Consider the following 49868-nt stretch of genomic DNA (forward strand, 5'->3'; position numbering starts at 1 on the left):
AAGAACACACGTGCTGTCGGATTGGCCAGAAGTTGAGATAGGCGGTCGGAGCATTCCTCACGCTGGAGCTGCCATTTTTCCTGGTCGGGAGGCTCGGGCATGGGTCGGGGAATTCGGCGAGCATACCCTTGTATAAGCTCGGACTTATCAAACTTCCGCAGAGAGTCAATTGAATCAATCATTGAATTGATTATACAATAAAAGATCATCACATTCTAATTTGCAGAATTTAGTTCATTTTTAATCTTAATCCAAACGGATTCCGATCCATAGAAAGAGATTTCAATTCCATCATTCAATTCAATAATCAACAAATCACGTTGCTCACCAATCAACAGACCTAGTATCTGGCGACCACCTTGAGAACCTATATTTTCGAAGGCATATAATTTTCTCATATGCCAAGAGGTGTCATCAGCGGATCCAACACCATGTAGATACACATACTCGTTTTGTGGAAATAGTATCAATAACCACCAACATTCGTGATCCTGAAGGGCATTCTTTAGCTTTATAAAAAAACTCTCAGACAACGTCTTTCCAGTTACACAAGTCCATGATGGACCGACGACCGGTGGTGGATCAATAAATAAAGAAATTAAAGGCGCCTGATATCTATTTGAATAGATTACACGTTTAATCCCAATTTTTTCAGGGTGAAAATTCTCCTCAAAAATTAGAGTCCTCTCGAACCATTTTTTAATTTCACTTATCATGATCTAGTGAGGAAAAGCTGTAACTATTTCAGATATCCCCGCGCGTCTATCTTGGCTTGCAGCTTTAGATAAGCTCCTCTATTCGATGCCAATCCGCCTCAAACCCGTGACTTGCCGCATAGGTTTCAAAACGAATGATTGGTTGCACCGGTGATGGAAAAGTACCTTCCCATATTGCTTCACATTCACGACAAAGCACGCAAATTTTTGAATCAAACTCAAGAAGACGAACGAGAATTAATCCTCCTTGTCCGCATGCTGGGCACTTTGTATTATTGATTTGCGACATAGCATCTTAAGGTTGAATTCCTGATACAGGGTATGCAGTGATTATTTCACCTGCTGTTCCACTTTTAATGATATATCTTATTTTTGTTTCAGAAGCTTGTGTTCCGACCTGCCTTCCCATTTCTACACCCCAAGCTTCGGGGTCAGGGTTTCCATTAATATCCAATCCCTGCAAACGTGTAGTAGACGGCTTGCTCCAACCTTCGTCGAGAAGCTCAAAAAGCCCATTGCGACTCGATAGTGAGAATATCGAGTGTGGTGGATTTTTATAGCCAGGTTGAGTATGAGTCAAAACATGTGCGATTCGATGCTCTTCTTGACTACCTAAATCATACTCTAGAACTCCAGCTTTACTTTTCCATCACTTCTGGCTTAGCCACGTTCCATTCCCGTCAAGATATTCCATGACAGCGTTGAATCCGGAGCCATCGAAATTTGCATCACCAAAAACTTTTTTGAGTTTTGCCACGAAATCTGTTCCATTTGATCGAACAATTCCCGCACCCGCAAACCTAGTATACCCCTTCATCGCCTTTCCGCTGATGGAATTGGGCGCCAGGTCAATGAACTCGCTTAACGAAGTGTAGACCTTTTGAAATGCGAGTCTCTTCCCCCCATCATTGAGGAATTCGGAGGGCTTTCCGAAGTCGGACTCTTTGATAATCTGACGAGATTGATTGAAGTCAAAATCTGCAGTACCAACGACTTCGAGACGAGCAGATATCTTTGAGATACAATCAGCTGCATTCGTCTGCGCGGAACTTAGGTCCACGATTGCAAAAAGCCATGCAATACAGAACACTAGGAATTTAAAAATTTTCTTTTTCATGGGTCTGAAAGTGTGGATTTAGAGAGGGCAAAGGAGTTCCAACTCTTGAAGCATGTGCTTGAGCTTTTTCACATCTTCAATCTCCAAGACATCTTGGCTAAATCTTCGGAAAATCGAATTCTTTGCTTTCATTGCTTGCCGCCGGATGAGATTGCCCGCAGTTTCAGCTAGGCCGTTTAACAATCCTTTCGATGCTTTTCGAATAAACTGGCCGATTTTTGCACCTACGTTCCCGGCTTTCAAAATCCCGGCAAGCGGATCGTGATAAAGCCCACTCCGACGCCGATGCGGCCCACCGCGAGGCGATTGCCATCATCAACGACGAGCGCCTTGCCGAGTCCGCCCGCCAAACCGCGCATTTGTTAGAACTGATGCGGAAAACAACGAGCTCACCGAGCTGACCAAAACGCTCCGCGAGCGCATCGAAACACTCACCGCAGAAGTCCACCGCCACCTGATCCCTGGAAATTCGAAATCATCTTCCTAAAGCCCGGGCCGCCAACCCAACGATGAGAGCGGCTCGAGGCCTAGACTTTGTGGCGAGGAATAAGCCGCTAAGGAAGGACGAACGCCGAGCGACCACCAGACCAGCCGATTGTTCTTTGGTCGGGCGGCATCCGTTTTTGTGCTAACCCTCCGAAGCTTGACCGCGCCTCAACACTCGAACGAGGATAACGACTACACCGAGCAGAAGCACCCCACCGATCACCCATAGAAGATGATTCTTGCCTCGTGTGACTGTATCGTCTTTGACCACATTGTGCTGCCGCTCAGGCCGACTAACTTCAACATAACCAGTCTCACGCTCAATGTTCGGCGTGGTGTTTTCTGAGCTTGGCTCGGCAGCGTCTTGGGTAGGCTCAAGCGAAACGTGTTCGTATCCCTCGGGTGGCCGGATTTTTTCAGTTAGACGTTTGGCGCGCTTCGCCTCCTGTGAATTCAACGCCACTGATAACCGCTCCACAAGAGGCAAATCATCCCTGTACGAATCGCCAAACCCGTAGATGATCGAAAAGTCCCCAACCTTGGCAGCGTTAGTCGCCGTATCAAGATCCACGTGCTCTTCGATTTCTGGAGGGTCTAGCTTTCTCCCGCCGTAGTCAACTTCGTGTTTAGTCTCAAAAGTATCGAGTTCTGCTCGGCGGGTCAGATCCTCGCCAAACATTTTAGCGAACGCCTCACTCTTTTTCCGTGCTTCTTCCAAGCTGCGATTCTCTCTCCCATAGAAAGAAACAAGAACCAATCCATCTTGCTTGACGCTGAAGTCGACATCCCCTTTGCCAAGATTCAGTGAGTCCTCGGAACCCAAAGTAATCGTGAGGTTCACCCCATACTGACGGCACATGTAGATGCCGTCACTAAGATGTTTGGGGCGGAATCCCGCATCGAAAACCCCTTTCCATGTGACTCCATCACTTAGATTGAGAATCAATTCATCTTCCGCAACAGAAAATGTGCTAGAGCTCAGAACTAGCATTGCAGTTAGAATAAGTTTTTTCATGGCGTGTCCAAATCATCGTTAACCTGCATTCCGCTACGCCCTCCAGGAAACACTCCGGCAGTGGCTCGTAACGCGGCAGGAACTTGGGTAAACCGTTCGGAGTCAACCCTGAGAGTTTTGCTCACGAGTGCACGTTGTCCGGCTCTTCCGGCCGCTTTCCATGCGCCGATGATTCCGTTGGGAGTGCCCGCAGCCGTGTCATCAATCCATTTCCATCGATCATCAGTATCTGATAAATCGCCGGTAGGAACCGCGACAGTAAAGCGCTCACCATCTGGTTTCATGACATTCTCTGCCAAGATCGTAAACGTGTTTGTGACCTCGTTGTTTACAGGCGTAATCGCTCGAAGTTTATTCCATGTTGGCACAATAATCTGCTGTTGCTCATAGATTGTCATTCTGCGAGCTGCTGCCGCGACTACATCCTCATTATCCTCGCGTATCCCGTCTTCTAATTCTCGCCAACTTTCGATTAAAGTCACCAAGTCCTGATCCTGATAGTTGTCGTTTGTCCATTCGAGTGCAACGAGGCCGGAACTTCGGTAGGCATGATGCTGCCAAGCGAGAGAATTGAAAATATCGTATCCCCCTTCACTCATCGCATCAATGATTTCACCAACAATCCGATAGGTGTGTGCCGACGGCGAAAGCGTCGCAAACCGGGCATCACTGACTCCACTGATTACCTGAGATCCCGCAAGTCGTGCCAATCCACACCATTGAAAGTCGTCATCGGCCAAGTAGTTTTCCTGATAGTAATCATAGTATTCCGACATCCGCTCCACCCGAGTCCAATATTCTCTTGGAGCACCTCGAGGGTCCACACTTACGTCAATTTGGCCACTCGGATCATTTTCCGTGTCCAGCCTGATTTTGTAAGCCAGATCGTTCTTCCATTCCTGCGAAGACTTCCGAGTTTCAACGAGAAACGTTTGCTCATGTTTCACGTCGATATCTCCTTTCTGAAGTCTCCACTCCAGAGTGATTTTTCCGGGTCGTACTCCTTCCATCCAGAATTCGGCATCGTCTGGAATGGTTGAAGTCGAGCCATACACTCCTTCTCCCGGTTTTCCATTCACCCCACTCGTTACGAGATTATTCGGAGCAAGTGTTTCTAAGTTATAAGGAACAATACCGTAGTAATCTGCGTTATTATTTCCCCACTTGGCATAGAAGCGTACCTGCCCACTTTCTTTGCGTCCTGTGTCTAAATCAACTTGATCAACTTTGCGGATAGTAACTGTAGTTCCATCCCAAAAGTGATCTCCGAGCTGCTGAGGATTCACACCGAACCAACCCCGATGTAGGTCATCGGTAGTCAGTTTATGAGCTTTGATCGCTCCATTGTCTAAATGATCACGAACAGCATTCAGTCCAATGAGAGTATTCCCCGCTCCTGTTTTGGGATCAACGCCCGGAACATCATCACAGTCGGGGATAGCATAGCCTGTCGCGGGATCGATTTTCCCTTCGTCAAAATCTGAATTAACTGCCAACACTTCAGGGGCCACCTCCACTGGCAGAAGATAGTATTGCCTCAGCACCTGTGTGCCCATGGCTCCGGCTTCGCATTGTGCTAGAAGGTCGGCGGGGGCGGAGGTGTCCTGGCCAGCGGCGAAGTCGAAGGTGATGGGATCCACTTTCACCACTTCCATCGGATCGGGGTTGGTGGTGATGCCTGCGGGGCTTGCTGCATTGGTGATTTGCTGGGTGATGAACAGGTAGTTTTTGGTGAGAGCACCTTCGGTTTGGCTGGAGGGACGCTTCATCCAGACGCGATATTGGCTGAGTTCCGCAATGGTGAGATTGTGGGTAGTGCTGTTGCTTCCTGGCTGCTGGTATTGGGTGTAGTAGCCGAGACCGAAACCACCAATCACGGTGTTGGTTTGATCGACCATACTCACCCCTACGGTGGGAAGAGCATCAGGAAATGGCAAATTCGAGGCAAGCTCGGTCGCCATGCCGGGCGCACTGATCGGGCTGGTTTCCAGATTGGTGGAGTGGGAGTTTCCTCCGCTCCAATAGCTTACGAAATTGATGTAACTGGAACCGACATTGTGATCGGGATCAGTAGTGTATTGCTGAAGTGCCTGCCGACGGATGAAATGCAGCTCAAACGGGTAGTCACCGCTGTCCGCCGGACTGGTCCAGTTTTCATATTCATCGTAATTGGTAACACCATCGCCATCCAAATCGCCGAGGGCTCCATTCTGAACATTGACACTGCCATCATCGGTCGGATCCAGACCATAAACGACCTCAAATCCGTCATCCATGCCATCTCCATCCGTGTCCCAATCAACCGGGCTGGTCTGCGGACTTGAGCTGATTTCGGTCCAGTTGCTCAACCCATCTTCATCGTAGTCGTCCGACTCCAGGGTTTCGCCATCAGCGGGAGTGCGATTGGTATAAATAAGCCGGAAAAACCCTTTCGATGCGGTTCCGTCTACCTCATGGCTAATTTCCTGGCCGTAGCCTTGTTCCATGATGGGGGCCCAGATCCAATGGCGTAGTGGATCGGCTGGATCTGAACTTTGGAGAAAATACGTGTAACCGGTTTCGGACTCCCAGTGGATGAACTTTCCCTGGGTTCCCAAATTGATGAAATCGGTCGTTAGAACCTCCGTCTGAGAATGCGCTGCTGGCATCGCAATGAGGCACAGCAACATCGAACAAATGAGCTGTTTCATTGAGCGGATGAAGGTGGGGGAAGTTGAATTGGTTCGTCGCTCGCTTTGGACGACTGCGAAGTGCGGACCCGGCGGCTGGTTAAAAGATCGAGCCTGCCGCGCTGGGGTTTTGAAATCCTGGCGCTGGGTTTTTTCTCCGGGAACGGATCCGAAAGGTACCGGCTGCCCCGATGCGGCCGGTACCAGAACACCATGTCCTGTGGCTCGGCTGGATGCGCTTTCTCCCACGCCGCTTGCGCCGCCAATTTTTCCTGGCGTGCGGCCTGAAACGCAATCAGCCGACTCTTTTCGACTGCAATCACGTCTCTCAACGCCAGAATTGGAGCCATGCCAGAGATTGAATCTGGATCCCCTTTGACGACCAACAAACCACCATCTGGAACGTCCGCCAATTCCGGAAAATCACGGGACGGCGAGTTACTGTGGACCAAAATCAAATTCGCAGGCCGGTCATCCACACGGAACTCCCCAATGCCAGCAAGCAATCCCAGATCAAAGCGGCAAAGTGCCTCATAGTTCTCCCCCGTTTCCCGGTCTGTCCAATTCGCCAATGAAATTTCGCGACCAAAAACCGTCGCCCCCATCATGATCAACTGCGCGGCGGGAGGCGGGGCATGTTGGATTCCACCGACTTCCAGGTCCGTAGAAGCCACCGCCAGCTGATCGCCATCCGGTAAATCCGGCGCGGTCGAAGCCTGCGCACGCACGCTCGTCAGCGTGTGACCATTCTCAAGTCGAACCGAAGTCCCGGCGTCCACACGTAGGGCTGAGGGCACACGCTGAACCGCTGGAGTGATGGGCGGAACAAACGGAACCACCTCCAGCGATTGCGGGATGAAAGTTCCACGCCGCACCTCAGCGGCTTTGGATTCGATAGGCTCATCTTGAGCCTGCCCGTTGATTTGAACAAACAGCAGAGCTGCCAGGATGGATAAGCGTTGCACGGGAAAGTTGCTTATAGTCTCCGTGCATCACGATTTGCAATTCAAACTTAAAACATTTAATCTTACTTATTTCCTTTTGAACGAATCGGTTGCCAGCTCGGCTTGATTCGCTAGAGTCCCTGCCCGGCTCAGTCAGCCGATTGATTGAAATGAACTTGCCTCATGTAGCGATTGTGGGCGCGACGGGTGCCGTCGGCGTCGAAATGCTTCTTTGCCTCGAACAACGGAATTTTCCGCTGGGAAAACTGACGTTGCTCGCTTCCGCCCGCTCGGCGGGAAAACGGATGACCTTCCGCGGCGAAGAAATTGAGGTGAAGGAACTGACGCATGATTCGTTCGCAGGCATCGACATCGCCTTGTTCAGCGCCGGTGGTTCGATCTCACAGGAATTCGCGCCATCTGCCGCAGCTGCGGGCGCGATCGTGATCGATAACTCGTCCGCCTTCCGGATGGACCCGGATGTGCCGCTGGTCGTGCCGGAAATCAACCCCGCTACCGCGAAAAATCCGGCACGCGGCATCATCGCGAACCCGAACTGCACCACCATCATCTCGCTGATGGCACTCGCGCCTTTGCACGAAGCATTCGGCCTGGAATCGATCATCGCTTCCAGCTACCAGGCGGTTTCCGGATCGGGCGCGCAAGGCATCATCGAACTGGAACAACAAGTCGCCGCGATCGTCGCCGGTGAGGAAGTGGTTTCCAAAATTTACCCACGCCAGATCGCATTCAACGTGATCCCACAGGTCGACGTTTTTACCGAAAATGGCTACACCAAAGAGGAGATGAAAATGCAGAACGAAGGCCGGAAAATTCTCGGCTTTCCCGAGCTAAAAGTATCCTGCACCTGCGTTCGCGTGCCGGTCTACCGATCGCACTCCGTCTCGATCACTGCCAAGTTTTCACGTCCGATCGATGCGGACGCTGCGCGTGCGGCTTACGCCGGAAAGCCCGGCATCCAGGTCGTCGATGATCCGTCCACCAAGCTGTTCCCGGTTCCGCTCGACACCACTGGCAAGGACGATTGCCTGGTCGGCCGCATTCGCAAAAACCTGGTGCTCGACAACGCGCTCGACCTCTGGGTCGTCGGCGATCAGGTCCGCAAAGGTGCTGCCCTGAATGCAGTGCAGATCGCAGAAATTCTCTGAGATTTCCTCAACCGCCTAGTGATCCGCAACGCCAATTTTTGAAGATGGAACTGAAATCGTATCTCGCAGAAAAGGCGAAGCGGGTCGACCAGGCGATCGATGGATTTTTGCCAAAAGCGAAGACCAAGCCCGCGACTATCCACGGGGCCATGCGCTACAGCGTGTTCGCCGGCGGGAAACGGTTGCGGCCGATTTTTTGCATCGCGGCGGCAGAGGCTTGCGGCGGTGATCCGGAAAATGCTCTGCCGCCCGCCTGCGCGGTGGAGCTGATGCATACCTATTCGCTGGTTCACGATGACTTGCCTGCGATGGACGATGACGATCTGCGTCGCGGCCGTCCGACTTGTCACAAAGTTTACGGCGAGGGCATCGCCGTGCTCTGTGGGGACGCCCTCCTCACCGAAGCATTTCTGGTTCTCGCGCAAACGGAGCCGACCAAACGCTACACCGCGCGCGACTACGTTTCCGAACTGGCTCTAACAGGTGGCAGTCGGCATTTAATCGGCGGTCAGGTGATGGACTTGGAAGGCGAAGGCAAAGCGCTGTCGAAGCGCGATCTGGTGAAAATCCACGAAGCAAAAACCGCTGCATTGCTCACCAGTTCGCTGCGACTCGGCGCGATGACTGCCAATGCAACTCCAGCGAAGCTTGATGCGCTCACAACCTTCGGGCACGCGCTTGGTTTGGCTTTTCAGGTGATTGATGACATTCTCGATGTGACTCAAAGCACCGAGATTCTCGGCAAGACCGCCGGTAAGGATGAAGCGGTCGAGAAATCGACTTATCCCTCCCTGCTCGGGCTCGAGGCCTCGCGCAAGGAAGCGGCGCGGCTGACTAAAAAAGCCATGACCGCACTCGATTCGTTCGGCAAAAAAGGCGATCGCCTGCGCGAAATGGCGGACAACCTACTACGCCGCGAGTTTTGAAAAGCCCATGCGCCTGAAGCTCACCATCGCCTACGACGGTCGCCCTTACAATGGCTGGCAGTCGCAAGTGTGCGGCAACACGGTGCAGGATTTTTTGAACCGGGCCCTAGAAGAAGTCGCCAAGCAACCGCTGCGCGTTCAAGGCTCCGGCCGGACCGATACCGGCGTGCATGCTCATGCGCAGACTGCCCATTTCGATGCGCCGGACGAGCTATCGATGAATCCGTTCAATTGGGTTCCAGCTCTCAACACCAAACTTCCTGCCACCATCCGCGTCATGGCATGCGAGGAGGTCGCGGCTGATTTTCACGCCCGGTTTTCCGCCGTTGGGAAAATCTATCGCTACGATCTTTGCACTGATCCCGTGCTGCCGCCACTCAAGGCCGGGCTGGCCTGGCATTTGCCGCGCTCGCTCGATCCCGGCGTGTTATCAGAAGCACTCGCGTGCTTCGTCGGCCGTCATGACTTCCACGCCTTTGCCGCCTACCGTGGAAATGAAACCGAAGACAGCGACTACATCCGCACCATTCACGCCGCGGATCTCAAACCGCTGGCCGATGGTTATCAGATCGAGTTCCACGGCGACGGATTTCTTTACAAAATGGTCCGCCTGTTGGTCGGCGCTGCGGTAAAGACCGCGCAAGGCCGGTATCGGCTGGACGATCTAACAAGCCTGCTCGACCAACCCGAAGGCCTCCCATTTGGCAAATCCCCGCTCAGCGCCCCAGCGGACGGACTCACGCTTTGGGAAGTGATTTATCGGTGATGGCGTTCAACTCCGTCACCACTTCCTCGGGGAGTGTTAGATCTGCAGCTGCCAGATTCTCACGCAAATGGCCGAGCGATGAAGTGCCGGGAATGAGGAGAATATTGGGTGAACGCTGGAGTAACCAAGCAAGTGCCACCTGCATCGATGTTGCGCCGAGAGCTTCCGCTACCGCTGCCAAGGCATTGGATTGAATCGGAGAAAATCCGCCCAGCGGGAAAAATGGCACATAGGCGATGCCTTGGTGGGCGAGCTCATCCATGAAATGGTCATCCGCACGATGCACCAGGTTGTAATGATTTTGAACACAGACGATTTCCGTCATTTCTTGCGCCTGGGAAAGCTGCTTGGGAGTGACATTGCTCAGCCCGAGGTGGCGGATCAGCCCCTGCTTCTTGAGATCAATCAACACCGAGAGAGGCTCTTCTAACGAACCTTCCGCGGGTTGATGGATATCGCCCATCGATCTCAAATTCACGACATCGAGTGAATCGATTCCAAGCCGTTCCAAATTTCCGTGGATCGCCTTCGTTAGATCCTCTGCCGACATCGCAGGGTTCCACGATCCGTCTTCGCCACGAAGCGCGCCGACTTTCGTTACGATCACCAAATCGTCCGGATACGGATGCAGCGCCTTTCGGATGATCTCATTGGTCACATAGGGTCCGTAGAAGTCCGAAGTGTCGATGTGATTGACTCCCTTCTCGATGGCTTCGCGCAATACCGCCAATGCCTGTGCTTCATCCTTGGGCGGGCCAAAAACTCCAGGCCCCGCCAGCTGCATCGCGCCGTAGCCGAGCCGGTTCACCGTTAGGGCATTCCCTGCGAAAGTGTAAGTTCCACCCAGATCTGCGCGACTGCCTTTCTCATCTTCGTTCGTGCTCATGTGATTTCACCATCCTCCTTCCTGCCAGAAACACAAATGACATTTTCTGTTTTTTGTCATTTTTATTTTCGCAGCTGCACAAACCCCGAATCTGAGCTTCAGTGGAAACTCTGCATGCCCGAAGAAACGCCACTCCACGAACGCATTCTTGATACCACCGAGCAGGTGCTCCGCCGGTATGGGCCGGAGAAAACGAATGTGGTAGATGTCGCCCGCGCCCTCGGCATGAGCCACGGCAATATCTACCGCCATTTCCCCAACAAGAAGGCGCTGCTGGACGCAGTCTCCGCGCGCTGGATGCACTGTTTCACGGAGTCGCTGAGCACGATTGCTTCCGATTCGAAAGTCGCGCCAGCCATTCGATTGCGACGCTGGTTCGATACCCTGCGTGAGACGAAGCGCAAAAAGATCCAGGACGATCCGGAGTTTTTTCAAATGTATCACACGATCGCCAAGGAACTTCACGATGTCGTCACCGCACACGTTGCGGAACTTCTACAGCAGTTGGAGACGATCATCCGAGATGGCATCAAGGCCGGCGATTTCCATGCGAAGCCCGGCGCCAGCTCAGCTGCGATGGCTTTCCTGCAAACAACGTTTGCCTTTCATCATCCAGCGTTGCTGGTGACCCGGGTGCCGAGTGATGACGAAGCGGATACAGTGTTCGATCTGCTGCTTTCCGGAATGATAGCCGGTCCAGTCTCAAAGAAGTTACGACCGAAAGTTAAGAAATCCTGATATTTTAAAAACTTTATTGAGTTATGGCGCACAAAATTCTAAGTTTTGCGCGAAATGACTTATGCCTTCGCAGACACAAGCCGATTTTCATTTTTCCGCTGGGTAAGCCTCGTTTGTCTCATCGTCGTTTTGTTGAGCGGGCATGCTTTCGCCAACCGGTTTTCGACGGTGGTGATCGATGCGGGCCACGGCGGAAGTGATAAAGGGTCCCTTTGGGGTGGAGTTCGTGAGTCACGACTGAACTTGGCTGTGGCAAAGGAACTGCAAACATTGCTGAAAAAGCGCGGCATCCGCACGGTGATGACCCGCACCAGTGACACCTACATTTCACTCCCCCGCCGCGCGCAGATCGGCAATGCCCAGCGCAATGCGGTATTCGTCAGCATTCATTTCAACGCATCCCGTGTGACGAGCGTTAGAGGCGTAGAAACTTACTACTGGGGTTCGTCAGGAAAAATCCTAGCCAATGCCATTCAGCGTCGACTCGCTCCACGCCTCTCAACCAAAAATCGTGGCATCCAAAAGAAGGGATACCACGTCATCATTGATTCCCGGCACACTTCGGTTTTGGTCGAGTGCGGCTTCATTAGCAATGCGCGGGAGCGCAGCCGCGCATCCACCAGCAGCTATCAGAAAACTGCCGCCAAAGCCATTTACGATGGCTTGATGGCTTGGCGAGCCTTGTAGTGGAATCACGGATATCCGTGAGTTGAAGCGTGGATTTCACGCTGTGCCGATAGATTTCAAACTGACAATTGGCTCAAAATCTGCAGAGTTACGAGTTCTGGTTCGATCAAACCCAGCGGACCGCTTTTGACCGTGCGCACTGCCCCCGCTTTAGCTCTGTTACTTCCGGTGCTGATTTGCATTCCGGCAGATGGGCAGGCTCCGCTGGACCGGATCGGTCAAAATCCAGCCCCAGCAGTCAGTGGAGGGAAGACCGCGAGTGAATTGCTGGCGACAGGAGAAAAGGCCTACAATGCTGGCAATTGGGAAGCGGCAGCGACTGCATTTGAAAATTTTATCACCAACTATGCGGGGCTAGAAGGGACCGAAGCTGCCATTACTCGGGTCAAACCACTGCTGGCGATTTGCCAGGTCCGGCTCGGCAAGCTCGAAGAAGCAGTGCCGCTGCTGGAAGAATCTCTGGCGCTTTCAGGCCTTGATGAAAATGTCCGCGTCGACCTGCTTTTCTTCTCAGGCATCGCGCACATGCGCACGGGAAAGGCAGATGTGGCGAGACAGAATCTCGGCAAGATTTTCAACGATGCCAAAGTCGAGCGCGGTCGCCGCATGGAAGCGCTGGTGCTGGCAGGGATGACATACATTCTGGAACAAAATTGGAAGGAAGCGATTTCGTTTTTCCAGCGCTACGGCGATGAGATCCACCAGTTCAGCGCGGAAGCTGGTGCTCGCGCGGATATTCTTTTGCTCCACGCTCTCATGCAAGAGCAGCAGTGGGATGAGGCGAATGTCCAAGCCCTGAAGCTGGACGCCAATCTCGATCAAGTGCGGCAAGTGGTGACGTTTTCCACCTTGATGATTCAGCTTGGTGCACACTTCCTGGACGAAGGCGAGCCCTACAAAGCGATCGCACTGCTACAACGGGTGCCGAATCAAAAAAAGATTGAACGCCTGCAAACCGCGATGCTCACCGCCGCGCAAGCTGACTTGAAATTTGCATCCGCCGCAGGCAATTCCATCCGTGTTTCGCAATTGCAGACCAGCGTCGAGGAGATGCAGCGAGAGCTGGATGCTTTCTCGAAAATGCCTGAGTTTGACAGCGCGGCACGCCTGCGCTTGGCGAGTGCCTACTTCGGTCTGGGCCGCACGCGCGAGGGGTGCTTGATCCTGGATCAAATGGTCCGCCAGATGGAGCCGGACTCGATTGTGGAATCCGCTACCGCATCGCTGATGCGAGGATGGATGTCTCTCGAACGATACGCCCGGGCCGCGCGGACAGCGGATTTATACATTGAGCGATGTGGCAACCTCGCAGAGACGCCAAACAAGGCGGATGTGTTATTTCTGAAGGCTCAGGCGATCGAGGGACAATCGCTCTACCGTGAGGCAGCGGATGCTTATCTGGAAGTCGCCAAAGAATTTCCGGATCAACCGATCGGCGCGCAGGCTCAATTCATGGCTGCATACAATGTGCTGCAACTGGAGAACTACGATGAATCTGGTAGCATGCTGGATCAGCAGGCGAAATCTCTGAAAGTCACGGATGCCATGTGGCCCCATGTGATCTTCTGGCGGGCAATGGCGTATTACTTCGATCAACAATGGGAACCATGTCGGCAGCAGCTTGAAAAATATCTAACAGCTGTCGACAAGGATCATATCGACGCTGAATACGTGGACGACGCGCGTTTCCGGATCGCCTATTCTCATTTTTCCGAAGCACTCTACCCGGAAGCCATTAAAGAGCTCAAACAATTCGAAACTGAATTCCCAACCAGCGAATGGCTGGCGGAAGCATTGCTCACCCTGGGGGATTGCCAGGCAGCTGAGGGCGACCTGGAGGACGCGGCGGCAAGTTATTCGAGAATCGGTATCGAGGCACCGGGATTCTACGACGAGGGTTGGATGAAACGCGGCAACCTGCTAAAGGTTCAGAAGGATTTACCAGGCATGAAAAAACTCTTCACCGAGTTTCTACAAACCAGGCCGGAAAGTCCCCGCATTGCAGAGGCTTTGCAATGGCTCGGATGGATCGCCAAGCAACAAGGCGATCTGGATGAAGCGCGGAAGATTTATTGGGAAGCGATTTCAAAGTTTGGCAACGATGCCGTGCGTCCGGGGCTGGAGGACATCTTCCTCGCGCTTCAGGGATTTTACAGCGGATCAGATCGGAAGTTGTTAGAAACCCGATTCAGTGACGAATTGGCAAAAGCGCAGGATCAAGGTCACAAGCGCATGGCGGTCCGCTTGGGCTGGGCGCTTGCCAAGCTCCGGCTGGCAACCATCGGATCGACCGATCCACATGCGAAGGAGCTGCGCCAGCAGCGATATCAAATCGAGCTCGCCGCCCTCGTCTCCGAAATAGAGCCAAAAGATACCGCGCCCATGATTCTCGCCGATGTGGGAGATGCCTTGGCCGCAAATGGTGACACCAAACAAGCCAAGGAGATTTACGAAGGCCTACGCAAATGGTGGCCTCGATCGCCTGAACGCGACCGTGCCTATGCAGGACTCGGCTTCGCTTCGGTGAAAGAAGGAAATGAGCCGGAAGCCCTTGAGGACTTCGATCGATTTGAAAAAACCTCCATCATGCCGAGGAGTACGCCAGATGAAAATGGCATCACTTTGGTGCAAAGCGATCTTGGCGGCGAAGTCGCAATCGCCCGCTCCAAGCTGCTGGCAAATCGTGATCCGGAGAAGTCCCTACAAATTCTGCTGGCACTTCAACGCAGCAAAGCAATGCCTGCGAGAATCCGCGGAGAAGCATTTCTAGAAGCGGGTCGACGCCACGTTTCGCGACAGCAATTTCGTGAAGCGCTACCCTATTTCGAGCAGGTCTATCTACTTTTCAACCGCTACCCAGCACTGGTCGCCAGCGCTTATTTCGAACGTGGACAGGCTCTGGAGAAGCTCGGCTTACCAGACAAAGCGCGTGAAGTTTACTCCGAACTCGTGACTCGAGATGATCTGAAAGGAACCGAATCGACAAAACAAGGACTGGAACGGGCACAGGCTCTTGGTGGCGTGCTCGCGCCGAAAAACCCGGAAGGTGCCCTCGTGCCCCCTTCGTCATCACACGATTAGAAACCGGTCATGTTCTCACGATTTTCCATTCGTCACTTCACGCTCGCTCTCATGGGAGCGGCATTGATCACCCACGCTCGTGGCGTGCCCACTGCGGAGCAGATGAAGGATTTTCTTAAAACCCGACCAGAAGCCGACGAGATCCAGTGGAAGGACGCAAGTCGTGGAGAACCCTTTACGGTTCGATTGTTAGATTCCAGCGTTCAAGGTCTCGTCGTCGAAAAGAGACTGGCGAACGGGGTCACCCAGCGAAAACTTCCACTGAGTGAGATTGGAGCAATCCGGATCACGCTAACACCTGAAGAAACCGATCTGTTAGATCACCCCGCCAAGGAAGCCGCGCCAGCGCTGGAAGTCCTTTGGAGCACTCGAAAAGCCACCCTCACCATCAGCGGTTCCAATGCGGCCATGACCGGGCTGGCTTATGCCAAAGCATTGCGAGCGGAAAACACCGAGAGGTCTCTAACAAATGCCGCCGATGTTCTCAACACCATCGAGGTGAAAGCAACCGACGATGAAACCATCGCGCTCGCAAAATCCGAGCTTGAGGTTCTCGACTTCGCACTCGCGAGAAAAGCCGGCAACACCGAAAAAGCCGATCAGCTTGCATGGAAAATCGCCGAGAATGCCTTTGGTGAAAACAGCGATGCCATGCTCACCGCCACCGATTGGCTGGCGGACCGGCATTTCAGCCAGCTGAAAGCCATCGAGGAAGACAACCCGCGATGGGATGAAGACCCGGACGTCAAACCGGCTCGCGACCGCCTTTATCATCTGGCGCTCGATTTTGCGCTCTATCCGAGCTTGTTCGAGAGCAACAATCAGTCAGCCGCTGCCGCAGGCCTGGCCAAAGCAGCCCGAGTCTACCAATTTACGAACGACAACGAACGCCTCAAAGGTGAACTGGAAGATCTAGCCGCTCTCTATCCGGACTCTACTGAGGCCAAACAAAATGCCGAATTGTTAGATCAACTCCGCCAGGCGGAAGCCAATGGCAAACTCTCCCAAGTTGAATCTTCATCCGAAGATCCTACCGCTGAAGAAACCCAGGATTCGGATTCACCAGCGAAAGAACCACCCGCACCAAAACGCTACAGCATCTTCGGTGAGTGATCACCACCTGCCCGCAACTCCACCCCTCGTAATTGTGAAACTCCTGTTCCAAATCATCCGCCCCGCCATCATCGCACTGGCGCTTTTCATGGTGAGCACCACGGTGACTTCGAGAATTGCCAACGCTGCTGAAGTCAACCCTCCACCAACGGTAGAAGCACAGGACAAGAGTTTGCTCGATCTCTATTCCGATGGCGGCTGGACCATGCATTTCATCGCGCTCATTTCCGTTGGGACGATCACCATCATCACCTACTGCGCGACCCGGATTCGTAGCAAAAAACTGATCCCGCCGGCGCTTGAACGTTCACTGGAGCTGGCCATGTCCCAACAGGATGTATCAGCCGCGCTTCAAGTCTGTGAAGGTGATTCGAGCTCACTGTCCCATGTCATGAAAGAAACACTCACCAAGGCTGGTGCAGGGGTGGAAGTTTATTCCAAGGCGGATCTGGAGGCAGTGGCAGCGGAGACCATTTTCCATGAAGAAACGAAGTTCATGCTGTGGGTGAATATGTTGAACGCGTTTGCCGCAGTCGCCCCGATGCTCGGACTGCTGGGCACGGTTTCAGGCATGATCGGCAGCTTTAACCAACTGGCTGCCGGAGCATCCAAACCCTCCGACTTTGCCGGCGGAATCGGTGAAGCGATGATCACCACCGCCTTCGCCCTCATCGTCGCGATTCCTTCGATGCTGGCCTACTTCGTCTTCAAGAATCTTCTCCAATCGATCGTTGGTGATCTCGCGTATTCTGCTTCCAATTTGATCAACCGCTTCATCAGCGGCTCAGGCGTCGGAGCCAGCAGCGACGAGGCTTGAACTCTACCGATTTTCACGACTCATGAAACTCAGACGCAGACCCACCGAAGATGTCGGCATGCAGATTGCGCCGATGGTCGACATCACGTGGATCCTGATCATTTTCTTCATGGTCACCAATGAGATTGTGGAGAACGAATATGACGTGCCGGTCAATCTCCCGATCGCCAGCGCCGCGGTGATTCCCAAAGACATGTCCGGACGCGTGGTGGTCAATTTGGATGCGGAAGGAAGTTATTATCTGGGTAATGAGAAAACCGATCTCGCCGGTCTAACTGCTCACCTGAAACGGCGCATGGTCGAATTTCCACCGCTCAAAGTTTACCTGCGTGCCGATGCTGAAACCGCTGCGCGCAAAACCAAGGAATTCTATCGCGCGTGCGCCGAGGCCGGTGCCGTGGAAGTGGTTCTCGGCACCTTCAATCAAACCCGCTGACCCCTGGAGCCATGATTTCACGCCGCCGAGACGAGACTCCGATTGAGCTGCAAATCGCGCCGATGGCAGACATCGGCTTCCTCTTGATTTGCTTTTTCCTCATCTCATCGAAACCACCACGCCATGAGGCCGATTTGGGCATGACCTTGCCGGGTTCTGTTTCGGATGAAGTTTCTGTCGAAATGCCGGATGAAGTTCGCGTCGCAATTCGGGCCGATGGTGCGGTGGAGGTAAACGAAGCGATCGTCGGAGAACCCGGAGATCATGAAATCAAACCACTCGTCAATCTTCTGATTCGCTTCAAGGAAGCTGCCGACTTGAATCACAGCAAGGCACTGGTTACCGTCGACGCTGCCAATGAGTCGACACACCAACGCATCGTCGATGTGCTGAACGCTTGCGGAACGGCTGGCATCACCGGTGTCACCTTATCCGACGACACCACAGAGGAAAATTAGCATGGCAAAGGCATCACCACATCACGTCCCGAAGGATCGCAGGCTTGCCCGCAAGACGGTCACAGCAGCCGTGGCCAGCAGCATCATCGTGCACGTGTTGATCGCCATCGTTGCTGGAATTTGGGTGGTCGCACATTACATCAAAAGCGAGCCTCCGCGATTTGTCGCCCTGCCTCAGCCGAAAATCAAAGTTCCGCCGCAAACGAAGCAACATCGGATGAATCTGGCGGCCCATGCGGCGTTGGCATCCAAACCCACCTTCAAAGCGAAGCTAGTCAGCACCCGACCGACTGAATTTGCACTGCCGGAAGCGCCGAAGATTTCGATGAACGACATGCTGACACCCGATCCAGCGGCGATCGCTAACAGCATGGTGACCGGCCTCGCCGGAGCCAGCGGTTCGGGTGCCGGTTCCGGGCTTGGGCTAACCGGCGCAGGGGGCAAAGGGCTTGGCACAGGCCTGAATTTCATGGGAATCAAAAGCTCCGGCCAACGGGTTTTGCTCCTTTTCGATGTGTCGGGATCAGTCGTCAACAAAGCGGCAAAATCGGACATGCCCTTGTCGAAGATCAAGGAAGAGACCTTGAACATGATCGACAAACTTCCAACGGATTCCCGTTTTGGGATCATTCAGTTTGTCCGAAACTACAAGCCATTCCAACCCGAGCTGATCCCGGCCACTCAGCCGAATCGGGATCTCGCGCGCCAATGGGTCGCCAGCGAATGGAACGAATCCGGCATGATGGGCGCGCGCGGCAAGGGCGTGATCAGTCCAACTCCGAACGGCCTCCCCGTCATCCTGCGTGCCGCTTACGCCATGAAGCCCGATGTGATTTTTCTGATCTCCGACGGCAGCTTTGAACGGACTGGTGCGCAGCCGGAAAAAGTGCCGGAGGATGAATTCGATGATCTGTTCAAGGAGCTAACAAAAACCGGAAAAATACCCCTGAATTTCATCGGCTTCGAAATGAAACCGGACGATGAAAAATATTGGTCCCGCACCGCTCGCCGCCAGGGCGGTCAGTTCAAGGAGATCAAGTAAGCGGAATTCCCGCGGTTTGGTTCGAGTGCTGAGGCCATCACGATATTTTCGGCAAATTTGCATTTTCCAGTCCGGTTTCTGACGCGGCACGACAGACTCTGGATGAAACATGGAAACCCGAGCTTCATCTGATCCGGAACTTCTCAGCCAATGGTGCCGCCATGGGCAGGAGGCCGCGTTTCATCAGCTGGTATCCCGCTACGCCAACCTCGTCCATCACACCGCAAAGCGGGCGAGCTTTGGCAATGAAGTGATCGCTGCGGATGCGTCGCAGCTCACGTTCATCCTGCTCGCCCGTAAAGCCAGGTCTCTAACAGATCGCGGATCCATCGCGGGTTGGCTTCATCTAACCGCCAGCCTGCAGGCGAAGAACCTGCTGCGCAAATCACAGCGTGAAATTCGTAAACTCGAACAGCTAAAGACCGCCATGGAGCCTGAGCCTACCTCCTTTCAGGAAGATCTTTGGAAAGAAATGCAGCCGGTGCTGGACGATGCACTCACCGCTCTATCAGAAACCGACAAGGAAGCATTGCTGCTGCGCTTTTATCGATCTCTCAGCATCCGGGAAATTGGCGAAACATTGGGCATCGTAACCGATGCAGCCCAAAAGCGTGTGGATCGGGCGATGACTCGATTGCGAACCAAACTGGTAAAACGCGGGATCAAGATCACCGCCCCAATGGGTGGAACCATCGTCGGTGGATTTACTGCGGATGCTCAAGCTTCGATGCCTGCCTCTTCGTCCATGGCATCCAAGGCGATCGCCGTCGGAGCTGTCGGAAATTCTCTATCATCAAGTCTCCCTCTGCTTGCCATCATGAAAGCCTCATCCATTGCCATTCCGGTTCTGATCATCCTCATCGCGGGCTTCTGGAGCGTCAACGCACGACATGAGATCGCAGAACTTCAGGTGCAGCGTCATCGGTTAGAAAACGCAATCCTCAAACACAAAAACCCAGCAAGCCAAACTCAGATTGCGACCAACTCAAACCCTGGCAATCACAACCTGACATCGCAGCGGCCATCGAAGATCAATTGGAATCAAGTCGCCACCCAGCTTTCCGGCACGAGTTCCGCCCAATGGGGAACCTTTGAGAAAGCCGAGATTGATTTGCAGTTGTCGAATTACACCCAAGAAGATTTGGCAGCAGCACTTGATGAGATCGAATCCCTTTCCCTTACCCGGTTCGTCAAAGGCCAACTGATCAACATGGTGATCTTTCCCATGTCTAAAAAACACCCGGAGTTCACTGCTCGGAAATTCGCTGGAAAGTTTGAAGGCAGCAACTCAACCGCTTCGAGCTACGTTGCCATGGCTTTCGGAGCTTGGGTAAAAACCGATCTAACAACTGCAACGGAGTGGTTTGATCAGGAGGTCACCAATGGCAGGTTTGCGACCAAACGGCTTGATGGGATTTCCTCTGAACAATGCGCGTTCGAAGCCGGTCTGACCCGTGTTTTGTTAGACACAAATCCTGACGAAGCCCTTCGCCGCTTTCTCTCGGTTCCCATTGGGTCGAGATTCAGTTTGTTAAACGAATGGAGCTGGAACCGACCCATTGAATCAGAATTACCCGAGTTTGCCAAAATGATCCGAGCCGGAATTCCCGCCGATCAACAAGCACTGGCGTTCGCCTACAAGGCACGCGGGATGGAACCTGATGAATTGTACGAATACCTGGATCAAATCGAAGCAACTCCAGATGAGCGCGCGGTCTGCATTGAAGACGTCGCCACCAGCAAGCTGGCTGGCATTTCCTCCAATCGAATGGTCACTCTCCAGGACCTCACCGAGCTGCGCGATTGGTTGGAGGACGATGCTCCTGATGACGTGACGCGTATCACCGCCAAAGCGTTGGCGGAAGCCGCAAGCGACAGTGATCGGTATGCTTATGTCGGCAAAGTGAACTTTTCCGCAGCTGCCCAATTGGCAATCCAAGTCGACCTTGGCAATGGCAACGATGACACACTTGTTGCATTTCTAACCAATGAGATCAGTCGATCTAACAAATCAGATGCCAGGCGATTCGCATCTCAAATCAAGGACGATTCAAAGCGGGCAGAAGTACTCGAAGCACTTCGTTGAGCTATAAAACCTCGTTATGAAATCCCGCAAAAATCTCATTCGCGGCATCGCGGTCACCGCTCTCGTTGTGGCCGGCGTCGCTTGCTATGATCAATTTCGACTCAACCAAGCCCGTATCGGCCTGAGCGCAGCCCGTTCTAAAGCTGCTACCCTCGATCTTTTCAGTGAGTCCGGTGATTTCAAAAAATCGCGATTTACCAGCAAACAGGACCGGAATGCAGAAGCTGCTCTCCAGCAAAAAGCCGTCACCGATTTCCTGAGTTTGGTCGACCAAATCATCGGATTGAGCGACGAGGAAAAATCAAAAGAAGACGAACTGAGCCGAAAACTGATGGTCCAATGGATGGCTCTCAATCCGAAAGTTTTGGAGCTCCTCGTTGCAGAAATGTTGCAGGGGTCCCGTGCAGACGAGCTACGTCAACAAATGGCTGCAGTTTCGCTGGTGAAACTAGCAGCTGAGCTTCCGGAATCCGCATTGGCATATCTTGATCAAGCATCTGCCTATTTGAAGGACAACCCGGAGCGTGTTCAATTTCTCGAAGGAACGATTGCAGAAGCGCTCAAGTCATGGGCTAAACGGAATCCGTTGGCGGCAGCGCAATGGGTGCAGGAAAATGGAGGGAAGTATGATGCATTTCTGAGCAGCCAGGCGAAGTATCAGATTTTAACAAGTGCCGCCTCGGTTGACCTGAATCTCGCATTTCGATTGATCGACCAACTTGAGCTGAATTCAAATGACTCAGCAGTCATGCTTGCGCGGTCAGCGGCTACCCCACAGCAGCGAACGGATTTCCTGCAGGCACTTCAGCAAAACTCATCGTCGATCGTAGATAAATCACTTCGATCGGAGATGGAACGAAAGGCCATGGAAGTCATCGCGACGCGGACTCTCCAAGATGGCTTTATCGAGGCAACCGGCTGGGTCAAATCCGCGAATCTGGATTCCGATGAAATGGATGTTTTCGTTTCCAAATTGGACTATGCCTCATCGCTGGGCGAGACCGGTCCATGGCTCGACTGGTTGGGCGATCATTCGGAAAACGATCAAGCTGCAAATACAGCTCGGCAGCTTGTCATCGATTGGACGAATGCCGATTATCAAGCTGCAGGTGAGTGGCTGCGAACCGCTGAAGAGGGTGAGATCAAGAACCAAGCCATCCAGGCCTACGCGGTGACGATTTCCAAATACGATCCCGAATCTGCCAAGGAATGGGCGCTCATGCTGCCAGCCGGTGAGTTGCGGGATGAGACTCTGCGTGAAATCGAGTGAAGCGATTGCCCGGTATTCTCACATGCGGAAATCCTCACCGAGGTAGTGCTTGCGAGCGATCGGGTCATTGACCAATTCGTCGGATGCGCCTTCCAGAATCACGCGGCCATCATGGATGAGAAACGCACGATCGGTGATGGTTAAAGTTTCACGCACCGAGTGGTCGGTGATGAGAATGGCCAAGCCATCGCGCTCGCGCAAATCCCGAACGATGCGCTGGATATCCTCGACCGCAATCGGGTCAATACCGGCAAATGGCTCGTCCAACATGAGCAAAGTTGGCTCGGTGCAAAGTGCCCGCGCGATGGCTAACCGGCGTTTTTCACCACCGGATAATGTGACTGCGAGCGACTTGGTCAGCTTCGATATTTTGAAGCGATCCAACAATTCGTTTGCCCGTTCCAAGCGCTCCTTGCGATTTAAATTCGGCCGGGTTTCGAGGACTGCCAGCAAGTTATCAAGCACGCTCAACTTGCGGAAAATCGATTCTTCCTGCGGAAGGTAGCCGAGCCCGAGTCGTGCGCGGCGATGCATGGGCAGGCGGGAAATATTGCTCCCCTTGAAGGAAACAGATCCCGCATCGGGCGGGACCAAGCCGGCGATCATGTAGAACGACGTCGTTTTGCCGGCACCGTTCGGGCCTAACAAACCAACGATTTCACCGGGTTGAACACTGATCGAAACCCCATCAACCACTGCACGGCCACCGTAGGTTTTGCGAAGTCCTGACGCGAATAAAACTGCCGTATCCGCGTGTTTGCAGGTCGATCCAGGGTCGTGCATGAATTTCGAGAAAGTCGGTTACTAAAAAGATCAGTGCTTGATTTCAGTGGCGTTCAGAGAGGCATCCGCCCTTCCATCAAACGAATAAACTCCTGATTTCAGATCCACATTCAGAGTCGCTTCCGCTTGCTTGGCCCGCAGCACTTTATCGCCATCGATGATCCATGGCTTGCCACCGGTAAGCAATGCTTTCTCATTCGCCACGCTGTAGCTGAAAAGTGCGCCACTCGCCTTCATCGGCGGTTCACCTTCCGGCATCACCCGCTCCATCAGCACACTGCCCGTGGCAACGATGCGATCAACATCTCCGACAGCAACCTCCACCTTGTCCTGCTCTTTCTGACTCGTGTCGGTTTTTTTCTTGAAGAACACCTTCAACTCATTGGCTCCACTAAGGGTGAACCTTGGGTCCGTGACCCGGACGTTTTTGAGAAAAACCAGAATGCCCTCTTTCGAATCGAAATAAACCCCGCCATCGCAATCAATGACCGTGCGTAGCGATCCTGTCGGCATATCGAGAGGAGCTGCCTCTGCTTGGTAAACGGTTGAGCCATCGGTCGATTGATCCAGCAGATCGGCTTTCGCCAAAAAGGCTTCAACCGCCGCGTTGGCCGCATTCGATTGAGCCAAATCAGACCTCAAATCGGTCCTGGTCTGGCGGTTTGCTTCTCTCACCAGCTCCGACATCGGCGCGGCATCCGCTTGGACCGCGGCTTTTTCCTCTGCGGAAACCGGCGGTGGCGTGGCTGCAAACATGGGCACCAATGACGCCCCAAGCAGTGCGGAAATACCAAACTTGGGGATGGATGAAGAATTCATGGCCGTAGACTTAGGGTGTTCAATGACGGATTTAACAGGCCCCATCACAAAGCCTTTGGATTGATCGATCGCGTAGACGAGGCCCAAGCCTTCAACGCTGAATCGCTCGCCGACCAGTTTCACCGGCTCTTCCGCGTGCAGCATGTAGGACCGTTGATCAAAAATCGCTCGCTGAAGATCGATTTGGGCACGCTGGGTGTGATCGGGATTAAAAAAACGAATCACAACTCCCTGCCCCTCAATCTGATATGCATCAATCAGAGTCATCACCTCCGAGCGTAATACGCTGGTAAGCCGCATTTCCTCATCGTAACGAGGCAACATGACTCCTTTCAGCACACTTCCTGGCGGCAGGAGCGATGCCGCCGGAATCAACGGTTTCGAAGATTCCGGCTCTTGATCCTGATCAAGCACAACGTCCTGGGCCAAAAGCAGACCAGGAAGCAGTGCAAGTGCTGGAAGTCGAAATCGCAAAAATCGATGAGCTTAGTGCGAAGCGTGGTGAATCGCGATCAATTTGACGAGCAAGTCTTCGATAAATTCGAGCGGAATCTGGTTCGGACCATCCGAAAGGGCGTTCGCCGGATCGGAATGAACTTCCATGAACACACCGTCCACTCCGGTCGCGACCGCTGCGCGGGCTAGGACTGGGGCCAGTTCGCCATCGCCGCCCGTCGCTCCGCCCAGACCACCAGGTCTTTGAACCGAATGAGTTGCATCAAAAATCACTGGCAAGCCTTCTTTGCGCATCCAATAGAGTGAGCGCATATCGGTCACCAGGTTATTGTAGCCAAAGGTCGTGCCACGCTCGGTGAGGAGGAATGATTCGCAGCCAAACGAACGCATTTTATTGGCGATATTGACCGTATCCCACGGGGCGAGGAATTGGCCTTTTTTCACGTTCACCGCACGGCCGGTTTTTGCGGCAGCCTCAAGCAAATCCGTCTGGCGGCAAAGAAATGCCGGGATTTGCAAAAGATCGATGTGCGCAGCCGCAAGTTCAGCTTGAGCTTCGTTATGAATGTCCGTGGTGACGGGCACTCCAAGTTCCTTGGAGATTTCACCGAGAATCCGGCAGCCTTCAGCCGGGCCAGGGCCACGAAACGAAGTAACCGAAGTGCGGTTCGCCTTGTCGAAGGAGGCTTTGAAAATGAAGTCGATGCCTGTCCGTCCGGCGATTTCCTTGAGCGAGCGTGCCATGTCCCAGGCAAACTCTTCCGACTCCAATGCGCAGGGGCCGAGGATGAAAAATGGGGCGGGCCCGCCGACGGGAACGTTGCCGATGTGGAAGGGAGTGAACATGAGAAGGTGCTAGTTTTCAGGTTTCCGTCCGAAGGGAAAGCGCAAGATTACGACTCGTCCGCAGCAAGGTAGAGCGGACGCAGGTTTTGCAAGGCCATCGACAGCAATTTTTCCTCGGTGGGCGTCAAATTGCCCCGGGTTTTTCCCTCCAGCATTTCCAGCGAATCGATGACTGACTTCGCCGCACGCAAATTCACCGACTTCTCCCCGGTCCGCGGATCGGGGATTTGACCGAGAAAAAGCCCGGCGTTCTGGGCCTGAAGAATCACAAACTCGTTGAATCGAGGGTCGGCTTGCATGGGATGAAGATGATCGGTGGAAGAGCAACGTCCAACATCGATCATCAATCCAGCCGAAACTGCGGGCAAATTCATTCGTAATGAGTCCAGAGCCGCAAGACTTTCACGATCTTTTCGTCCTCAAGGACCTGATAAACCAAGCGATGCTGAATATTAATTCGTCGCGAAAAGGCGCCTTTCAAATCTCCCGAGCACATTCATCGATCGACTCGGCCATCCCTTCCAAGATGGAATGCCGCATCCCAGGAATGCCAACCAGGAGCAATGTCTCCTGGATGGCTCGCCAATCTGACTCAGCAATCAATACCGCATTTCCCCGCTTACCCGTTATTTGCACAGGTTCGTGATCGGAGATCGCTACATCAATGACGCGATAAAGATCGGATCGCGCTGCGGTAGCAGAAATAGTTTTCACCTCTTGAAGGTGTGCCCAAACCCACTTGAATCAAGACCATTTTCCGCCAGCCGAAACTGCGGGCAAATGCTGTCCGCTCCACGGATTGAAACTGGAACTACTCGGTCTTGAGCTGGAGTTTTCCGCCTTTTGCGAAGTCGGCATAAGGCAGGAAATAGCCATCGACGGTTTTCCCGTTGAAATCGATTTCCTTGAGTTTGCGCGATTTGCCTTCGGCCTGGATGGTCACCGGCTTTTCGCCACCGACGTTCCAATCGACCTGATCGAAAATCGGCAAGGTCACGATGAACTGATTATCAGCGGTAGAAAGCGGGTAAATGCCGGACGCCGCAAACACATACCATGCGGACATTTCGCCGGCATCATCCATGCCGCAGAGGCCGTTTCCGCTTTCGCCGAGGCCGTAGTATTTATCCAAAAGGGTATCGATCACGGCTTGGGACTTTTCCGGTTTGCCGACGAAGTAGTAGGAAAACGGCGCTTCGTGGTCCGGCTGGTTGCCATGGCAATACTGGCCGAGGAAGCCGGAAACATTGCGCGCGATGAAGCGGGGGTTCCATTTGATGCTGAACAGGTCATCCAGCTTCTTCTCGAACGGCTCATTGCCACCGTAGAGCTTCACCAGGCCTGGCATGTCGTGCGGGACAAAAAAGGAAAGCTGCCACGCATTGGCCTCGCGATACATGTATTCGTAAAACGGCCGCTGAGGATCAAACGGCGAAATCCAATCGCCATTCTCCAAACGTCCGCGCATGAACTTGGTTTCCGGGTCGAACATGTTGGCGTAGTTCTTCGACCGCTTCATCAGGTCTTCGTAGTGTGCATCGTCCCCCATCGCCTTGGCCAGCTGGGCCAGCGAATAGTCGTCATAGGCATACTCCAATGTTTTCGAAACTCCCGCACTCGCTTTGGTCTCGGTGTTTGGATGCTTCACATCGGGATCGGAAATATATCCTTTCTCAATGTATTCGGCGATATGTGGCCGGGTGCCGCCCTCTTCATAGGCATTTTTGAGAAGCTCCTTGTAAGCCTTGTCCGAATCAAAATTCCGGATGCCGCGCAGATACGAGCTGGTGACAAAAGCGGCCGCATGGTCGCCATGGAAAAACGTTGGCATGAAGCCGCTTGGTTCGCCACGCACCACCAGCGACTGGATCACATCACCCGTGACATCAGGTGAAAGCATACCTAACAAAAACAGCTTGTTGCGGAACGTGTCCCACAAACTCGGATTGGTGTAGTAGCGGAATCCTTCGTTGCGCACCTTGCCCGAATCGTCCTTGAACTCGCCATTGCAATCGCTGCGCAAAGCCGGCCAGAGAAAGGATCGGTAAAGGCAGCTATAAAAGAGTTTCTGTTGCTTTTCACTCCCGCCTTGGATTTTCACTTTTGACAGCAAGGTGTCCCAGGTGCCGACGGCCTCCTTGTGAATTTCATCGAAGGTATGGTCGCCGATTTCTTCTTTAAGGTTCTGCTTGGCGTTGTCCGGACTGACAAATGAAAGTCCGATTTTCAGACTAACCGGGTTGTCGTTGCCATCTGAAAGGTGAATCATCGCAAACCCGCGACGCCCGGATTTGTGTTGTTCCAATGAATCGATCTGGTGGCTCAGCTCCGCATAGAAATAGATTTTATCGCCGCCAACCCGTTGAAAACCGGACACGACATGATCACCATTTTGCTCGATCTCCCATTCGGAGACGCGGTTATTTGCGCGGTTGAGATCGAATAAAATCCGACGATCCTTGGCGTTCTTGAAGGTGTATTCATGAAACCCGCAGCGCAATGTCGAGGTCAGCCGCACGCCAACCTGTGAGTCATCGAGGAATACCTGATAGAACCCAGGCGATGCTTTTTCCTGATCGTGGCTGAACTTCGATTTGAAAGGATACTCCCCCTCTCCGGACACTGGCAGGATCGGAATATTACAAAGGTTCCAGTGGCCTTTGTTCGTATGAGTGAAGCCAAGAATTTCCGTATCCTCATACTCGTATCCAGCACCAGAACCATACTCGGTGATGGGGCTCAGCTGCACCATCGCGTTTGGCAGCGCCGAACCGGGATAAGTCAATCCTGCCCAAACCCGCCAATTTTCAGGCGGAGTGTAGCCAGTGATTTCAGGATCCAACAGCGGCGCGCTGCCGAGAAATGGATTCACCAACGAGCTGGGAGAAGCGGACGATTGTTGCCCATGGCAAAGCAATGAGGTGCTCAGGACAAACGAACTGACGAGAGGAATAAGAACGCGTTTCATGAATCAAATGGCCGATCGGGTACGGCCGCAGACTGCTACGACCGGCCTTAGCCATTTGTTGCGTGAAATTTCACCCCCGATGCCTGCGCTACGCCCTTTAGTTTTCGGGCAACACAAGCACCTGACTTGGCTTCACACTGAGGATGCGCGTGGCGGCTTCTCGAACCTCATTGGCATTGAGTGACTGATAGATCGCGGGGAGATGGCGGTGCTGATCCGCAGGCTGCCCGAATAGCAAATCAATCGCCGCATGTCGCGCGCTGGACGATGGCGATTGTTGTTGGATCGCCAGCCCACTGAGCACGGTCGCGCGTACGCGATCGAACACTTCATCCGGAATGCCTGCGCTCGCGATTTTTGCGATTTCCGAAAGCATTTCCCGCGTCGCCAACTCAGCCTGTTCTGGAGAAGTCGCCATGTAGAAGGTGAACAACCCCGCATCAAATCCGAGGAACTGCGTGGCTCCCACTCGATAGGCCAACCCCAATTCTTCCCGAATCCGCGTGAAAAGCGGCCCCGCCATATCACTGGCATACTCCTGAATCATGGCGAGCGCATGGCGGTCAGCATCACCGGCTGCTGCTCCCGGAAATCCAATCGCGAGCACGGCTTGCTTTTTCGGCAGACGGGCCTCGATTTCAGACCCGAGGTTCGCCTGAGTCACAGGTGGCTGCCAAGTGGTGCCTGCAGGCAGTGGGGAGAATTTTTCAGCCAGCAACTTTCGCAACTCAGCGCCATCAAAATCCCCGGCGATCGCCATGGTCATGTTGGCCGCATTGAAATGCCGGGAATGCTGGGCGCTCAGCGAGAGACGATCGATTTTTGGCAAACTTTCCAAGGTGCCCAACGAATCCAATCCATAACCGGCCTGGCCGAATACCGATTGGCGCAAACGCTGCATGCCAACGTGAAGCGGGTCCTGCAATGCTTCCTCCAACACGGCAACCTGACTGGCTTTTTCACGCTGGATCGCATCCGAAGGGAACGATGGATTCAGGATCACATCCGCAAAAATATCCGCGATGGTTTCCAGATCCGGCGCGAGTCCGGCGGCTTGCACCAAAATGGCATTGTTGCCGACACTGGCGGAAATCGAAGCACCAAGCGACTCCAGTGCATAAGCAATTTCTTCCGCATTGCGGGAAGTAGTGCCCTTGGTCAGCGTCGTCGCCAGCAATTGATTCAGACCGCTATTTTCCGGGGTTTCGGATGGCAACCCTGCGCGAACGGCCGCCTGAAAATGAATCAACGGCACACGTGAATCCGGCAACAAGGCGATTTCCAGTCCATTTGGCAGCTTGAACGTCTCAACTTCCTGCACCTGCCGAGCCGATTTCACGGCCACTGCCGGCGGCGGCGCATCCGTCGGGTCCAGCACGCTGAGAGTCAACCGATCCGGGTGGAGCGAGGTGGCAACCCGTCGGATATCGGCGGCAGTGACTTCCTGGATGGCCGCCAGATAACGGCGGGTGAAATCCAGATCACGTGCTTCGTGCCAGTTTGACGCTAAATCAGAAGCTCGGCCGGATGCTGTAGTCAGCGACCGGAATTGGCTGGCGGCGATCTGCCGCTTCGCCTTTGCCAAGCTGTCATCCAGCGGCGCAGCCGGGAAGGTTTTCAACTCGGCTAAAATGGCTTCGATCAAGGCATCGCGTTTTTCTGGCAAGGCATCTGCGCTGATCCCGAAAACCCCCTCCCGCCCGGACGTATTCCAGGCCCATGCGGAGATTTCCAGCGCCAGCTCCTGCTTTTCGCGCAGAGCGAGGTGCAGCACCGAGGAACGACCACGCCCAAGGATGGCTGCCAAAACATCGAATGCAGGAGCATCGGGATGGTCGAGCGATGGAGTCTTCCAGATCAGTGAGATGCGGGAAGTCGGAATGGCAAACGTCTCGCGGGAACGGCGCGGCCCGAGCTGCGGAGGGTCCATCGGCACCAACGGATCACGACCCGCCGCGAGCGGAGCATCTGCGGTCATCTGCGTGACCATTTCACGCGCACGATCCACATCAAAGTCTCCGGAGATCACCACAAATGCACGATCCGGAGTATAGCGGGATCGGTGATAATCTAACATATCCTGATGGGTCAGCTTATCGAATAGATGTCGATGACCGATGACTGGATGGCGACGTGGATCCGTAACAAATGCGGTTGATAGAACTAACCGGGTTGCGACATTATCCGGATCATCAAGGCCCATATCGATTTCCCGGCGGATGACATCTTTTTCTTTCTCAAATTCCGCCTCAGGAAGAGTAGGATAAAAGACGAGTCCTGTAATCGTTTTCAAAAAGGTTTCCAATGAATCGGACGGTCCATCGATATAATAAACCGTGCGATCAAAAGTCGTATAAGCATTCCAATGTCCGCCGGCGGCCTGCACGGTTTCAGCCAACGAATCCCCATCGAAATCCCGAGTCCCTTTGAAAACCATGTGCTCCAAAAAATGCGAAAGCCCCGCCCCAAGGTGTTGATCCTCATGGATTGAGCCAGTGGCTACCCAGATTTGGGTGCTGACTACCGGAGCCGCCGGATCTGGATCTAAAATCAATGTGAGTCCGTTTGGTAAGACTTCAGTGGTCGCGGTGGTTAGGGGATATTCCATGGATTTCCGACTTGGATTCTAAAAGTGAAAGGATATGAACCGACGTATGCAACGTTGGATCGTGTTAGGTTTGGTGGCGGTATTATTATTGGGTGCGGGTGGCGCGGCCGGGCTGTGGACTTATAAACAAAATCGCCCGGATCGGAAGTGGGTAAGGCTTCCTATCAATCCGAAACTGCCCCCTGACCAGAAAGAGGAAGCAGCTAGCCAACTCAAGGAAAAGCTCCTTGATGACAAGATCATGACGAAGGTGGCGGATGATATTCATCTGGCTGAAGGCATGAAGCTCGGCTCCACTCAGGAAGCCGTAGCCCTTCTCAAGCAAAGGCTGTTTGTCGAGGTCGGAAGTGTCACCCTGCCTAGCGGCGAGACTCCGTGCCTGAACATCGGCGTTAGCGGCAAGCGCAAGGAAATGGACTCACTCGGCAAGGCCCCGACCCGGATCCTGGACGATGTTTTCAAAATCCTGGGAATTAAGAAACCCGCTGACGCTAGCGCTCCGAAAAGTTTCTAAAATCGGGTCAAATGGTCTGAATCAGGCGGGCCGCATCGTATCGCACCTTCGGCCGGCCTGACGAATGATCATCATCCGCCCGATAACCCAGGGCACAGGCAACCGCTGTCGCGTAGCCGCTGCCGTTCAGTCCCAAGATGTCATCGAACTCGCGCGGATTCATGCCCTCCATCGGGCAGGTATCGATGCCAAGCATACTCGCGGCCAACATCAATTGGCCCAAAGCGATGTAAACCTGGCGGGTGTTCCAAGCCGCGCGATCCGATACTGGCATAGGATCCACAAAGCCCGTGATTGCTCCTTTCAGCGGATCCAGAACATTCACCGGGATCCCCTGAACTTCAGCCATTCGCTCCATCCATTGACTGACTTCGCTTTCCACCAGATCGGTGCGGGCTAAAAATACGACGAAATGTGATGCGTCCGTGACTTGGGACTGCCCCCACGCGGCAGCTCGCAGCTTGGTGCGGATTTCCGGGGTTTTCACGATCAGGAATTTCCACGGTTGCAGGCCAAACGAGGATGGCGTGAGGACCATCGATTTCTCAACTGCTGCCCAAACCTCGTCTGATATCTGGCGTTTTGGATCAAACTTCTTGGTGGCGTAGCGCCAATTCAGCGCGTCGATCAATGTGTCCGGAGCAATCGTCATGCCCCGGACTATTCCGCATCAAGCGTGAATGGCAAGGAGGCGGATGGGAAATCCTTCAAAGTCAGGCTGAACACCATGCCGTATTCCTCTTCGTAGCGGTTGTCCCGCATGCTGATCCCCATGCCTGCGACCCAGCTGCCCAGATCGCGCTGCAGCATGTATTGCTGGGACTCGAGCACGCCATCATCCGTTTCCAGGGTATGGCGGGTGCCAAATCCCCAATTTTCGTTCAATTGGGTGTAAGTCCGGAGATCAATGCGGTTGGAGTCAAGCAGCACCGGGTGGTTATCGAGGAAACGATAGCCAAGGGAGAATTCGAAGTTTTCCGAAGGCATGAAGCGCAAACGTGAAGCAAACTCCGTGAACCCGGAGCCGCCGTCGATCAGCGGAAATTGCGTTTCCAGTTCAACGGCCAACCAAGGCAATGGCGACCAGCGGACATCGTTGTATAGATTCGAGAAATTGCGATCACCCTCGTAGTCCTTGCCGAAGGCGTCCATGTAGGTATCGACAAAAAGCCATTCGTGAGTTTGACCATCACGCTTGGTTAACAAGCGGTTACGAGCACCGAAACGCACCGTATTCCAGCTCTGAAGATCGTCCGTGGCGGTGTAACGAGCCGGAGACAAGGTGCGTGGGCGGGTGGTAAATGTCAGGCGATCGACACTTGGCTGAGTATCCCCGAGATCGCTCGCGTCCACCACCGACCAATTCGCATACGGCTGGAACACATGCAGCAAACGATCGATGCCAAGCGCGTGATTCTGATACCCGCCCAGATCTTTGGAAAATTTGACCGAAACCTCCGCTCCGACGTGGAGGATTGTCTGATCCATGGTCGAATCCGGCCCGTCCACCGACCAATACTGAGTGTATCCGGCACCCGCTTCTGGTGCGAAGCTCAGCCAACCGCCAAACAACATGGGTAAGGAAAATTCCTGATAGGTATGGAACCGGCCGTAGCTGGTGTTCAGCAATTGATCCTCCAAGGCCTCCCGGTCGGCATCGCCCGGAGGCAAGGCCAGAATTTTCGCCGCCAATTCCTGCTCATACCCTTGCAACTGGCTCAACAGCCGCGTTGCCTGGGGGTCACCGGGCGAAAGCGAGAGCAAGGGTTCGATGATGGAATCCTTCCGATAATCCGCGGTTTCCGCTCCAATCAGACCCAGCGACGTGGTTCCTTCATGAACCAGAAAGGGCAGATTAAAGAGTGATCCGCGCGCCTGATCGAACACGATTTCCGGCAAGCGGGTATCGGTGCGATAGAAATCGTTCAGCCTGAAACGCCCGTAAATCGAAAGCAGCGACTTTTCATCCCGTCGGAAAATACCCAGCGTGTTGTCCGGAAACGGATCGTGCGAATAGAGCTCTGGATTGAAATCCTCCAGGTAATACTGATCGCTCAGCCAGGTTAGGTTGGTATCCAAGTACCAGTCAGCTCCGGGCTCGAAATGCAGCGGGTTTCGCTGTTTCAGCTCGATCCGGTAACGGTCTTCGTTAACGAATCCGCGGGGAATGCCGGCCCGTTCTTTGCTCGGATTCAGGTCGTTGAGATAATAAAAGCTCAGCCCCGGAATGTTTTCATTCTCCTGAAGGCGAGTATCGCGCAGGTCCAGGCCAGTTCCCAGCCCCCGGGAACCGCGCAAATCGACGTGCCACTTCGAAAGGATCCAGGCATCTTCCCGCTCCCCGGTTTCCGGGTCGGTTTTTCCGCCCAGCATGATCCCGTAGCTGGTCAATAAATACGGTCCCCAATTCGAGCGCGCTCCTGGCTCGAAATGCACTCCAAGGTCCGCATCCAATGGCTGAGCAAAATAGGGCAACCAGAAAACCGGGACATCGTCCGCGTACAGCTTCAGATTCTTGAAGGTGATTTTATCATCCGGGTAAATCCGGGTTTCGTCCGCGCGGATCCAGTAGCTCGGATCATTCGAATCATGCGTGGTCACGCCCGCATCCTCGCCCACATAGACGACCTTGCCGTGGACGATTTCGGTATGAAACCCATTGGCTTCCAGGAAAAACGGATCCACTGATGCCTCCATCCCGGATGCGTCGACCTTCCTCGTTTTCAGGTTGTAGACCGCCTTTTTGCCCCGCTGAAACAGGTTGCCCTGATACACGCTGACATTTCCTTCCAAAATGATCGTGTCGCCGTCACGGGTTGCCCGATCGGCAAAGATTTCCAAGCCATTGTCACCACGCAGCACCACGTCCCCTTCCACCATGCCCTGCGTTTTGTCGTAGATATTACCGCTCGCTCTGCTGAATGAAACTGTCACGCCATCCGGCAGATCAGCCATTCCGGTAATCTGTTGCGCGGTTTCAATCTCCGGCGCAGGCACCGGGGTAATCAAATCCACCTCCGGAACTTCCCAATTTTCCGGAAGTTCCGGCACCTCCTGCGCGATCACCGGAGCGAAAAACAGAGGCGTCAGTGCCAGAGCAACAATCTTCGACATCGCAGTGATAAGACGAAGCCAAAGCGCTGAAGTAAAGGGGGAAAGGCAGCGGGCTCCGATCTCAGAAATCATTTTACCCGTTCCCCATTCCGGGAGAGAATGTGGCCATGCTTGGGGAAAAACGCGCAGCCATCGCCGGAGTCACAGGATTTATCGGCCGTGGCCTGCCCGCGCTCCTCGCACAACAGCAAATCCGCACCACCGGCATCAGCCGCGCCGCAAAGCAACCCAGTCCGGAGATCGATCGCTGGCAATCCTACGATTCACTCGATTTCGCCCATCATTTCGCCGTAATCAACCTCGCCGGCGCCCCTGTGGACAAGCGCTGGACCCGCAGTTATCGCCAAAAAATCATCGATAGCCGGGTCGGGACAACCAGGCAGATCGTCGCAGCCATCGCACGCCTGCCCGCAAACCAACGCCCCGCGGTTCTGATCAATGGTTCCGCCACCGGCTATTATGGAAACCGGGCAGACGAATTGCTTTCAGAATCCGCCAACTGCGGGGACGATTTCCTCGCCAATGTCTGCAGCGAGTGGGAAGCCGCCGCCTTGGAAGCAGAAACCCTCGGGGTCCGCGTCGTCCTGCTTCGCATCGGGGTGGTCCTCGGCAAAGAGGGGCCAGCCTTCAAGAAACTCCGCTTGGCATTGGGCACCGGCCTGGGAGGCAGACTCGGCTCCGGGCAACAATGGGTCCCCTGGATTCACTTGGATGATCTCCGCCGGGCAATCGTTTACACCGTCACAGAAGCCGACATTTCCGGACCGGTGAATGGCACCGCGCCACACCCGGAACGCAATGCGGAGATGACGAAAAAATTTGCGAATGCACTTCATCGCCCCGCCATCTTTCCCGTTCCGGGATTTGCGCTTCAACTCGCCCTTGGTGGATTTGCCAGCGCCCTGTTAGGAAGTCAAAAGGCCGTCCCGTCTGCCCTAATCAAAGCCGGTTTCGAATTCGAGTTCCAGGATTTGGAATCCGCCTTGTCAGATCTCATCGGATAGTCTCATTAAGCAGTACAAGACTCCGATTTTTTCCCTAGCTCCGTGTTCATTCCCTCATTTCTGGCAGCAGGTTCTGCCGATGTTTCGCCCTTGTTTGCGCTGCTCAGCCTGGTGCTGATCTTTGCCGTCCTGATGTCGCTTTTATTGGCTAAGCTGAAGCAAAACTTTCTGATCGGCTACCTCTTGTGCGGAGTGATCATCGCGAACGCAGGTTTGCTTGCCCTGGTCGGCGGGCCTGAAGCGGAAACGGATGCTGTCATCTCTCACCTCGCTGAGCTCGGCATCATTCTCTTGATGTTCACGCTGGGAATTGAGTTCTCGTTGGGCGAACTGAAACATCTATGGCGCGTGTCGCTGCTTGGGGGCGGCAGCCAAGTCGGGATCGCCGCAATCATTACTGGCCTCACCCTTTGGCTAACCACTTCCTTCCCGGGTGCCGATCTGGTCGTGCTGGCCGTTGCAATCACCCTGAGTTCGACAGCCGTGTCGATGAAATCGTTCCAGGACATGGGCCAGTCGAACAACCCAAGTGCCCGGACTTCGCTCGCCATCGCCTTGTTTCAAGACATCGTGGTGATTCTCTTTCTCCTGATCCTCCCGGCTTTGTATGGCAAGGGTGAAGGCTCAATTTCAGTGGGAATCCTGCTCGCACTAGGCCGTGGAATTCTATTTCTGGGTGGCGCACTTTTGATCGGCAAATTTGGCGTCACGCCAATCCTCCATGCTGTTGCACGAACTCGTAGCCGGGAGCTTTTTACCCTGGCCGTGGTCGCGCTTTGCAGCGGCATCGCCGTCCTTGGAGCTGTGTTGAAACTCTCACCGGCGCTCGGGGCATTCGCCGCGGGAGTGGTTGTCAGTGAGTCGATCTACCGTCATCGCATCATGGCGGACATCATGCCATTCCGCGATCTGTTCCTGGCCATCTTCTTCGTCTCAATCGGGCTACAAATCAATGTCTGGGTGGTTGCCCAGGACTGGGTTCGCATCCTCGGCTGCAGCGCAGTGATTCTTTTGGTGAAAGGGTTGATCGCCTTCAAAATCGCCCGCCTGTTCCGCCTGCCATTGAGGCCGGCGTTACTCACTGGCGCCGCTCTCTCCAGCTCTGGTGAGTTTTCACTGGTGTTAATTGCAAAGGCAAATAGTTACCACCCTCTAGCGGCTTCTACCCAACAGCTCCTGCTGAGTTGCTCCGCATTTACCATGGCAGTGGTGCCCTTGTTAATGCGAGGCAGCAATGGTTTCGGAAAATTTCTTGAGAGCCGATTCAACCTCGATAGCCATCGCCTTCCTCGTCCGGAAAATCTCGGGCCTTCACAAACGATCAAGGAGCTCACCGATCATGCCGTGATCTGTGGTTATGGTCCGGTTGGCAGGGCGTTGAACGAAGCGCTCAAACAATCTGGTATTGAAACCCTGATCCTTGAGCTGAATTCCGATACGGTCCGGCAACTTAAAGCGGAAGGCCAGCCGGTGCTCTTTGCAGATGCAACCCATCCGGAAGCACTCGAACTTGCCGGCATCAAACGCGCGCGATTGGTCGCGTTTACTTTTCCAGCCGTCGAACTGACCAAAGCCGCCGTTCCACTGGTTCGCGAGCACAATCCGAGTGTTGCCATTTTTGGCCGCGGAAAATTTGCCTCAGAGATCGCCGAACTTCGGCAACTGGATATCACGGTGTTTCACGATGAAAGAGAAAGTTCCATCGCCATGATTCATGCCATCAAATCCGTCTATCAACGCGTGGATCTCTCAGCTGATGAGATTCGCCAGATCGCCAGTCGCTCCTAGAACCGGCTACTAAAAAACCCTGCGGGCCATGTTTACCATCGCCACACAGGGTTTGATTTCATCAAGCCATGAAAAGATCAGCGGCGGCGGCGCGAGAATGCAATGCCAGCCATGGCAAGCCCTGACATCAAGACCACGGATGGTTCAGGAATGGCTTCACCATAAGCAATGCCATCATAGACAACCCGATCGCTCGAAACCGACGATGCATCTACCCAAACGTAGAAAGTTCCGGTCTCGTCCGTGGTGACATCAGGTAGGGAAACCCAATAACGAGTATCAGTCGCTGGAGAAGCATCGCTGGTTCCCAAAGCATCTGTACTGCTATCTACCAACGCATTTCCATCGTTGTCTAGATACGTAACGAATCCAGTGGTTGCGCTTTCAACACTCGCTGAAAGGCTCCAATTGCGGTTGGTGGCGGTGGAAACGTTGCCAATATAGTACAACCGGATGTCAGTGTAAGTGGTATTCGCCGACAAACCTGTTACGGCCGTCATGATCATCAGACTTCCATCCGCGAGGTTAAGCTGAAAAGCAGTGCCATTGTAACCAATCGCACCAGGTCCCGTAGTCCGCAAATCCCAGAGAAAATTATCAGCGCCTCCGCTGGGATTTACAATATACCAATCCGTGGCACTCAGCGTTGAAGCATTTACGGTATTACCGCCTTCACCGCCTGTTGCATCGACATAGGTCAATGCAGCATGAGCTGACGAAAGTGATAGCAACGGGAGCGCAAGTAGAAACAGTTTTGATCGCATAGGGTTCATTGATTTTTGAGGAATATGGTAAAATACCTAACCACAAATTAAGTTCTCAAGACATTTTCAGCGCTATGACCGATTCAGTCTGGATCGATCAAGATTCCATCAAAAAATCACTCCATCCATTCCCAGGAAGGAACGAAGATTCACTGGACTCACTGCCATATCGCGAGGCTCTAACGCCATATTGACAACATCCATTCGTCCTCATTCCGCCAGACATGAGATCATTTTTCAGCTTTCCCCGTTTCGGTTTCGCCTCTGAGATGGTGGAATGTCAACTGGTCACCCGCTGAAACATCACGCCACTTTGCTCATTGGCGTTGGATTATTGCTATTCAGCGTATTTTCGCCAGCACTTCCCAATCTGAGTCATGAAGCAACGAAAGTCGCCCTGCTGGCTGTTGCGATGTCGTTCCTTTGGGTAACTGAGGCCATACCCATTCCAGCAACCGCATTATTGCCTATCGTCTTACTGCCCCTTTCAGGGGTTTCATCTGTGGGAGAAGCCACCAGCCCATATGCGGATCCCATCATCTATCTTTTCATGGGAGGCTTCATGCTTTCCATCGCGATGGAACGTTGGAATTTGCACCGTCGCCTGGCGCTCCGGATCATCTGTGTGTTTGGCACCAAACCGCGATCGCTGGTTCTCGGCTTTCTGGTCTCGGCGGCCTTTCTGAGCATGTGGGTAAGCAATTCCGCAACAGCCATGATGTTGCTGCCGATTGCGATCTCCATACACGGCATCCTTAAACGGGACGCATCGCTCACCGCCCCATCCAGCCATTTAGGCAGCGCCTTGGTGCTCGCCATCGCTTATGGCGCAAACATCGGCGGGATGGGAACCCTGATTGGCACGCCACCCAATGCGATTCTCAAAGGCTTTCTGGAACGCACTTACGGCATCCATATCAGCTTCGCCGATTGGATGAAACTCGGCGTTCCGTTAGTCATTCTTTCCGTCCCGTTGGCCCATCTTATCCTGACGCGGGTGAGCTTCAGAGTTCAAAATGACGACACGCCGGGACTCAAAAGTTCGATCGATCAAGAGCTCATCAAACTTGGTAAAACCACTCGACCTGAATGGATCGTCTTGCTGGCTTTCAGCTGCGCTGTCGTTGCCTGGATCACGCGTGGATTCTGGAAATCCTCGTATCCTTTCATCACGGATGAGGTGATCGCAATGACCGCCGCCACCACTCTCTTTTTCATCCCTGCCGAATTTCAAAGCCGCCGGTTTGTGCTTGATTGGGATGCCGTCCGGAAAATCCCGTGGGATGTCCTCATCTTTTTTGGTGGCGGCCTAAGCCTGGCATCCGCCTTTGAAAAAACCAAACTCGCCGAGTCCATGGCCGGCATGCTCAACGGACTCGCATCTTGGCCCGCCTTGTGGATCGTATTCCTGGTGGTTGCGGTCATGATCATCGCAACCGCGCTCACCAGCAATACCGCCACGACCGCTGCATTTTTACCTGTCATCGGCGCACTCGCTGTAACTCTTGATCTACCCATCCTACTTCTAACAGCTCCAGTCGCGCTGGCTGCCAGCGCCGATTTCATGCTCCCGGTAGGCACTCCACCCAATGCAATTGCCTATGGCTCCGGGCTCGTCCCCTTACCTCGCATGATACGATCCGGGCTGTGGGTCGATCTCCTTTTCCTATTACTCATTCCCCTGCTCATGTGGACCATCGGCCGCTGGGTTTTCAGCCTTTGATGGTGATGCCGTGGTTGAAGCCGGAGTGGCATCGCTGGCGGCATCCGTCGCCATTGCCATCACTTGGAGCGTTGCTGTATTGCTGACCGCCGAAGAAATCGCATTTGAGACACGCACCGAAAACAACGCCCCATTCATGGTTGCTGGCGCATTAGGCAATTCATATGTCAATGCGGTAGCTCCTTCAATCGGTTCACCATCCTTCATCCATTGAACCTCGATCGGCTGAGAGCCCCGGACTTCCACTTGGAATTTCGCCGATTGATGCTCTCCAACTGATATCGAAACCGGCTGACTTTGAAAGCCCACTTTCATCGTTCCCGTCACCGTTTCCCATGCCGCTTGTTCCAAATCATATGGATTAACCGTTAGATTCAATCCCAGGGACAAAACGGCAGGATTCAAATGCAAGCCTGTAGGACTTTTTCCATATATCGTCGCATAAAAAACAGCCGCACTTAGAAAATAACCATTATCATTTCCATGATACTCATCGATATCATGTAGGTGAGAAAACTGTGGATTGGTCTCAGCCAGCATCCCGCCGACATTCAACCAAGCATCGCCTGCAGGAGCCACCAGAACCGGAGGATTTTCCGGATGATCCTTATTGAGAGCTTCGGCCAACGAGCGATATCCAGCTCTCAATTCATCCTGCATTTCAGTCGTGGAAGCAAAGGAGTCCGGCATCGAAATCCCCGAGATAAGTGGATGCTTCGCACTACGCGCCCAAGTCTCATAGAGGATCACTTCGGTATCCGCCCGATTGGAAATCACGCGTTCATAAAGTGCCCTTCCAAATTCCAAGTGCTTATCCAGATTCCCGAGATGCGTCGGCTCGGTGGAGTAGTTTTGCAAGATCACGTAATCCCAAGGTTCCGAACCGATTGCTGCACGGGTGCCTTGATCGTTTTCATGAAACTCAAAATTCTTTCCACCCACTGCTGACATTTTCACAAGCGGCTCACCATCTCCGCCCGCGATGGCCATGCGTTCGAAAATCTTAGGCACGCTAGCAGTCCCACCATGGCCAAATGTGAAACTGTTCCCGATGAACAAAACTTTTTGCCCGGCATGACACGGCAATGAAATCGATACCAACAACAAGAAGGTGCGAACAACACGTGGAGCAAAATTGAGAAGGCGCATGATGGGGTATTGGCGATCGATCCGAGCTAGCAGAAGCTAGGAGCAGATTCATACGAGGAGTTCCGCCACCTTTTTTCCCAAGATGGCTGGCAGCTGTGAGATTCTTGAATCTCGACTCTTCGGAATTCGATCCTAAACTCACCTCATGGCCGCCCCGCAAAGCACAATCGCCCTGGTCTACGATTACGACCAAACGCTCAGCCCTAGCTACATGCAGGATGATGTGCTTTTCCCTGAATTTGGAATTGATCCGACTCAATTTTGGAAGAAGTGCAATGCCCTTGTTCACGAGCAGAAATGGGACGGTGAGCTGGCCTACATGAAGTGTTTGCTCGACTACCTCGGCATGGACAATGTGACCAACACCCGCCTCAACGAGCTTGGTGCCGGGTTGCGTTTTTTCCCTGGCCTCCCTGAGCTTTTCGAAGATCTGCCAAAAGCCGCGCTACGCCCGGAGCACGAAGCCGCGGGGATCAAAGTCGAGCACTACATCATTTCCTCCGGACTCAAGGCATTGCTCGATGGCTCCCGCCTGAAACCATTTGTCAAAGCCATGTTCGGCTGCGAATTCGGCGAAGATAATGAGGGCCGCATCAGTTTCCCGAAGCGTGTGATTTCCCACACTTCCAAAACCCAGTTCCTGTTCCGCATCAACAAAGGCATGCTGCGCTACGATCAGGACGTGAACGATCACATGCCACCTGAACAACGGCCGATCCCGTTCGAGAACATGGTATACGTCGGCGATGGCCCGACAGACGTGCCCTGCTTCACGGTCATGGCGCGCAACGGCGGCCAAGGCATCGCGGTTTATAACCCAGAAGATCCAACCGGACGTTCATTCCGCAAATGCTTCCAACTTTCAACCCACGCAGGACGAGTCAAACACATCGCTCCAGCCGACTATCGCCAAGGTTCACATCTCTGGTTGTTGCTGCAGGAAATGGTCACGGAAACTGCCGACCGCATTCTCACACGCCGCAGTGACGAACTCAGCCGCGCAACCGTCGCAGCACCGACGTTCTAAGGCGATAAAATCCTCCACGCGGTGCATTCAAGCCGCATCAACTCGGGATTTGCCATGCATGGAACGGGTGGCTAAAAAGGATTCACATGGTATCGGACCGCTCCAAAGATCATTCCCGTCCTTGGTTTCTCTGGGCAGCCAGTGCACTGCTCGGCCTCGGCATTGGCTATGTGACCCGATCGGATCAGTTCGGTCTCTGGAATCTAACCGATCTCGATCCGGCCCCTGTTCCACCAACTCCTGCCGCGATCGATGCTGCACACACCGCTAAAGCACCTGAAACTCCGGAACCTGAAAAGCCGCATAAGCTCAGTTTCAGCCAACAGCAGGTGGATTTGCTGCTGAAAAATCCAACCGCTTACCGATTGCGACTGGATCGTTTGCAAAGTCCGTCCGATCGCGAAAATTGGGTCGCCATGACCGCCAGGTTCTTCACCTGGGATAGCCAGCAACAAGCCGAAGCCAAGGAAGCTCTCGATCGCTGCGCCAATGACATCCGCACGGCGATTGATCAGCAATCGAGCATCGACGAAACCAATCCAGCGGATGTGGTGATCGATTACCAACAAGCCGCCGCTCCCGTTGCCCGCGCCATCGACCAATTCGAGCACGCGGTTGAAGATCTGGTGGACGATCGGTGCTTTCAACAACTCAGCCTCATCGCCGAACTTGATGGTCTAAAAAAAGTCGTCACGCCCGACACGCGGATCCATATCACCACGGAATATCCGCCTGCCGATGATTCGGAAGCTGAGTTGGCGGACGATCGGGTGATTTTTACAATCAGCTGGTTCCAAAATGATGCACTTTTCGCCCAGCGCCGCATGATGGATGCGACTCCTATTGTGGCTGAAATCCTCAAACAAGAAGCGATCTTCCCGGAAATCATGCCACAGCTTCGTTTGGGCGATTTGCTCAATCGAGCGGCCTTTTCCGCACCTTGAAGCTGCAGAAAAATTTTCAGGGAAATGCTTTTTAATCCTCGCGCCTGAAGCTAGTGAAACTTGGATTAAATCCGATATGAAAGCATATTTCTATCCAGTCCTTGCTTTGGTCCTATCCGCCGGACTTGGCTGGATGATTGCCAAAAGCGGGCTCATTTCCCGTGCGGACTCCCATGCAAGCAGCCCTACTGCCGCAATCCCTCCACGCCCGCAGCGTGCTGCGCAGGAGCAGCGCAAGCAAACCAGCACCACCCACCATGGCGACTCGATTCCACTCTCCATGCTGCAAGGACTCGGCGATCTCAAAGGCAGTCCACGGCTCACCGCTGCGTTCTGGTTCGGCGATGAAACTGAAATCCGCGATGCGAATTTCGCACATCTAACAGAATGGCTGCAGCTGACCGAAAACCAGCAAAATGCCCTCGCTTCAATTTTGCGTGAAGCCGAGAACGATCGACGTGATTGGGAAATCGGGAACATCCATTCGCAACGAATAGACGAGGGAATCTATCAACTCGCATGGATCGATCACGACTCCAGCAGCCTGCCTGCTTTGCAGCAAGCACTCGCGCGCGAGTTTGGCGAGACGCTTGGTGAATCGATTTTCATCCGGGGAAATCTTCACCGATTTTTCGAACCGCTCAGCGGTTGGCAGCAGCGCCGTATCCCTGAGATCCTATTGACGATCAAATCTAACACAAATGGTGGCCTGGACTTTATTTTTACCAATGGTGATTGGAGGTCCGTATCTCCTCAAACCGGGGTCGATCCCACTAGCTTGCCATTGCTCAGGCTGGCTCATTTATTTGATTACCGCAGTGATGCCGAGGCCATGCTGAAATTGAGTGAAAAATCAGGCCCGCCTGTGGCCGCAGCCATCCCGGGCAAAGCAGGATTTGTATCCAGTCCGTTCTGCGGCAAAATCATCGATGTCCGCGGCATGCCAGCAGGCACATTGGTCGCAGACCCAAACTTCCCATCAGCAGAAAAGAAATATTTCAGAGTGCCGCCACCAGCTGAAAATTAATTCCCATGAAAACCTATCTAACACTCGGTGGCGCGATTCTTGGCCTCGCCTTGGGCTATGTTGCCGGAAACAGCGAACAATCCGGTTCCTCCACGAATCAGAAAACGAGCTCCAACGCATCGGCCACTTCGCGCACTGTCAATCGCTCGTCTGCAGATAGCTCTAATCCCCGAACCGTGCGGAATTCGCGTGCGACCCAAGAAGAAGTAGGCCTCACTCGTGAACAGGCTGATCTCATTTTGGAGGAACCCAGTCGGTTCATTCTCTCTTACCATAAGTCTCGTGAGGCAAATAACTTCCTGGACCAAACTTGGTGGACTGATTTGGCGAAATTTCTCGGGCTAGAGGAATCGCAGGCTGCAAGGTTCGATCAAAAGATGCGCACGTTTTCCACGGATGCATACGAAATCATCCAGAATCAATCAGTGGTCGATTCCACCGTTCCCGGCAAAATTCAAATCGATCTCGGTCATGCTGCTGCTGGTTTTCATCAACGGCTTGAGTCATTCGGTGATGAGCTCAAATCGGTGATCGGTGATCGGGATTACTCTCGCTTGAAAGCTGTGACAGATCTGGATGCTTTAGGGGATCGTATTTCCAAACAGACGAAATTTGAGATTCGCTTCAATGCATTGCCCAGCTCGGACCAAACCATTCTGCAGTTTGAGATCGATCGGAGCAATGGCGACGCAAATCCCGAGCAGTTTCGTATAATGCTACAAGTTCAGAACGATCAAATTTCCGAACAAATGCGCAACATGAAACCTTTTGAACGATTCATCCCTGATCTTGACTGGGATCAATTCGTGAAGCAACGGATTGATCACCCGTGACTGCCTCAAGGTTGTAACCACCCATGAAAGCCGCTTTCTACTCCATTCTCATCCTCGCCTGCTCCGCAGTCGCAGGCTGGTTGATCGCAGATAGTGACGCCTTGGGATTGGTGGAGCAATCGAGCAGTGTGAAACAACCCATTGCCCCGAAACTCCAAAGCCAACCAGCCGAAAAGCCACCTGCAGAAATGCCAGTGGCGGCGCCGGATCCGGATGAAATTTTCGCCTCTCAATTGGCCGATTTGCGTTCCTTACGCGGCAGCCCGCAGCTCTCTGCAGGATATTGGATGGGAGACGATGAAAGAATCATTGACCCTGGATTTCCACATCTCGCGAGGTGGTTGAAGTTGAGCGAGGCGCAACGCGTGTTACTTGCCGGAATCCTCCGCTCGTCTGCCAACGCCCGCCGTGCCTGGGAATTGGCCAATCTGCATGCGGAGAGAAGCCAAGTCGGGAGTTTTCACGTGAACTGGATCGACCACGATGATGAAAGTCTACCAGCCCTGAAGCAGGCGCTTGCGAGCGAGTTCGGCGACGAGCTGGCTGAAGCGATTTTTCTGCGCGGCAATCTGCATCGATTTTTCGAGCCCGTGCCGGGTTGGAATACCCGGCGAACCGATGACATCAGTTTGGAAATCACCGCTCGCCCGGGCAGTGGGATTTTACTGAAGCTGACGAATGGAAACTGGAGCCAGTCCCTGCCGTGGTCCGAGAAGGAATTCCCGGTCCGGGCATTGCCCAGACTGGAGCACGTGTTTGACTACAGCGCGGATGCCGAGGCGATCTTCAATTCGAGCAAGGAAACTGAGTATCCGTCGGCAAAAAACATCGCCGGAAAACCCGGATATGTTGTCAGCCCTTACAGTGAGCGCCAGATCGACGTTCGGAATATCCCACCGGGCACTTTGGTGAACGACCCGAATTTCCCATCGAGTCAGAAAGCCTACTTTCGGATACCAAATCCAATCTCGGCCACCAATTGAGCGTTGGAAATCGCGGAAACTTTGGGGACCCGAGAGTCGACTAAAGCCCTATTTTGAAATCGGTGCCATCCCTTAAGAAGGAGCCATCGTCCCGTTTCAACTGGCTTTTATCCCATGCGGCTAGTGCGCGCGATCTCAGTTTGCAGGAATGCAACCGGATATACGCTCCTCACTAAAAATGAAAAAATACCTATTCTCGGCAATGTTATGCCTTGGCAGTGCCAAGGCTGCAACAGTGAGTTACTCTGACTCATTCAACGTCAATGAGTCTTATGCATCCATTACATCTCCCCAGGAGGTTTTCTCTGCAGGCTACCTGACCGCTCAATTGCCTGCATTCGATGCCTCCCTTGGAACCTTGGAGTCCTTCACTATCACATGGTCTCTGTCGGGTACTCTTGATGCCTCATCGGGTGGTGGAAGTGTTGGTTATGTAGGTGATTTCCTCATTGCATCTACCACATTGACCGGCGCATCAGGTGGCGGAGGCGGCGGTGGTGGTGGCGCTCCGGTTTCATTCAGTTTCCCAGGCGGTTCAACCAGCTTTAGTTACACCTACAATGTTGCGGATGTTGGAACCACATTCGATCAGACGATCCTGGATGCTCTGACAGGCGGCGGAGATGTCGATGTGACTTGGGATACGCCATTCACCATTTCGAGCACCTTTACCGATGCCAATATTTCCATCAATGCATCGGTGGATCTGACCTACACCTATTCTCCAATCCCGGAGCCTTCATCTGCACTGCTGGGAGCCGCCGCCATCGGGTCGGCATTCGTTCGAAGAAGACGCTGATTTCAGTTCGCTTGTTCGGTACCATGCAATCGCGTCGTTGGTTATCCAGCGGCGCGATTTTGCGCTCCAAGGGAGTTCATTTGGGGCAAAGAAATCCATTTTCATGAGGATTTCCACCGCAGCCATGTGGGTTTGGCATACCTAGCTGTGTTTGACAGGCAATCTCATGCCGGTGTCTAATTTTGTCCCATTCGCTAGTAATTTCGAAGAAATTCACCATGAAGAGAACCCATAAATTCACCACAAAAATCGCTGCGTGCCTGATCGCGGCGAGCGCGACGGGACACGCCGCGGACACACGCCAGCATCCGCCTGGTGAAACCGATTTGATTCCGCCTGCCACCCCATTGGTGGCGTGCGACCCTTACTTCAGCATCTGGTCCCCTGGCGATACGCTCAATGGCGTTGAAACCACTCACTGGACCGGACGCCGCCATCAGCTGACCAGTCTGGTAAAAATCGATGGTAAATCGCTCCGTGTCATGGGCGCTACGCCATCCTCCGTGCCCGCCATGGAGCAGACCTCCCTGACCGTTCACCCCACCCAAACGGTTTACCAATTTGCAGGTGAAGGCATCGAATTGTCACTCACCTTCACCACTCCGGCACTGCCGGAAGACATGGACCTGCTTTCACGTCCAGTCACTTATCTGACCTACGATTTCAAAGCAACAGACGGTAAGGAGCACGATGTTTCAGTCTACCTCGCGGCATCGGGTGAGCTCACGGTAAACAACACCGATCAGGCTGTGACCTGGAAAGATGCCAGCGCAGACGGACTGGCCGTCTTGAGTGTTGGCTCAAAGGCCCAACAAATCCTAGGTAAAGCTGGCGATGACCAGCGTATCGACTGGGGTTACCTTTACCTCGCAGCACCAGACAGTGTCACGGAATCCCGTGCCTTCGCTGCGCCCCAAGACCTTGCACTTTCATTTGCTGAAAAAGGACTGGAAACCAAAAAAGACGCGAGCGGGTCATCCGATCATGCCGATGGCATCGCTGCTGGCCTTGAGCTCAAGTCTGTCAAAGTTGGAAAAGAAAGCGTCTCCAGATGGGCGATGCTCGCTTATGACGATTTGTATTCGATCCAATACAATCACAAGAACCTCCGGCCATATTGGCGCCGGAATGGCTGGGAAGCGAAGGACCTCCTCGCAGCCTCCGCCAAGCAATACGACGCGATCCAGGAGCATTGTGCTAAATTCGATGCCGATCTCTACGCTGATCTCAAATCCATCGGTGGTGAAAAATACGCAAAGCTTGCCTCCCTTGCTTACCGCCAATGTTTCGCAGCCGGAAAATTCGTGGCTGATGAAAACGGTCAGCCACTGCAATTTTCAAAGGAAAACCACTCCAACGGCTGCATCGCCACTTCGGACGTTTTCTACCCAATGGCACCTCAGTTTCTGCTGTTCGGATCAAGCGTCGCCAAATCCTTCATCACTCCGTTCATGGAGTATGCAAAAAGCGATCGCTGGAAATTCCCTTTCGCACCACACGATCTTGGCACCTACCCATGGGCGAACGGACAAGTCTACGGCGGTGGTGAAAGGACCGAGGAAAACCAGATGCCAGTCGAAGAAAGCGGGAACCTTCTCATTCTCATGGCTGCCGTTGCAAAAATCGATGGCAATGCCGACTATGCAGGCCGCTACTGGGATCGCCTCAGCCAATGGGCCGCCTACCTGAAAAAGGAAGGATTTGATCCAGCAAACCAGCTCTGCACCGACGACTTTGCGGGCCACCTCGCTCACAACGTGAATCTCAGTGTCAAAGCAATCTGCGGTCTCGCTGCCTATTCCAAACTCTGCGAAATGCGCGGAGAAACCCAGCTGGCTGAGGAATATGCAAAGACCGCCAAAGAATTCGCCAAACGATGGGTTGAGGAAGCAACAGATGGCGATCACACCCGCCTTGCGTTCGATCGTGCTGGCACCTGGAGTCAGAAATACAATCTCGTTTGGGACAAAATCCTCGGACTGGATCTATTTCCAGACGAAGTCCGCCGCAGCGAAATGGATTATTACCTGAAGAAGCAAAACACCTACGGCTTGCCTCTGGATAACCGTAAGACCTACACCAAGCTCGACTGGATTCTTTGGACCGCCACTCTCACTCAGGATCAAAACGATTTCGAAGCCTTGGTTTCGCCCGTTTTCAAGTTCCTCAACGAAGGCCCTTCCCGCTCGCCGATGACCGACTGGTATGAAACCATCAGCGGCAAAAAAGTCGGATTTACCGCCCGCCCCGTAGTTGGCGGCGTATACCTCCAAACTCTGTATCATCCAGACTTGTGGAAAAAATACGCCACAAAAGACCGGACCAAAGCTGCAAATTGGGCAGAAATGCCCGAATACATCGCTCCTATCGTCAAGACCCTGGTTCCAGGCGCCGAAGACAAGAATGATGTCATCTGGAGCTATACCACCGACAAGCCATCGGCTGACTGGTTCAGCAAAAGCTTCGACGATTCGAATTGGAAAAAAGGTGCCGCAGGATTCGGTGGAGGTGGACCACCTCGTGCCAAAATCCGGACCCCGTGGACAAACTCCGACATTTGGGTAAGACGCGAGTTCACCATGCCGCATGAGATTCCATCGACTGTCGCTCTGTCAGCCTATCATGATGAAGACATCGTAGTTTACATCAACGGTGTACATGCTGCAGATGCCGGGGGCTTCGTCACTGCTCCAAAAATCATCGAATTGACAGAAGAAGGCAAAGCCGCACTGAAACCAGGCAAAAACATCATCGCCGTTCACTGTCACCAAACCGGTGGTGGCCAGTATCTGGATGTCAGCATCGTAAACGTTCTTCCCGGTAAGAAAAAATAATTCGCCCCGATCCACCATGCACCAAAGCGCGGGGGTAATGCCTCCGCGCTTTTTTTGTGCTTTAGATCAAACTCAAAAAGCCTGTCCGTTTATCGAAGATGAGCACTCCAGACGGAGCGCAAGACTTCGGGTTGATTCAGATGCGACCAATTTGACCAAATTTTCCAAATAAGAATAGCAGCCCAACCGCCATTCCGCCGGGCTCAGTGAGCGACCAGCCTACGTTTATCACATTTCAAAACAAGTATGTGGCTGAATACATTACGCATCCATGGCTCTATTCACTAAAATCTGAAAAGGCCTATTCAAAGCTGTAACACCTGCTGTTGCGTTGCGGAGTAATAGCGGAATTCCAGTGTTCCGAGCATTTGAGGATTTACCTCAGATCATTCAAACCGGTGGCAGCAGGGCGGGGTGAGATTTATCTGTTGGGGTTGAATTCGATAACGAAGTGTTCGATCCG

43 protein-coding genes and 1 pseudogene are annotated in these 49868 nt (G+C 53.4%); 25 read left to right on the forward strand and 19 right to left on the reverse strand.

The window, feature by feature from the left end:
• Positions 1-215: 215 nt before the first annotated feature.
• From JIN85_RS16070 to JIN85_RS16080, 3 genes are all read right to left on the reverse strand, one after another.
• Positions 216-716: a hypothetical protein gene (locus JIN85_RS16070; RefSeq protein ID WP_200272622.1), complete on the reverse strand. Its 501-nt coding sequence runs from the start codon at positions 714-716 to the stop codon at positions 216-218.
• Between the two features lie 64 nt (positions 717-780).
• On the reverse strand, positions 781-1005 hold the full coding sequence (locus tag JIN85_RS16075) for a hypothetical protein (protein ID WP_200272624.1): 225 nt from the start codon (positions 1003-1005) through the stop codon (positions 781-783).
• Between the two features lie 360 nt (positions 1006-1365).
• A complete protein-coding gene (locus tag JIN85_RS16080) occupies positions 1366-1833 on the reverse strand; it encodes a hypothetical protein (protein WP_200272626.1) in 468 nt (155 codons plus the stop codon).
• Between the two features lie 218 nt (positions 1834-2051).
• Between JIN85_RS16080 and JIN85_RS16085 the strand changes: the two genes are divergently transcribed.
• Positions 2052-2234 carry a hypothetical protein gene (locus JIN85_RS16085; protein WP_200272628.1) on the forward strand — a complete coding sequence of 61 codons (183 nt, stop codon included), beginning with the start codon at positions 2052-2054 and terminating at the stop codon, positions 2232-2234.
• A 227-nt stretch (positions 2235-2461) separates the two neighbouring features.
• Here JIN85_RS16085 and JIN85_RS16090 read toward each other — a convergent pair whose 3' ends face one another.
• From JIN85_RS16090 to JIN85_RS16100, 3 genes are read right to left on the reverse strand one after another with little or no spacing between them, the layout of a single operon-like run.
• Positions 2462-3334, reverse strand: a complete 873-nt coding sequence (locus JIN85_RS16090) for a hypothetical protein (RefSeq protein ID WP_200272630.1) — start codon at positions 3332-3334, stop codon at positions 2462-2464.
• Positions 3331-6024: a hypothetical protein gene (locus JIN85_RS16095; protein WP_200272632.1), complete on the reverse strand. Its 2694-nt coding sequence runs from the start codon at positions 6022-6024 to the stop codon at positions 3331-3333. Before JIN85_RS16095 ends, JIN85_RS16090 begins: the two co-directional genes overlap by 4 nt.
• Positions 6021-6968: a hypothetical protein gene (locus tag JIN85_RS16100; protein WP_200272634.1), complete on the reverse strand. Its 948-nt coding sequence runs from the start codon at positions 6966-6968 to the stop codon at positions 6021-6023. Before JIN85_RS16100 ends, JIN85_RS16095 begins: the two co-directional genes overlap by 4 nt.
• Positions 6969-7117: 149 nt before the next feature.
• Between JIN85_RS16100 and JIN85_RS16105 the strand changes: the two genes are divergently transcribed.
• The 3 genes from JIN85_RS16105 to truA are packed head-to-tail and all read left to right on the forward strand — an operon-like array spanning position 7118 to position 9808.
• The gene (locus tag JIN85_RS16105) at positions 7118-8116 is read left to right on the forward strand and encodes an aspartate-semialdehyde dehydrogenase (protein ID WP_200272642.1); all 999 of its coding nucleotides are present in this window, start codon (positions 7118-7120) and stop codon (positions 8114-8116) included.
• A gap of 44 nt (positions 8117-8160) precedes the next feature.
• Positions 8161-9042, forward strand: coding sequence for a polyprenyl synthetase family protein (locus JIN85_RS16110; protein WP_200272644.1), 882 nt, complete (start codon positions 8161-8163; stop codon positions 9040-9042).
• Positions 9043-9049: 7 nt separating this feature from the next.
• Complete coding sequence (gene truA / locus JIN85_RS16115; RefSeq protein ID WP_200272646.1) at positions 9050-9808, forward strand: tRNA pseudouridine(38-40) synthase TruA; 759 nt, start codon at positions 9050-9052, stop codon at positions 9806-9808.
• On the opposite strand, the gene JIN85_RS16120 is transcribed toward truA, so the two are convergent.
• Positions 9780-10694 carry an aldo/keto reductase family oxidoreductase gene (locus JIN85_RS16120; RefSeq protein WP_200272648.1) on the reverse strand — a complete coding sequence of 305 codons (915 nt, stop codon included), beginning with the start codon at positions 10692-10694 and terminating at the stop codon, positions 9780-9782. The two genes, truA and JIN85_RS16120, sit on opposite strands and share 29 nt — an antisense overlap.
• Positions 10695-10808: 114 nt before the next feature.
• Between JIN85_RS16120 and JIN85_RS16125 the strand changes: the two genes are divergently transcribed.
• From JIN85_RS16125 to JIN85_RS16170, 10 genes are all read left to right on the forward strand, one after another.
• Complete coding sequence (locus tag JIN85_RS16125) at positions 10809-11432, forward strand: TetR/AcrR family transcriptional regulator (protein ID WP_200272650.1); 624 nt, start codon at positions 10809-10811, stop codon at positions 11430-11432.
• 54 nt (positions 11433-11486) lie between these two features.
• On the forward strand, positions 11487-12119 hold the full coding sequence (locus tag JIN85_RS16130) for an N-acetylmuramoyl-L-alanine amidase family protein (RefSeq protein WP_200272652.1): 633 nt from the start codon (positions 11487-11489) through the stop codon (positions 12117-12119).
• Positions 12120-12251: 132 nt separating this feature from the next.
• Positions 12252-15200: a tetratricopeptide repeat protein gene (locus JIN85_RS21975; RefSeq protein WP_200272654.1), complete on the forward strand. Its 2949-nt coding sequence runs from the start codon at positions 12252-12254 to the stop codon at positions 15198-15200.
• Between the two features lie 9 nt (positions 15201-15209).
• Entirely contained in the window at positions 15210-16313 is a 1104-nt protein-coding gene (locus JIN85_RS16140) for a hypothetical protein (RefSeq protein WP_200272656.1), read from the forward strand.
• A gap of 34 nt (positions 16314-16347) precedes the next feature.
• Positions 16348-17130 (forward strand): MotA/TolQ/ExbB proton channel family protein, encoded by a 783-nt coding sequence (locus JIN85_RS16145; protein WP_200272658.1) that lies wholly within the window; start codon positions 16348-16350, stop codon positions 17128-17130.
• Between the two features lie 22 nt (positions 17131-17152).
• Complete coding sequence (locus tag JIN85_RS16150; protein WP_200272660.1) at positions 17153-17566, forward strand: ExbD/TolR family protein; 414 nt, start codon at positions 17153-17155, stop codon at positions 17564-17566.
• 11 nt (positions 17567-17577) lie between these two features.
• Positions 17578-18024 carry an ExbD/TolR family protein gene (locus tag JIN85_RS16155; protein WP_200272662.1) on the forward strand — a complete coding sequence of 149 codons (447 nt, stop codon included), beginning with the start codon at positions 17578-17580 and terminating at the stop codon, positions 18022-18024.
• A 1-nt stretch (position 18025) separates the two neighbouring features.
• Complete coding sequence (locus JIN85_RS16160; RefSeq protein WP_200272664.1) at positions 18026-19066, forward strand: vWA domain-containing protein; 1041 nt, start codon at positions 18026-18028, stop codon at positions 19064-19066.
• Positions 19067-19175: 109 nt separating this feature from the next.
• Positions 19176-21152, forward strand: coding sequence for an RNA polymerase sigma factor (locus JIN85_RS16165; RefSeq protein ID WP_200272666.1), 1977 nt, complete (start codon positions 19176-19178; stop codon positions 21150-21152).
• 16 nt (positions 21153-21168) lie between these two features.
• Positions 21169-22422, forward strand: a complete 1254-nt coding sequence (locus JIN85_RS16170; RefSeq protein WP_200272668.1) for a hypothetical protein — start codon at positions 21169-21171, stop codon at positions 22420-22422.
• A gap of 18 nt (positions 22423-22440) precedes the next feature.
• Here the strand turns inward: JIN85_RS16170 and lptB are convergent, their stop codons facing one another.
• The 8 genes and pseudogenes from lptB to JIN85_RS16210 form a co-directional block, all read right to left on the reverse strand.
• Positions 22441-23205, reverse strand: coding sequence for an LPS export ABC transporter ATP-binding protein (gene lptB / locus JIN85_RS16175; RefSeq protein ID WP_200272670.1), 765 nt, complete (start codon positions 23203-23205; stop codon positions 22441-22443).
• Positions 23206-23235: 30 nt separating this feature from the next.
• The gene (locus JIN85_RS16180) at positions 23236-24498 is read right to left on the reverse strand and encodes an LptA/OstA family protein (protein WP_200272672.1); all 1263 of its coding nucleotides are present in this window, start codon (positions 24496-24498) and stop codon (positions 23236-23238) included.
• Between the two features lie 12 nt (positions 24499-24510).
• Positions 24511-25326 (reverse strand): 3-deoxy-8-phosphooctulonate synthase, encoded by an 816-nt coding sequence (gene kdsA, locus JIN85_RS16185; RefSeq protein WP_200272674.1) that lies wholly within the window; start codon positions 25324-25326, stop codon positions 24511-24513.
• A gap of 47 nt (positions 25327-25373) precedes the next feature.
• Positions 25374-25700: a DUF1844 domain-containing protein gene (locus JIN85_RS16190; protein ID WP_200272676.1), complete on the reverse strand. Its 327-nt coding sequence runs from the start codon at positions 25698-25700 to the stop codon at positions 25374-25376.
• Positions 25697-25813, reverse strand: a pseudogene (locus tag JIN85_RS16195) (type II toxin-antitoxin system YoeB family toxin); the annotation flags it as partial. The gene JIN85_RS16190 and the pseudogene JIN85_RS16195, both read right to left, overlap by 4 nt.
• Positions 25804-26040: a type II toxin-antitoxin system Phd/YefM family antitoxin gene (locus tag JIN85_RS16200; protein ID WP_200272680.1), complete on the reverse strand. Its 237-nt coding sequence runs from the start codon at positions 26038-26040 to the stop codon at positions 25804-25806. The gene JIN85_RS16200 and the pseudogene JIN85_RS16195, both read right to left, overlap by 10 nt.
• 97 nt (positions 26041-26137) lie before the next feature.
• Positions 26138-28294 carry a GH92 family glycosyl hydrolase gene (locus JIN85_RS16205; protein ID WP_200272682.1) on the reverse strand — a complete coding sequence of 719 codons (2157 nt, stop codon included), beginning with the start codon at positions 28292-28294 and terminating at the stop codon, positions 26138-26140.
• A 97-nt stretch (positions 28295-28391) separates the two neighbouring features.
• Positions 28392-30902: a M16 family metallopeptidase gene (locus tag JIN85_RS16210; protein ID WP_200272684.1), complete on the reverse strand. Its 2511-nt coding sequence runs from the start codon at positions 30900-30902 to the stop codon at positions 28392-28394.
• A gap of 34 nt (positions 30903-30936) precedes the next feature.
• Here JIN85_RS16210 and JIN85_RS16215 point away from each other — a divergent pair, with 34 nt between their 5' ends.
• Positions 30937-31416, forward strand: coding sequence for a hypothetical protein (locus JIN85_RS16215; RefSeq protein WP_200272686.1), 480 nt, complete (start codon positions 30937-30939; stop codon positions 31414-31416).
• 7 nt (positions 31417-31423) lie between these two features.
• Here JIN85_RS16215 and JIN85_RS16220 read toward each other — a convergent pair whose 3' ends face one another.
• Complete coding sequence (locus tag JIN85_RS16220) at positions 31424-32068, reverse strand: NAD(P)H-dependent oxidoreductase (protein WP_200272688.1); 645 nt, start codon at positions 32066-32068, stop codon at positions 31424-31426.
• An 8-nt stretch (positions 32069-32076) separates the two neighbouring features.
• On the reverse strand, positions 32077-34530 hold the full coding sequence (gene lptD / locus JIN85_RS16225) for an LPS assembly protein LptD (protein ID WP_200272698.1): 2454 nt from the start codon (positions 34528-34530) through the stop codon (positions 32077-32079).
• A 107-nt stretch (positions 34531-34637) separates the two neighbouring features.
• On the opposite strand from lptD, the gene JIN85_RS16230 reads away from it, so the two are divergent.
• Together JIN85_RS16230 and JIN85_RS16235 are read left to right on the forward strand one after the other, a co-directional pair.
• Positions 34638-35534 carry a TIGR01777 family oxidoreductase gene (locus JIN85_RS16230; protein WP_200272700.1) on the forward strand — a complete coding sequence of 299 codons (897 nt, stop codon included), beginning with the start codon at positions 34638-34640 and terminating at the stop codon, positions 35532-35534.
• 42 nt (positions 35535-35576) lie between these two features.
• A complete protein-coding gene (locus JIN85_RS16235) occupies positions 35577-37322 on the forward strand; it encodes a cation:proton antiporter (protein ID WP_200272702.1) in 1746 nt (581 codons plus the stop codon).
• Between the two features lie 77 nt (positions 37323-37399).
• On the opposite strand, the gene JIN85_RS16240 is transcribed toward JIN85_RS16235, so the two are convergent.
• Positions 37400-38086 carry a PEP-CTERM sorting domain-containing protein gene (locus tag JIN85_RS16240; protein ID WP_200272705.1) on the reverse strand — a complete coding sequence of 229 codons (687 nt, stop codon included), beginning with the start codon at positions 38084-38086 and terminating at the stop codon, positions 37400-37402.
• Positions 38087-38363: 277 nt separating this feature from the next.
• Between JIN85_RS16240 and JIN85_RS16245 the strand changes: the two genes are divergently transcribed.
• Positions 38364-39809 (forward strand): SLC13 family permease, encoded by a 1446-nt coding sequence (locus JIN85_RS16245; RefSeq protein WP_200272707.1) that lies wholly within the window; start codon positions 38364-38366, stop codon positions 39807-39809.
• Here JIN85_RS16245 and JIN85_RS16250 read toward each other — a convergent pair.
• The gene (locus JIN85_RS16250; RefSeq protein ID WP_200272709.1) at positions 39756-40958 is read right to left on the reverse strand and encodes a DUF4886 domain-containing protein; all 1203 of its coding nucleotides are present in this window, start codon (positions 40956-40958) and stop codon (positions 39756-39758) included. The two genes, JIN85_RS16245 and JIN85_RS16250, sit on opposite strands and share 54 nt — an antisense overlap.
• Before the next feature lie 145 nt (positions 40959-41103).
• Between JIN85_RS16250 and JIN85_RS16255 the strand changes: the two genes are divergently transcribed.
• The 7 genes from JIN85_RS16255 (at position 41104) to JIN85_RS16285 (ending at position 49405) form a co-directional block, all read left to right on the forward strand.
• Positions 41104-41985, forward strand: a complete 882-nt coding sequence (locus tag JIN85_RS16255) for an HAD family hydrolase (RefSeq protein ID WP_200272711.1) — start codon at positions 41104-41106, stop codon at positions 41983-41985.
• Between the two features lie 86 nt (positions 41986-42071).
• Positions 42072-42929, forward strand: coding sequence for a hypothetical protein (locus JIN85_RS16260; protein WP_200272713.1), 858 nt, complete (start codon positions 42072-42074; stop codon positions 42927-42929).
• A gap of 76 nt (positions 42930-43005) precedes the next feature.
• Positions 43006-43956 carry a hypothetical protein gene (locus tag JIN85_RS16265; RefSeq protein WP_200272715.1) on the forward strand — a complete coding sequence of 317 codons (951 nt, stop codon included), beginning with the start codon at positions 43006-43008 and terminating at the stop codon, positions 43954-43956.
• Positions 43957-43961: 5 nt separating this feature from the next.
• Complete coding sequence (locus JIN85_RS16270; protein ID WP_200272717.1) at positions 43962-44789, forward strand: hypothetical protein; 828 nt, start codon at positions 43962-43964, stop codon at positions 44787-44789.
• Between the two features lie 23 nt (positions 44790-44812).
• The gene (locus tag JIN85_RS16275; RefSeq protein ID WP_200272718.1) at positions 44813-45772 is read left to right on the forward strand and encodes a hypothetical protein; all 960 of its coding nucleotides are present in this window, start codon (positions 44813-44815) and stop codon (positions 45770-45772) included.
• Between the two features lie 178 nt (positions 45773-45950).
• Positions 45951-46571 carry a hypothetical protein gene (locus JIN85_RS16280; protein WP_200272720.1) on the forward strand — a complete coding sequence of 207 codons (621 nt, stop codon included), beginning with the start codon at positions 45951-45953 and terminating at the stop codon, positions 46569-46571.
• A 218-nt stretch (positions 46572-46789) separates the two neighbouring features.
• Complete coding sequence (locus JIN85_RS16285; RefSeq protein WP_200272722.1) at positions 46790-49405, forward strand: glutaminase family protein; 2616 nt, start codon at positions 46790-46792, stop codon at positions 49403-49405.
• Positions 49406-49868 lie beyond the last annotated feature (463 nt).

Source organism: Luteolibacter pohnpeiensis (genome assembly GCF_016595435.1).
In the GTDB taxonomy this organism is placed as follows: Bacteria; Verrucomicrobiota; Verrucomicrobiia; order Verrucomicrobiales; family Akkermansiaceae; genus Luteolibacter; species Luteolibacter pohnpeiensis.

Excerpts from the sequence above, each read along its gene's own strand:
- JIN85_RS16070 (WP_200272622.1), bottom strand. The coding sequence starts at position 716 with ATGATAAGTGAAATTAAAAAATGGTTCGAGAGGACTCTAATTTTTGAG.
- JIN85_RS16075 (WP_200272624.1), bottom strand. The coding sequence starts at position 1,005 with ATGTCGCAAATCAATAATACAAAGTGCCCAGCATGCGGACAAGGAGGA.
- JIN85_RS16080 (WP_200272626.1), bottom strand. The coding sequence starts at position 1,833 with ATGAAAAAGAAAATTTTTAAATTCCTAGTGTTCTGTATTGCATGGCTT.
- JIN85_RS16090 (WP_200272630.1), bottom strand. The coding sequence starts at position 3,334 with ATGAAAAAACTTATTCTAACTGCAATGCTAGTTCTGAGCTCTAGCACA.
- JIN85_RS16095 (WP_200272632.1), bottom strand. The coding sequence starts at position 6,024 with ATGAAACAGCTCATTTGTTCGATGTTGCTGTGCCTCATTGCGATGCCA.
- JIN85_RS16105 (WP_200272642.1), top strand. The coding sequence starts at position 7,118 with ATGAACTTGCCTCATGTAGCGATTGTGGGCGCGACGGGTGCCGTCGGC.
- JIN85_RS16110 (WP_200272644.1), top strand. The coding sequence starts at position 8,161 with ATGGAACTGAAATCGTATCTCGCAGAAAAGGCGAAGCGGGTCGACCAG.
- truA (WP_200272646.1), top strand. The coding sequence starts at position 9,050 with ATGCGCCTGAAGCTCACCATCGCCTACGACGGTCGCCCTTACAATGGC.
- JIN85_RS16120 (WP_200272648.1), bottom strand. The coding sequence starts at position 10,694 with ATGAGCACGAACGAAGATGAGAAAGGCAGTCGCGCAGATCTGGGTGGA.
- JIN85_RS16125 (WP_200272650.1), top strand. The coding sequence starts at position 10,809 with ATGCCCGAAGAAACGCCACTCCACGAACGCATTCTTGATACCACCGAG.
- JIN85_RS16130 (WP_200272652.1), top strand. The coding sequence starts at position 11,487 with ATGACTTATGCCTTCGCAGACACAAGCCGATTTTCATTTTTCCGCTGG.
- JIN85_RS16140 (WP_200272656.1), top strand. The coding sequence starts at position 15,210 with ATGTTCTCACGATTTTCCATTCGTCACTTCACGCTCGCTCTCATGGGA.
- JIN85_RS16150 (WP_200272660.1), top strand. The coding sequence starts at position 17,153 with ATGAAACTCAGACGCAGACCCACCGAAGATGTCGGCATGCAGATTGCG.
- JIN85_RS16155 (WP_200272662.1), top strand. The coding sequence starts at position 17,578 with ATGATTTCACGCCGCCGAGACGAGACTCCGATTGAGCTGCAAATCGCG.
- JIN85_RS16160 (WP_200272664.1), top strand. The coding sequence starts at position 18,026 with ATGGCAAAGGCATCACCACATCACGTCCCGAAGGATCGCAGGCTTGCC.
- JIN85_RS16165 (WP_200272666.1), top strand. The coding sequence starts at position 19,176 with ATGGAAACCCGAGCTTCATCTGATCCGGAACTTCTCAGCCAATGGTGC.
- JIN85_RS16170 (WP_200272668.1), top strand. The coding sequence starts at position 21,169 with ATGAAATCCCGCAAAAATCTCATTCGCGGCATCGCGGTCACCGCTCTC.
- lptB (WP_200272670.1), bottom strand. The coding sequence starts at position 23,205 with ATGCACGACCCTGGATCGACCTGCAAACACGCGGATACGGCAGTTTTA.
- kdsA (WP_200272674.1), bottom strand. The coding sequence starts at position 25,326 with ATGTTCACTCCCTTCCACATCGGCAACGTTCCCGTCGGCGGGCCCGCC.
- JIN85_RS16190 (WP_200272676.1), bottom strand. The coding sequence starts at position 25,700 with ATGAATTTGCCCGCAGTTTCGGCTGGATTGATGATCGATGTTGGACGT.
- JIN85_RS16205 (WP_200272682.1), bottom strand. The coding sequence starts at position 28,294 with ATGAAACGCGTTCTTATTCCTCTCGTCAGTTCGTTTGTCCTGAGCACC.
- JIN85_RS16210 (WP_200272684.1), bottom strand. The coding sequence starts at position 30,902 with ATGGAATATCCCCTAACCACCGCGACCACTGAAGTCTTACCAAACGGA.
- JIN85_RS16215 (WP_200272686.1), top strand. The coding sequence starts at position 30,937 with ATGAACCGACGTATGCAACGTTGGATCGTGTTAGGTTTGGTGGCGGTA.
- JIN85_RS16220 (WP_200272688.1), bottom strand. The coding sequence starts at position 32,068 with ATGACGATTGCTCCGGACACATTGATCGACGCGCTGAATTGGCGCTAC.
- lptD (WP_200272698.1), bottom strand. The coding sequence starts at position 34,530 with ATGTCGAAGATTGTTGCTCTGGCACTGACGCCTCTGTTTTTCGCTCCG.
- JIN85_RS16230 (WP_200272700.1), top strand. The coding sequence starts at position 34,638 with ATGCTTGGGGAAAAACGCGCAGCCATCGCCGGAGTCACAGGATTTATC.
- JIN85_RS16240 (WP_200272705.1), bottom strand. The coding sequence starts at position 38,086 with ATGCGATCAAAACTGTTTCTACTTGCGCTCCCGTTGCTATCACTTTCG.
- JIN85_RS16245 (WP_200272707.1), top strand. The coding sequence starts at position 38,364 with ATGTCAACTGGTCACCCGCTGAAACATCACGCCACTTTGCTCATTGGC.
- JIN85_RS16250 (WP_200272709.1), bottom strand. The coding sequence starts at position 40,958 with ATGCGCCTTCTCAATTTTGCTCCACGTGTTGTTCGCACCTTCTTGTTG.
- JIN85_RS16255 (WP_200272711.1), top strand. The coding sequence starts at position 41,104 with ATGGCCGCCCCGCAAAGCACAATCGCCCTGGTCTACGATTACGACCAA.
- JIN85_RS16260 (WP_200272713.1), top strand. The coding sequence starts at position 42,072 with ATGGTATCGGACCGCTCCAAAGATCATTCCCGTCCTTGGTTTCTCTGG.
- JIN85_RS16265 (WP_200272715.1), top strand. The coding sequence starts at position 43,006 with ATGAAAGCATATTTCTATCCAGTCCTTGCTTTGGTCCTATCCGCCGGA.
- JIN85_RS16270 (WP_200272717.1), top strand. The coding sequence starts at position 43,962 with ATGAAAACCTATCTAACACTCGGTGGCGCGATTCTTGGCCTCGCCTTG.
- JIN85_RS16275 (WP_200272718.1), top strand. The coding sequence starts at position 44,813 with ATGAAAGCCGCTTTCTACTCCATTCTCATCCTCGCCTGCTCCGCAGTC.
- JIN85_RS16280 (WP_200272720.1), top strand. The coding sequence starts at position 45,951 with ATGAAAAAATACCTATTCTCGGCAATGTTATGCCTTGGCAGTGCCAAG.
- JIN85_RS16285 (WP_200272722.1), top strand. The coding sequence starts at position 46,790 with ATGAAGAGAACCCATAAATTCACCACAAAAATCGCTGCGTGCCTGATC.